Origin of the sequence: Snodgrassella sp. CFCC 13594, assembly GCF_001590725.1 — a bacterium.
Taxonomy (GTDB): domain Bacteria; phylum Pseudomonadota; class Gammaproteobacteria; order Burkholderiales; family Neisseriaceae; genus Snodgrassella.
Window position 1 is genome coordinate 115,343 of sequence record NZ_LQXR01000002.1, and the last position, 57,671, is coordinate 173,013.

Annotated in this window: 46 protein-coding genes, 2 tRNA genes, 7 pseudogenes and 1 riboswitch (2 of these 56 running past the window's edge); of the genes and pseudogenes, 28 read left to right on the top strand and 27 right to left on the bottom strand. The window is 49.3% G+C overall.

The annotated features are described in order from the left end of the window. Together A2F46_RS02215 and A2F46_RS02220 are read left to right on the top strand one after the other, a co-directional pair. A protein-coding gene (locus A2F46_RS02215; protein WP_082783541.1) for an efflux RND transporter periplasmic adaptor subunit crosses the window boundary here: on the top strand, positions 1 to 1,201 show its 3' portion. Its footprint begins 11 nt before the window's first position; 1,201 of the gene's 1,212 nt are visible here — the last part of the coding sequence; its start codon lies beyond the left edge, outside the window; its stop codon occupies positions 1,199 to 1,201. 11 nt (positions 1,202 to 1,212) lie between these two features. Next, entirely contained in the window at positions 1,213 to 2,742 is a 1,530-nt protein-coding gene (locus A2F46_RS02220; protein ID WP_066566070.1) for a DHA2 family efflux MFS transporter permease subunit, read from the top strand. Between the two features lie 279 nt (positions 2,743 to 3,021). Here A2F46_RS02220 and A2F46_RS02225 read toward each other — a convergent pair whose 3' ends face one another. Beyond that, entirely contained in the window at positions 3,022 to 3,768 is a 747-nt protein-coding gene (locus A2F46_RS02225; protein ID WP_231867682.1) for a LysE/ArgO family amino acid transporter, read from the bottom strand. 37 nt (positions 3,769 to 3,805) lie between these two features. Between A2F46_RS02225 and A2F46_RS02230 the strand changes: the two genes are divergently transcribed. Beyond that, positions 3,806 to 4,711, top strand: a complete 906-nt coding sequence (locus A2F46_RS02230) for a LysR family transcriptional regulator ArgP (RefSeq protein WP_197457526.1) — start codon at positions 3,806 to 3,808, stop codon at positions 4,709 to 4,711. 203 nt (positions 4,712 to 4,914) lie between these two features. On the opposite strand, the gene A2F46_RS02235 is transcribed toward A2F46_RS02230, so the two are convergent. The 4 genes from A2F46_RS02235 to A2F46_RS02250 form a co-directional block, all read right to left on the bottom strand. Further along, on the bottom strand, positions 4,915 to 5,337 hold the full coding sequence (locus A2F46_RS02235; protein ID WP_066566073.1) for an HIT family protein: 423 nt from the start codon (positions 5,335 to 5,337) through the stop codon (positions 4,915 to 4,917). A 53-nt stretch (positions 5,338 to 5,390) separates the two neighbouring features. Next, positions 5,391 to 7,607 carry a UvrD-helicase domain-containing protein gene (locus tag A2F46_RS02240; RefSeq protein ID WP_066566074.1) on the bottom strand — a complete coding sequence of 739 codons (2,217 nt, stop codon included), beginning with the start codon at positions 7,605 to 7,607 and terminating at the stop codon, positions 5,391 to 5,393. Positions 7,608 to 7,687: 80 nt separating this feature from the next. Next, the gene (locus A2F46_RS02245) at positions 7,688 to 8,014 is read right to left on the bottom strand and encodes an NGK_0946 family protein (protein WP_066566075.1); all 327 of its coding nucleotides are present in this window, start codon (positions 8,012 to 8,014) and stop codon (positions 7,688 to 7,690) included. A 27-nt stretch (positions 8,015 to 8,041) separates the two neighbouring features. After that, the gene (locus A2F46_RS02250; protein WP_066566076.1) at positions 8,042 to 8,293 is read right to left on the bottom strand and encodes a hypothetical protein; all 252 of its coding nucleotides are present in this window, start codon (positions 8,291 to 8,293) and stop codon (positions 8,042 to 8,044) included. Positions 8,294 to 8,541: 248 nt separating this feature from the next. Here A2F46_RS02250 and A2F46_RS02255 point away from each other — a divergent pair. Beyond that, positions 8,542 to 9,422 (top strand): annotated as a pseudogene (locus A2F46_RS02255) (homocysteine S-methyltransferase family protein). Between the two features lie 33 nt (positions 9,423 to 9,455). Here A2F46_RS02255 and A2F46_RS02260 read toward each other — a convergent pair. Both A2F46_RS02260 and A2F46_RS02265 read right to left on the bottom strand, forming a co-directional pair. Then, a complete protein-coding gene (locus tag A2F46_RS02260) occupies positions 9,456 to 9,794 on the bottom strand; it encodes a hypothetical protein (RefSeq protein ID WP_066566084.1) in 339 nt (112 codons plus the stop codon). A gap of 41 nt (positions 9,795 to 9,835) precedes the next feature. After that, positions 9,836 to 10,279, bottom strand: coding sequence for a surface-adhesin E family protein (locus tag A2F46_RS02265; RefSeq protein WP_066566459.1), 444 nt, complete (start codon positions 10,277 to 10,279; stop codon positions 9,836 to 9,838). Positions 10,280 to 10,380: 101 nt separating this feature from the next. Between A2F46_RS02265 and recQ the strand changes: the two are divergent. Continuing rightward, positions 10,381 to 12,167: pseudogene (recQ, locus tag A2F46_RS02270) on the top strand (DNA helicase RecQ); the annotation flags it as partial. Positions 12,168 to 12,238: 71 nt separating this feature from the next. Here recQ and aroG read toward each other — a convergent pair. Further along, on the bottom strand, positions 12,239 to 13,297 hold the full coding sequence (gene aroG / locus A2F46_RS02275; protein WP_066566087.1) for a 3-deoxy-7-phosphoheptulonate synthase AroG: 1,059 nt from the start codon (positions 13,295 to 13,297) through the stop codon (positions 12,239 to 12,241). Between the two features lie 242 nt (positions 13,298 to 13,539). After that, a riboswitch (PreQ1 riboswitch) is annotated at positions 13,540 to 13,584 on the top strand. A 1-nt stretch (position 13,585) separates the two neighbouring features. On the opposite strand from aroG, the gene queF reads away from it, so the two are divergent. From queF to gltP, 3 genes and pseudogenes are all read left to right on the top strand, one after another. Further along, positions 13,586 to 14,059: a preQ(1) synthase gene (gene queF / locus A2F46_RS02280; protein ID WP_066566090.1), complete on the top strand. Its 474-nt coding sequence runs from the start codon at positions 13,586 to 13,588 to the stop codon at positions 14,057 to 14,059. Between the two features lie 78 nt (positions 14,060 to 14,137). Then, positions 14,138 to 14,814 (top strand): annotated as a pseudogene (locus A2F46_RS02285) (7-cyano-7-deazaguanine/7-aminomethyl-7-deazaguanine transporter). A gap of 270 nt (positions 14,815 to 15,084) precedes the next feature. Continuing rightward, positions 15,085 to 16,419: a glutamate/aspartate:proton symporter GltP gene (gene gltP, locus A2F46_RS02290; protein ID WP_066566462.1), complete on the top strand. Its 1,335-nt coding sequence runs from the start codon at positions 15,085 to 15,087 to the stop codon at positions 16,417 to 16,419. A 329-nt stretch (positions 16,420 to 16,748) separates the two neighbouring features. On the opposite strand, the pseudogene A2F46_RS02295 reads toward gltP, so the two are convergent. The 7 genes and pseudogenes from A2F46_RS02295 to A2F46_RS02315 form a co-directional block, all read right to left on the bottom strand. Beyond that, positions 16,749 to 17,947: pseudogene (locus tag A2F46_RS02295) on the bottom strand (acetyl-CoA C-acyltransferase). 80 nt (positions 17,948 to 18,027) lie between these two features. Next, positions 18,028 to 20,226, bottom strand: coding sequence for a 3-hydroxyacyl-CoA dehydrogenase/enoyl-CoA hydratase family protein (locus tag A2F46_RS02300; protein WP_369796296.1), 2,199 nt, complete (start codon positions 20,224 to 20,226; stop codon positions 18,028 to 18,030). Between the two features lie 5 nt (positions 20,227 to 20,231). Then, positions 20,232 to 20,393 carry a 3-hydroxyacyl-CoA dehydrogenase NAD-binding domain-containing protein gene (locus A2F46_RS13390; protein WP_369796297.1) on the bottom strand — a complete coding sequence of 54 codons (162 nt, stop codon included), beginning with the start codon at positions 20,391 to 20,393 and terminating at the stop codon, positions 20,232 to 20,234. An 84-nt stretch (positions 20,394 to 20,477) separates the two neighbouring features. Continuing rightward, positions 20,478 to 22,129: pseudogene (locus tag A2F46_RS02305) on the bottom strand (OmpP1/FadL family transporter). Positions 22,130 to 22,425: 296 nt separating this feature from the next. Then, positions 22,426 to 24,633, bottom strand: coding sequence for an acyl-CoA dehydrogenase (locus A2F46_RS02310; protein ID WP_231867683.1), 2,208 nt, complete (start codon positions 24,631 to 24,633; stop codon positions 22,426 to 22,428). Between the two features lie 44 nt (positions 24,634 to 24,677). Next, a complete protein-coding gene (locus A2F46_RS12870; protein WP_231867684.1) occupies positions 24,678 to 24,863 on the bottom strand; it encodes a hypothetical protein in 186 nt (61 codons plus the stop codon). Positions 24,864 to 24,914: 51 nt separating this feature from the next. Further along, positions 24,915 to 25,553 (bottom strand): TetR/AcrR family transcriptional regulator, encoded by a 639-nt coding sequence (locus A2F46_RS02315; protein WP_197457528.1) that lies wholly within the window; start codon positions 25,551 to 25,553, stop codon positions 24,915 to 24,917. Positions 25,554 to 25,765: 212 nt separating this feature from the next. Here A2F46_RS02315 and A2F46_RS02320 point away from each other — a divergent pair, with 212 nt between their 5' ends. Continuing rightward, the gene (locus tag A2F46_RS02320; RefSeq protein ID WP_066566096.1) at positions 25,766 to 26,287 is read left to right on the top strand and encodes a hypothetical protein; all 522 of its coding nucleotides are present in this window, start codon (positions 25,766 to 25,768) and stop codon (positions 26,285 to 26,287) included. Between the two features lie 292 nt (positions 26,288 to 26,579). On the opposite strand, the gene A2F46_RS02325 is transcribed toward A2F46_RS02320, so the two are convergent. Next, positions 26,580 to 27,335, bottom strand: coding sequence for a HesA/MoeB/ThiF family protein (locus A2F46_RS02325; protein ID WP_197457529.1), 756 nt, complete (start codon positions 27,333 to 27,335; stop codon positions 26,580 to 26,582). A 113-nt stretch (positions 27,336 to 27,448) separates the two neighbouring features. Here A2F46_RS02325 and A2F46_RS02330 point away from each other — a divergent pair, with 113 nt between their 5' ends. From A2F46_RS02330 to A2F46_RS02360, 7 genes and pseudogenes are all read left to right on the top strand, one after another. Then, positions 27,449 to 28,018: an L-threonylcarbamoyladenylate synthase gene (locus tag A2F46_RS02330; RefSeq protein WP_066566099.1), complete on the top strand. Its 570-nt coding sequence runs from the start codon at positions 27,449 to 27,451 to the stop codon at positions 28,016 to 28,018. A 104-nt stretch (positions 28,019 to 28,122) separates the two neighbouring features. Then, positions 28,123 to 28,776, top strand: a complete 654-nt coding sequence (locus A2F46_RS02335; RefSeq protein ID WP_066566101.1) for an SCO family protein — start codon at positions 28,123 to 28,125, stop codon at positions 28,774 to 28,776. A gap of 124 nt (positions 28,777 to 28,900) precedes the next feature. After that, positions 28,901 to 29,557 carry an ATP phosphoribosyltransferase gene (gene hisG, locus A2F46_RS02340; protein ID WP_066566103.1) on the top strand — a complete coding sequence of 219 codons (657 nt, stop codon included), beginning with the start codon at positions 28,901 to 28,903 and terminating at the stop codon, positions 29,555 to 29,557. 19 nt (positions 29,558 to 29,576) lie between these two features. Continuing rightward, entirely contained in the window at positions 29,577 to 30,989 is a 1,413-nt protein-coding gene (locus A2F46_RS02345) for an NYN domain-containing protein (RefSeq protein ID WP_082783543.1), read from the top strand. Positions 30,990 to 31,020: 31 nt separating this feature from the next. After that, positions 31,021 to 32,316: a histidinol dehydrogenase gene (hisD, locus tag A2F46_RS02350; RefSeq protein ID WP_066566105.1), complete on the top strand. Its 1,296-nt coding sequence runs from the start codon at positions 31,021 to 31,023 to the stop codon at positions 32,314 to 32,316. Between the two features lie 292 nt (positions 32,317 to 32,608). Then, positions 32,609 to 34,505, top strand: a pseudogene (gene speA, locus A2F46_RS02355) (arginine decarboxylase). Between the two features lie 39 nt (positions 34,506 to 34,544). Further along, positions 34,545 to 35,111 carry a hypoxanthine-guanine phosphoribosyltransferase gene (locus A2F46_RS02360; RefSeq protein WP_066566108.1) on the top strand — a complete coding sequence of 189 codons (567 nt, stop codon included), beginning with the start codon at positions 34,545 to 34,547 and terminating at the stop codon, positions 35,109 to 35,111. 97 nt (positions 35,112 to 35,208) lie between these two features. Here the strand turns inward: A2F46_RS02360 and cybC are convergent, their stop codons facing one another. Then, entirely contained in the window at positions 35,209 to 35,607 is a 399-nt protein-coding gene (gene cybC, locus A2F46_RS02365; RefSeq protein WP_066566110.1) for a cytochrome b562, read from the bottom strand. After that, complete coding sequence (gene argE / locus A2F46_RS02370; protein ID WP_066566113.1) at positions 35,604 to 36,800, bottom strand: acetylornithine deacetylase; 1,197 nt, start codon at positions 36,798 to 36,800, stop codon at positions 35,604 to 35,606. Before argE ends, cybC begins: the two co-directional genes overlap by 4 nt. 99 nt (positions 36,801 to 36,899) lie before the next feature. Here argE and A2F46_RS02375 point away from each other — a divergent pair, with 99 nt between their 5' ends. The 9 genes from A2F46_RS02375 to A2F46_RS02415 all read left to right on the top strand — a co-directional run bounded on the left by A2F46_RS02375 (position 36,900) and on the right by A2F46_RS02415 (position 45,648). Beyond that, positions 36,900 to 37,127 (top strand): RNA-binding S4 domain-containing protein, encoded by a 228-nt coding sequence (locus A2F46_RS02375; protein ID WP_066566116.1) that lies wholly within the window; start codon positions 36,900 to 36,902, stop codon positions 37,125 to 37,127. Continuing rightward, positions 37,120 to 37,329, top strand: coding sequence for an oxidoreductase-like domain-containing protein (locus A2F46_RS02380; protein ID WP_066566119.1), 210 nt, complete (start codon positions 37,120 to 37,122; stop codon positions 37,327 to 37,329). Before A2F46_RS02375 ends, A2F46_RS02380 begins: the two co-directional genes overlap by 8 nt. A gap of 9 nt (positions 37,330 to 37,338) precedes the next feature. Further along, positions 37,339 to 38,178, top strand: a complete 840-nt coding sequence (locus A2F46_RS02385; protein WP_066566122.1) for a PHP domain-containing protein — start codon at positions 37,339 to 37,341, stop codon at positions 38,176 to 38,178. A gap of 42 nt (positions 38,179 to 38,220) precedes the next feature. Continuing rightward, the gene (locus A2F46_RS02390; protein ID WP_066566125.1) at positions 38,221 to 38,856 is read left to right on the top strand and encodes an L-threonylcarbamoyladenylate synthase; all 636 of its coding nucleotides are present in this window, start codon (positions 38,221 to 38,223) and stop codon (positions 38,854 to 38,856) included. A 56-nt stretch (positions 38,857 to 38,912) separates the two neighbouring features. Beyond that, complete coding sequence (locus A2F46_RS02395; RefSeq protein WP_066566129.1) at positions 38,913 to 39,539, top strand: site-2 protease family protein; 627 nt, start codon at positions 38,913 to 38,915, stop codon at positions 39,537 to 39,539. A gap of 239 nt (positions 39,540 to 39,778) precedes the next feature. Beyond that, a complete protein-coding gene (gene pgaA, locus A2F46_RS02400; RefSeq protein WP_066566132.1) occupies positions 39,779 to 42,070 on the top strand; it encodes a poly-beta-1,6 N-acetyl-D-glucosamine export porin PgaA in 2,292 nt (763 codons plus the stop codon). Between the two features lie 12 nt (positions 42,071 to 42,082). After that, positions 42,083 to 44,050 (top strand): poly-beta-1,6-N-acetyl-D-glucosamine N-deacetylase PgaB, encoded by a 1,968-nt coding sequence (gene pgaB / locus A2F46_RS02405; RefSeq protein ID WP_197457530.1) that lies wholly within the window; start codon positions 42,083 to 42,085, stop codon positions 44,048 to 44,050. A gap of 30 nt (positions 44,051 to 44,080) precedes the next feature. Further along, positions 44,081 to 45,316 carry a poly-beta-1,6-N-acetyl-D-glucosamine synthase gene (pgaC, locus tag A2F46_RS02410; RefSeq protein WP_066566135.1) on the top strand — a complete coding sequence of 412 codons (1,236 nt, stop codon included), beginning with the start codon at positions 44,081 to 44,083 and terminating at the stop codon, positions 45,314 to 45,316. A gap of 2 nt (positions 45,317 to 45,318) precedes the next feature. Continuing rightward, positions 45,319 to 45,648 carry a hypothetical protein gene (locus tag A2F46_RS02415; RefSeq protein WP_066566138.1) on the top strand — a complete coding sequence of 110 codons (330 nt, stop codon included), beginning with the start codon at positions 45,319 to 45,321 and terminating at the stop codon, positions 45,646 to 45,648. On the opposite strand, the gene prmC is transcribed toward A2F46_RS02415, so the two are convergent. The 4 genes from prmC to A2F46_RS02430 form a co-directional block, all read right to left on the bottom strand. Next, positions 45,645 to 46,424, bottom strand: a complete 780-nt coding sequence (gene prmC / locus A2F46_RS02420) for a peptide chain release factor N(5)-glutamine methyltransferase (protein WP_369796305.1) — start codon at positions 46,422 to 46,424, stop codon at positions 45,645 to 45,647. The genes A2F46_RS02415 and prmC overlap by 4 nt on opposite strands. A gap of 52 nt (positions 46,425 to 46,476) precedes the next feature. Beyond that, a complete protein-coding gene (mgtE, locus tag A2F46_RS02425; protein WP_066566141.1) occupies positions 46,477 to 47,916 on the bottom strand; it encodes a magnesium transporter in 1,440 nt (479 codons plus the stop codon). 213 nt (positions 47,917 to 48,129) lie between these two features. After that, complete coding sequence (locus A2F46_RS12450; protein ID WP_197457531.1) at positions 48,130 to 48,273, bottom strand: hypothetical protein; 144 nt, start codon at positions 48,271 to 48,273, stop codon at positions 48,130 to 48,132. Positions 48,274 to 48,276: 3 nt separating this feature from the next. After that, positions 48,277 to 48,822, bottom strand: a complete 546-nt coding sequence (locus tag A2F46_RS02430; protein ID WP_066566147.1) for a gamma carbonic anhydrase family protein — start codon at positions 48,820 to 48,822, stop codon at positions 48,277 to 48,279. A 150-nt stretch (positions 48,823 to 48,972) separates the two neighbouring features. Here A2F46_RS02430 and A2F46_RS02435 point away from each other — a divergent pair, with 150 nt between their 5' ends. Further along, positions 48,973 to 51,069, top strand: a complete 2,097-nt coding sequence (locus tag A2F46_RS02435) for a M3 family metallopeptidase (protein ID WP_066566149.1) — start codon at positions 48,973 to 48,975, stop codon at positions 51,067 to 51,069. A gap of 114 nt (positions 51,070 to 51,183) precedes the next feature. On the opposite strand, the gene A2F46_RS02440 is transcribed toward A2F46_RS02435, so the two are convergent. Continuing rightward, positions 51,184 to 52,074 carry a polyprenyl synthetase family protein gene (locus A2F46_RS02440; protein ID WP_156471541.1) on the bottom strand — a complete coding sequence of 297 codons (891 nt, stop codon included), beginning with the start codon at positions 52,072 to 52,074 and terminating at the stop codon, positions 51,184 to 51,186. After that, a pseudogene (locus tag A2F46_RS02445) lies at positions 52,064 to 52,293 on the bottom strand (exodeoxyribonuclease VII small subunit). The gene A2F46_RS02440 and the pseudogene A2F46_RS02445 overlap by 11 nt, the downstream one beginning before the upstream one ends. 149 nt (positions 52,294 to 52,442) lie before the next feature. Here A2F46_RS02445 and A2F46_RS02450 point away from each other — a divergent pair. Continuing rightward, entirely contained in the window at positions 52,443 to 53,006 is a 564-nt protein-coding gene (locus tag A2F46_RS02450; RefSeq protein WP_066566153.1) for a hypothetical protein, read from the top strand. A 139-nt stretch (positions 53,007 to 53,145) separates the two neighbouring features. After that, the gene (locus A2F46_RS02455) at positions 53,146 to 54,414 is read left to right on the top strand and encodes an esterase-like activity of phytase family protein (RefSeq protein WP_066566156.1); all 1,269 of its coding nucleotides are present in this window, start codon (positions 53,146 to 53,148) and stop codon (positions 54,412 to 54,414) included. 320 nt (positions 54,415 to 54,734) lie between these two features. Here the strand turns inward: A2F46_RS02455 and A2F46_RS02460 are convergent. From A2F46_RS02460 to mutS, 3 genes are all read right to left on the bottom strand, one after another. Continuing rightward, positions 54,735 to 54,819: transfer RNA gene (locus A2F46_RS02460), tRNA-Leu, on the bottom strand. A 639-nt stretch (positions 54,820 to 55,458) separates the two neighbouring features. Beyond that, positions 55,459 to 55,535 (bottom strand) — tRNA-Met (locus A2F46_RS02465). Positions 55,536 to 55,589: 54 nt separating this feature from the next. Continuing rightward, on the bottom strand, positions 55,590 to 57,671 hold the 3' portion of the coding sequence (gene mutS, locus A2F46_RS02470; protein ID WP_231867685.1) for a DNA mismatch repair protein MutS. 522 nt of this gene lie beyond the right edge of the window; the window shows 2,082 of its 2,604 coding nt (coding positions 523–2,604); its start codon lies beyond the right edge, outside the window; its stop codon occupies positions 55,590 to 55,592.

Genomic DNA, 57,671 nt, shown 5'->3' on the forward strand with positions numbered 1-57,671 from the left:
TGACATGAACGCAGAAAACAGCACGCCCGCTACAACAGCGCCCACACCCACCCAACCCAGTGCACCCAGGAAAAAAACCAATGGTAAGCGCAAGCGCAACCTGATTATTCTGACCACCATTTTTCTGTTGATTGCATTGGGCTTTTTGTTGATGTATCTCTTGGTTTGGCAACATGAGGAAGGCACTGATGATGCCTATGTCAATGGCCATTTGGTACAAGTGACACCGCAAATCGCCGGGACGGTACAAGCTGTGAATGTGGATGATACCCAAGGCGTGAAAAGCAATCAGGTATTGGTGACGTTGGATGACAGCGATATGCAATTGGCGTATGAACGCGCCCAAAGCGAATTGATCAATGCCATTCGCCAAAATCAGCAGCAAACTGCGGCATCCAGTCAAGCACAGGCTCAAGTTATCGCTCAAAAGGCACAATTGGCGCGTCTGCAGTCGGACTTAAAGCGCCGCGAAAGCTTGGCGGGCACCGATGCGATTTCGGCAGAAGAATTAAGCCATGCGCGTGCGGCTGTGGTGGAAGCACAAGCAGCTTTGGAAGCCACTCAGGCACAAGATAAAGCTGCAAAAGCGGTGATTGGCAACAATGTTGCTTTGCGTCAACAGCCCGCAGTATTGACGGCCATTAGTCATTTGAAAGATGCCTGGCTCAATTTGCAACGTACGCAGATTAAAGCGCCAATGGATGGACAGGTAGCCAAGCGCAACGTACAGGTTGGGCAAAAAGTCGCACCGGGATCGGCGCTGATGGCAGTGGTGCCGTTGCACAATGTGTGGGTGGATGCGAACTTTAAAGAAGGCCAACTGGCCAATATGCGCATTGGCCAACCGGCCACGGTGACTGCCGATGTTTATGGTAGCAAAGTGAAATACCATGGTCGTGTGGCTGGGTTATCCGCTGGGACGGGTTCGGCATTTGCCTTATTGCCCGCGCAAAATGCCACGGGTAACTGGATTAAAGTGGTGCAGCGCTTGCCTGTGCGTATTGAATTGGATGCCAAAGAATTGGCCGAACATCCTTTGCGTGTAGGCTTGTCTATGGATGTGGAAGTCAACACCCAAAATAAAAATGGCAAAGACATGACCAATGTGGGTGAACCGAATAAAGGCGATAAATTGGCTGATGTTGATTGGGCGCCGGTGAATACCATCATCGACAAAATTTTTGCGCAGTACGCTCAATAAAGGCTGCCTGAATGCGTGTTTCTCCATTAAGCGGTACCCCCTTGGTATTGGTGACCATCGCCTTGTCGTTGGCGGTGTTTATGCAGGTGCTTGACTCCACCATCGCCAATGTGGCACTGCCTACCATTGCCGGGAACCTGGGTGCAGCCACTAACCAAGGTACTTGGGTGATTACCTCGTTTGCGGTGGCCAATGCCATTTCAGTGCCGTTAACCGGATGGTTGGCGCGGCGCTATGGCGAGGTGAAAGTTTTTGTGGCCTCGACTTTATTGTTTGTGGTGGCTTCATTTCTGTGTGGTATTGCGCCCAGCCTTGGTCTATTGGTGTTATTTCGGGTTATTCAAGGTGCAGTTGCGGGGCCCATGATTCCATTGTCGCAAAGCTTGTTGATGGCGGCGTATCCGCCGGAAAAAAGGCCGATGGCCTTGGCGCTGTGGTCGATGGTGATCATTGTGGCGCCCATTTTTGGCCCGATTTTAGGGGGCATCATCAGTGACAACTGGCATTGGGGCTGGATCTTTTTCATCAATATTCCCATCGGTATTGTGGCTGGGTGGGTGGCCTGGCGCCAACTCAAACACCGAGAAACCGAAATCGTGCATCAACCCATAGATCGCCTGGGTTTGGCATTGATGGTGGTGGGTGTGGGTGCATTGCAGATGATGCTGGATCGTGGCCGTGAGCTGGACTGGTTTTCATCTACCGAAATCATTGTATTGGCGGTGCTGGCCGTGGTGTGCCTGAGTTATTTTGTGATTTGGGAATGGTATGCCGAGCACCCGATCGTGGATTTGCAGCTGTTTCGTGATCGTAATTTCACCGTTGGCGTTATTACCTTAAGCACCGCGTTTATGGTGTACATGGGCGCCATTGTATTGCTGCCCTTGGTGTTGCAAACACAGCTTGGCTACACCGCTACTTGGGCCGGTTTGGCTACTGCGCCGATTGGCATTTTCCCAGTGCTACTTTCGCCTTTGATTGGTAAATTTGGGAATCGTTTGGACATGCGTGCTTTGGTTACTGTCAGCTTTCTGGTGTATGCCGGGTGCTTTTTCTGGCGCAGTGAATTCAACGCCCAAATGGATTTCATGGATGTGTTTTGGCCACAATTTATCCAGGGTATTGGTATGGCCATGTTTTTCATGCCACTCACGCAGATTACACTGTCACGCATACCTGGCAATCAAATTGCGGCCGCTTCCAGTATTTCCAATTTTGTGCGTATTTTGGCCGGTGGTATTGGTACCTCACTGGTAACCACCATGTGGGATAGGCGTGAAGCACTACACCACAGCCGCTTAGTTGAATCCATCAATCCTTACAACGATACCGCCAATCAAACACTCAATGGCATGGGACAAATGGGCATGGCTGCGCCACAACAATATGGCATGCTCGAGCGCATCATTGAGCAACAAACCAACATAATGGGTGCCAATGATATTTTTTGGCTCTGTGGTGTAACCTTTGTGGCGTTGGTTGTGTTGGTGTGGTTTGCCAAGCCACCTTTCGGCTCCAAAGGTGGCGGTGGGGCGCACTGATTGCGCAATAAGCGATTGGGATAACCATGAGTACAGCACAGGCTGCCTGAACAGTTTCAGGCAGCCTGCTTGCGATGTTTGTGGTACGAAACTGTGCTGAACGCCGACTCACGCTCATTAAGCGTGGCTTCGGCGCGACGCCATCGTTTTTATCTGCTGGTTGATTGTTGAGCCATGCCATTGCCTGCTGCATTATGTTGAGTGGGGTTAGTTAGCAGCGCAATCAGACAACAACTCGGCAAAATAGTATGTATTTGGCTGCTTGGCCATGAGACGCATTCAGAATTTTGTCCACAGCGGCAGTAACAAGCGCCAAGCCAAATAAAACATCATCACCGCAATTAATCCATCGAGAATTTGCCAAACTCGCTCGCGACGGAACCATGGCAACAACACTCGAGCACCAAAAGCCAGGCCATAAAACCATAAGCCAGATAGCGTGCTGGCGCCCATCCAAAAAGCCATTTTCTGAGTGGAATTGAGTGGTGCGGCCACGCTGCCAATGAGCCAAACTGTATCCAAATACACATGGGGGTTGAGTAGAGTGATGGCCAAGGTAATCCAAGCGATTTGGCGGGCAGGTGCTGGTGTTGAATCTGCTTGTTGCTGTAATGCCAAATGACTGCCGCCGCGCCAAGCACGAAGAGCTGCAAACACGCCATAACCCACTAAGAATAGAACCCCCGCATATGTAACCAGCGTCATCAACAAAGGGTGCTGTTTGCTGGCCGAAGCCATGCCCGCAATGCCGAATGCCATTAGCACCATGTCGCACAGCCAACATATGCTGGCCACCAGCAGCGTGTGTTGCTTGAGCAATCCTTGTTGTAATACAAAAGTGTTTTGTGCGCCGACGGCCACGATTAGGCCGCTCATCATGATGGCGCCATCCAGAAATACCTGCAACCCCATATTGCCTCCCATTGGTTGATGCGCGGATGATCGGATGAATACGGGCGTTAGGCAAACGCGACCACAAATTTTCAGGTTGCCTGAAAATCTGTGTTTGTGGTGATCAATGGGCATGTGTCACCATACCCATCTGATGATAGAAAGTGAAATTATGTTGGTAGACGCCAAACAATCAGCCGCCTTTTTGGCGGTAGTGCAATGGGGCAGCTTTGAGCGTGCCGCTGAGGCGCTGCATTTATCCTCATCGGCGGTGTCGCAGCGAATCCGTACCCTAGAAAGCCACATGGGTTGTGTGTTGGTGACGCGGCAACGGCCTTGTGTGGCCACTAAAGATGGATTAAAACTGTTGCGTTACTTGCGCAGCGCCGCCTTGCTTTCGGAAGAAATGCAGCGTGATTTTTCAGGGCAATGCGGTCCGATCACCTTGAATTTAGCGGTCAATTATGACGCTCTGGATACTTGGCTCACACCGGTATTGGCGCAGCTGGCGGAAACCTATCCCGTATTGTTTGAGTTGCATGGTGACGATTTGGAACACACCTTGCGCTGGTTGGCTGAAGGTAAAGTGGTGGCGGCATTCAGTAGCGAGAGTAAAGCATTGAATGGATGCGAAGTGGCCTTTTTGGGCTACCACCGATACCGCATGTTGGCCAGCCAGACTTTTGCACAACGTTACTTCCGCGAAGGCATCAACCGCCAGACTTTGGCCGCTGCGCCGCTGATCGGATTCAACCGGAAAGACCAGGTAAACCACACCTTTCTGCAGCGCTACTTCAATTATGCTGCCGATGCTTGCCCGATTCATTATGTGCCGGGTAGTCATGCTTATTTTCAAGCGGTGTTGTATGGCATGGGCTGGGGTATGATTCCAACGGGACAGGGAGAGGCAGAGGTGGCGCAAGGATTGCTGCGGGACATGGTACCTGGATGCTATGTTGATGTGCCCGTGTATTGGCATGTGTGGCAAGTACGTTCGGTGTATTTGCAGCAAGTCAGCGAGCGCTTGCAATCGCTGGGCAAAGCCCATTTGGTGCAGGTGGAACAAGGGGCGAAATAGGCTATAGTATGGAATATGCGGTTGTTTTGATGAGCCATCGGCTGATTGCCGATCACGCCCTCACCCATAAAGGTTGCCTGAAGCGCTGTTAATATTGAAAGCGCCTCAGGCCCATTTAAGGTGGATTGTGGACAAAGACAACCAATCCATGCATGGTTTTCAATGCCGCATTCAATAAGCCTAAATTTTTATTTCAGGCAGACTTAAGCCAGTGCTGCGCGCAGTTGTTCGGCCAACGCAGCCAGTTCTGCTTGGTCGGCCATGCCGCCTTCGTGCTGGTGCAGTTCGTGGACATTGCCCGGAATCAAGTGAATGTGATAGTGGAACACAGATTGGCCGGCTTGAGCGCCGTTGAGTTGCATTTGCACTATGCCATCGCGGTGCAGTACATGACGCTGTGCCACCACCACTTTTTGGGCCGTGGCGAATACCGCCAGCAGGTATTCAGGCGTCATGTCGCACAGTTCGATGGCTGCACATTTGGGTACCACCAAAACATGGCCGCGGGCTTGAGGCATGACATCCATAAAGGCCAAGGTTTTGTCGTCTTCAAAAACACGGTGGCAGGGAATGTCGCCACGAATGATTTTGGCGAAAATATTGTTGCTGTCGTATGGGGTTTGCATGTCGTTCTCCTGTAATTTTGGGTTGCCTGAACGTTCCTTGAGTGGCGAATGAGTTAAATTTGGGTGAGTTTACTTTTGGCAAATAACGTATCCAATTCTTTGATGCCGTTTTTGCCAAAGTTGATGGTGAGTCGCGCGTGCTCGCCTTTGGTTGCCGCATCAATGATAACGCCAGTACCGAATTTTTCGTGACGCACATTTTGACCAAGCCTAAAGCCATCGAAATCAATGGCGTTTTCAGCCGGAGCGTTGCTGTGTTGGCGGGCTGGATGGGTGCGTGTAAAAGACGCCGGTTTGGTGATTAGGTTGCCTGAAAGCTGCGCTGATAAATGATGCACCACTGCTGTTGGAATTTCATCCACAAAGCGGGAGATTAAACCAAAATGCGTTTGACCATGCAGCAGCCGTTGTTGGGCCATGCTGATGTACAGGCGTTTTTTGGCGCGGGTAATGGCCACATACATTAGGCGGCGTTCTTCCTCTAAGCCATGGCGCTCGGCCAAACTGTATTCGCTGGGGAAAAGTCCTTCCTCCATGCCTGTGAGGAACACCGCATCAAATTCCAAACCTTTGGCTGCATGAATGGTCATCAGCTGCAATGCATCTTCACCCTGACCCGCTTGATGCTCACCCGATTCCAATGCGGCGCTGCTTAAGAAGGCCAATACCGGGAACGCGGGGTTGGTTTCGGCATGTTCCGGCAAAACCTCAAAATTTGATTCCAACGGTTTGAATGCCACCGCAGCACTCACCAATTCTTCCAAATTATCGATACGGTCTTGGTGTTCGCCTTTTTGATTGCGATAGTATTCCATGAGCCCGCTATCATGCACTGCGGCCTGCATCAATTCAGGCAGCTGGACATGACCTACTTGGGCATGTAGGTTTTCCACCAGCCGCACAAATGCCGCTACTTTGGCTTGTTTGCCGCCCAGCGTACAGGTTGCCTGCCACAAGGATATGCCTTGCGTGGCCGCTGCTGCCTGGATATGCTCAATGGTGCGTGCGCCTATGCCGCGGGTGGGCACATTGATGACCCGCAGCAACGCATTATCGTCATCTGGGTTTACTGCCAAGCGCAAATAAGCCAGCGCATGTTTGATTTCCTGGCGCTCGTAAAAGCGCAGACCACCATAGATTTTGTACGGTACATTTGCTCGGAAAAGGGCCTGTTCCAATACCCGTGATTGGGCATTGCTGCGGTACAGCACCGCCATATTTTGAAATGACCAGCCTTCACGGTTCAGTGACTTGGTTTCATCCACGACAAACTGTGCTTCTTCCACATCATTAAGGGCCTGCAAAATACGAATTTTTTCGCCTTCGCCTGCATCGGTGCACAGGTTTTTTCCTAGGCGTTCGGCATTGTGCGCAATCACAGCATTAGCAGCAGTGAGAATATTGCCCACCGAGCGGTAGTTCTGCTCCAACTTAATGGGTGCTTCTACCCCGAATTCGCGGATGAACTGGGTCATGTTGCCTACATCAGCACCCCGAAAACGGTAAATACTTTGGTCGTCATCACCCACGGCAAAAACGGCTGCATGACTGCCTGCTAGAAGTTTTAGCCAAGCATATTGTAATTTATTGGTGTCTTGGAATTCATCCACTAAGATATGATTAAAACGATGCTGATAATGGGTGCGCAACGCCTCATTGGCTTGCAGTAATTCATAGCTGCGCAACATCAGCTCGGCAAAATCCACTACGCCTTCGCGGTGACACAAAGCATCATAGGCAGCATAGCACTCAATCATGCGGTGGGTGTGCGGATCAGGGGCATTGAGCTGGCTGGCGCGCAAACCCGCTTCTTTTTGTGCATTAATGAAACCTTGTAGGCTGCGAGGTGCAATGATTTCTTCGGCGATATTGAGGCTTTTTAATAGGCGTTTGATCACCGCCAATTGATCACCGCTGTCAAGAATCTGGAAGCCATTGGGTAGGCCTGCGTCTTTATAATGTAGACGCAGAAATCGATGACACAGACCATGAAAAGTACCCAGCCACATGGCGCGTACGGGAATGGGCAGCATGGCCGATAAACGCAGCTGCATTTCTTTGGCGGCTTTGTTGGTGAACGTTACTGCCAAAATGCTGTGTACACTGGCTTGCCCGGTTTGAATCAACCAGGCAATACGGGTGGTGAGCACTCGGGTTTTGCCGCTACCAGCGCCCGCCAGTACCAATGCCGCTTGCGGCGGCCAGGTTACTGCTGCTAATTGTTCGGAGTTGAGACCAGCCAATAGGCTGCCTGAAGATGAAATGTCCATAGTGGGCTATTGTAGCCGATTGGGCATGAAAAAGCCGCTGGCATGGTGGCCTGCGGCTGGAGATAAGAAGTCTTATGGTTTTAGAACCATGCTTTAATCAATGCGGCTGTACCAGCAATGCCGCCAATTAAGCCAACTGCTGAAGCAGCAGTGCCCATGGTGCCATTGATTTCGTTGCGTTTGTTTTGGCGTTTTTGGGATTCCAAAGCCAGCTCTTCAGAAACATTTTGGCGTTGACGACGATGCTGTTCCAGCTCGGCACGGGACAATTGTGCCGAAGCTTGATTGCGGCCGGCTTTAATGGCTGCGGAGTCGTCACCCATGGCATAATCGCCTACTGAGCCGCCAGTGGCACAGCCGGTCACCAAAAAGGCAGATAAAGATAAAGCAATCAGAATTTTTTTCATTGGTTTTCCCTGGTCTCGATTCGGAGATTAGTGCAATAAATAGATTTTTTGGCCACTGGTTGCCTTGCGATACGCATCAGCTTGCTTATCAATGACTTCATAGTATTCTTGGCGGCGCTCAGCTCGTTCGGCACGTTCATCTGCCTTCACTCGGGCAGAATCAGCTTGCATTCTTGCTTCTGTTTCTGGCGAGCTCACAAACGTTTTATTGCCATAAGAAACGCCAGTACAAGCAGACAACAACATTCCCCCCAACAGTAAAATACTCAGTGATTTCATTGTGTTTATTCCTGTAAAATTATGTCAATTTACTCAGCCGAATCATAGCCAAGGTTTGCTTGAATAGGCAAGTATTTATTTATCATGCATTGATACAATCAGACCCAATTCGAAAAATGAATTTGGGATGGTTGGGTGATGATTGTAAGAGATCGGATTACTACCAGATAAAGGGTGCCATTCAAATGAATTGCTTCGAAGCCAACCATACCGATAATTTGGCACCGTGGACGCTGTTGGATGGCGGCATGGGCCGTGAATTATTGAAACAAGGCGCGCCATTTCGGCAACCACAGTGGTCTGCTTTGGCCCTGATGGAGGCTCCAGAAACGGTGCTGGCGGTACATCGTGGGTTCATTGCGGCGGGAGCCAAGTGATCACCACCAACAGCTATGCTTTGGTTCCTTTTCACTTGGGAGCGCCAGCGTTTTATGCGCACGGACAACAATGGGCTGATTTGGCAGGGCGGCTGGCTCGCCAAGCGGTGCAGGAATCTAGGCGAAATGTGCGCGTGGCGGCCTCATTACCGCCTTTGTTTGGCTCTTATCAGCCAGCACTTTTTGACGTGGTGCGCGCCCCCGAGATTGCCCAACGCTTAATTGCTGGTTTGGCGCCTTATGCTGATATATGGCTCGCTGAAACCTTATCATCCATTCAGGAAGCAGAATTTATTCAATCAATGTTGCCTGAAAGTAGCCAACCTTTTTGGGTGTCGTTTACTTTGGCTGATGAGGCGGGGGGGACTAGGCCAATCTTGCGTTCGGGGGAGCCGGTTGCTGAAGCCACTCAAGCCATGTTGTCTCTGGGCGTTGATGCTTTGTTGTTTAACTGCAGTGCACCAGAGACTATGTTGGCCGCCATTCAGACAGCTCAACAGGTCATGGCGAGTTCTGGTCAGTTTTGCCCCATTGGGGTCTACGCCAATGCCTTTTGTTCGCATGACGCCGAAGCGGAAACAGCCGCCAATGAATACTTGGATGACATGCGCCCTGATCTAACCATTCGAGCCTATGCGGCGTTAGCCGAACAATGGCTGGCAGCAGGCGCCACATTGATTGGCGGGTGCTGCGGTATTGGGCCCGAGTACATTCGGGCTTTGGCTGATCTTCAATGCCGAGGTGGTGGCTAATTTCTATTGCGCACAGAGCGTGTGCATGGGCTGCTATTGGCCGCCACGCACCGCTTGCCATGCACTGTCCAAACGGGCTCCGGCGGCATTCAGCAAGGCGTCATTTTGCTGCCGTGCTGCATCAGCTTGGTTCAGCGCACCTTGCAATTGGGTGACGTCGGCCTGAGCTCGGTTCAATCGCGCTTGTGCGGATTCCAGCTGCGCTTGTAAATCCAGTGTTTTGGTTTGGGTTGTGCGTTGTGCCGATAAGGCCGATTGATAGGCTGTTTGCGCGCTCAATAAATCGGCTTCTGCCTGCGTTTGCGCCCATAATGGCGCAGCCAAAACGGATACCAGCCCGGCACTGATCCAGATGGATAGATGCTGTTTCATCTTGGGTACTCTCCTGAAATGGTGGGGTTGCCTGAAGTACATCACAATGACTTGCCACAAACTCGTTTGTATTGTTGCTCTGAGGCAGAGCCGCGGATGACTGTCATCGGCCGCATTTGGCTGGCATTGTATTGCTCTTGTCGAACTGTACTGCCCCGTTCATCTAATAGTTGCAATGCGCTCAGACGAAACGTTTTTCGAGTGCAATCCATTTCCCAAGTGCCAATGGCTACTTTGTATGCGGGCGTATTGTTGAAGCGCTCTTGCTTGGTGTCGATGATGGTTTTTTTGTCGCGGAATGTGGCCAAGCCACCTTGATGGCGAATGCTGGATGTATCCAACGCGTGGCGTATATTGCCGCTGCCATCTTCACCCAGAGGCTGCCAATTACCGCTCACACTGGGGCCGCTACTGGTGGCGCAAGCGGCCACTAAACAGGCTGTGGTCAATGCCAAACCAAAGGGCTTAAAAATATGTTGATTCATGATGTTGTCCTCAATTAACCCACCTTTTTGCCGTGCAATCGCCATGAAGTTAAGCAGTCAATGCAGTACAATAGCGCCACTTGGCTAGGTGAAGGTGTGTTGTGGTTGGTTCAGAGCAAATTCTACACGATGTTTTCGGTTATCCCGAATTTCGCGGCCAACAGGCTGATATCATCAATACTTTGGTGGCGGGCGACTCGGCTTTGGTGCTGATGCCCACGGGCGCCGGTAAATCTTTGTGTTATCAAATTCCAGCGCTGATGAGAGAAGGCGTGGCCATTGTGGTGTCGCCGTTAATTGCCTTGATGCAGGATCAGGTGGCGGCGTTAACTGCTGCTGGGGTTCAGGCAGCCTGTGTGCACAGTGCACTGCCTTTGATGATATTAGGGCCATTAGCGATGCCATTGCGGGAGGCACCATAAAATTGTTGTATGTGGCTCCAGAGCGGTTGGTGTCGCCAAAATTTCTGCAATTTTTGCACCACACGCCGATTAGCTTGTTTGCCATTGACGAAGCCCATTGCGTGAGTCAATGGGGCCATGATTTCCGCCCTGAATATCAACAGCTGGGGTTGCTGGTCGATCAATTCCCAGACGTGCCGCGTATTGCGCTTACCGCGACAGCGGATGCAGCGACCCGCGCCGATATCCAATATTATTTGGGCTTAACCGACGCGCGGGTATTTGTTGCCAGTTTTGATCGGCCCAATATTGATTATCAAGTTATTGAAAAAAACAGTGGCAAAAAGCAGCTGTTGCAATTTATCCAAAAACAAATGTCTGGGCAAAACGGCATCGTGTATTGTCTCTCGCGCAAGCGGGTGGAGGACATTGCAGCTTTTTTACGTGAGCAGGGCTTGGATGCCATTCCTTACCATGCTGGATTAAGCTGGGCCGAACGCAGCGCCAATCAACGCCGGTTTACGCAAGACGATGGCGTTATTGTGGTGGCTACGGTGGCTTTTGGCATGGGCATAGATAAGCCGGATGTACGTTTTGTTGCGCACCTCGATATGCCGGCGAGCATTGAGCATTTTTACCAAGAATCTGGGCGTGCGGGGCGTGATGGTTTGCCTGCCGTGAGCTGGCTTTGCTATGGGTTGAATGACTGGGTGCTGTTGCGTGACCGCATCATGGCCAGTGAAAAAGATGAGGCGCAGAAGCACATTGATTTGCAAAAGCTTGATGCCATGCTTGCTTTTTGTGAAACCACTTCGTGTCGGCGCAGCATGCTGTTGCACTATTTCGGCGAAAATAGCGGTGTTTGTGGGCATTGTGATAATTGTGTGTCGCCGCCGGATCGCTTCGATGGCACGGTGCTGGTGCAAAAATTACTTTCTTGCGTGTATCGCGTGGGTCAGCGTTTTGGTATTGCATATGTGATTGATGTGTTGCGTGGGCGTGACTCTGATTGGGTAAAGCGGTTTGGGCACGAGCAGTTGTCGACATTCGGGGTGGGTGCCAGTGTGTCTGCCAAAGATTGGCGCACGGTCGTACGCCAGAGTGTGGTGGCCGGTTATCTTACTATTGAACCCGCCAGCCAAACGTTGCGTTTGGCGCCAGCAGCGAGGGCGGTATTGAAAGGTGAAACGCAGGTATGGTTGCGACCATTCCGCCGTTCATCCGGTGTTTTAGCTGGGAAAATGCAAGCTGCGTGGCTACGCACTGAGCGGGAAGAGCGTTTGTGGCAGGCATTGCGACAATGGCGTAAACAGCGCGCCAGTGACACCAATGTGCCCGCCTACACTATTTTTGCTGATCGAACCTTGCAAGATTTAGTACAGAATCCCCCACACAATGCTGCTGATTTGAGTAGCATCTATGGTTTAGGGGAAAGCAAAATTCGCCATTTTGGTCATGATATTCTCACCATTTGCCAAGAATGGGCTGCCTGAAAAAACCACCGGCTGTTTTCAGGCAGCCGGTAGGGTAGGAATACACTTATTGAAATGCAGATGGTTTATGGATTTTGCTGACGAACCTTAATGGCATCGGCCAATTGGGCCAATAATATTTCTGTATCTGACCAGCCGATACAGGCATCGGTAATGCTTTTGCCATAAATTTCAGGCTTATCCTGGCGGCCTTCCTCTATATTGCTCTCTACCATCACACCCATGATGTGCTTGTCGCCTGCTTTGATTTGATTGGCCACATCTTCAGCCACTTCCATTTGTCGCCTATAGTCTTTGCGACTGTTGGCATGGCTGAAGTCCACCATCAATTGCGTAGTAGTGCCGGCTTTTTGTAATTGCGCTACTGCTGCCACAACGTGCTCATGGCTGTAATTGGGTTCTTTCCCGCCCCGTAAAATCACATGACAATCGGGGTTGCCGCTAGTGCGAACAATGGCAGAGTGACCAGCTTTGGTGACCGATAAAAAATGATGCGGATGGCTAGCCGCACCAATGGCATCAATGGCAATTTTTAAATTGCCGTCGGTGCCATTTTTAAAGCCCACAGGGCAAGATAAACCGGATGCCAGTTCCCGATGCACTTGGCTTTCGGTGGTACGCGCCCCAATGGCACCCCAAGCAATCAAATCTGCAAAATACTGCGGGGTAATCATATCTAAAAATTCAGTGGCGGCGGGAATGCCCATGTTATTGAGTTTCAGTAACAAATCTCGAGCTTGGCGCAAGCCAAAATTGATGTCGTAAGTGCCATCCAAGTGTGGGTCATTGATTAAGCCTTTCCAGCCCACGGTGGTGCGCGGCTTTTCAAAATAGACGCGCATCACAATCAATAATTCGTTGCTGTATTTTTCACGCAAAGGCAGCAATCGCTGAGCATAATCCAAGGCTGCTTTGGGATCATGAATAGAGCAAGGGCCGATGATGACCAGCAAGCGAGAATCTCGACCATGAACCAAGTCGGCGATGCCGTGGCGGGTATCATGCACCAATTCAGCAGCTTCTTCGGTAATGGGTAATTCATATAAGTGCGCAATAGGTGGTAGTAATTCTTTAATTTCTTTTATTTTTACGTCATCGGTTTGGCGCGGTAATGCGGGGCTCATGGTGGTTCCTATAACACATCGTCTTTTTGAATGTATTGGTCAGCGTATCGGGTTTGTTGGGAAAAAGCAAGTCATAATGCTTGATATTGAAATTAAATTGCCACCATATCAATTTTTTTGCCTAAAATTTTTAAAATAATTTATTTAATTGTATTTTATTAAAATAAACTGCCAAAAATAGTGATTTTATTGTGCAGGCATGGCAATGAGCTAGGCGCGATGTGGCTCTGCCGTACAATAGCGCCCCTGTGGTTCGAAAACCTCCCACAATAAAAAACTAAGGAAATCATTATGCGTTCTGACGACTCCATGCGGAGTGTGCATCTATTGGGCAGTGGTCATACCGATTATGCGTTTGATTATGCCCCTCATGTGCTGGAAACCTTCGATAATCAGCATCTCGATCATGACTATGCCGTTAAATTCATTTGTCCCGAATTTACGAGCGTGTGCCCTAAAACTGGTCAGCCTGATTTTGCCACCTTATATATCAATTATTGGCCCCATCTCAAAATGGTGGAAAGCAAATCATTGAAACTTTATTTGTTTAGCTTTCGTAATCATGGCGACTTTCATGAAGATTGCGTCAACATCATTCGCCGCGATTTGGTGGCGTTGATGCAGCCGAAATACCTCGAAGTATTGGGCGAATTCACGCCTCGCGGCGGCATCGCTATTCATCCTTATGCCAATTACGGCGAGCCGAATACTGAGTATGCCAATTTGGCGGCAGCGCGGCTGCGTGGGCTGGCGTTTAAATAATTGATTGAATTTATAGATAAATAGCATAGTCGGCGCCTTTCAGGCAGCCTGGCTATGCTCACTCAGAATGGATGGATGATGTACGAATTTAGCTCAGCACAGCAGTGGAAAGCATTGAAATGGTTGTCGTTTTGGCACATTGTCGTGATTGCCACCAGTAATTATTTGGTGCAATTCCCTTTTGAATTAATGGGGTTGCACAATACTTGGGGTGCATTTACATTCCCTTTTATTTTTCTCACCACCGATTTGACGGTGCGTATTTTTGGCGCTCGTTTGGCCCGGCGCATTATTTTTTGGGTGATGTGGCCCGCTTTGATATTGTCGTATGTGGTGTCTGTGTTGTTTCAGCAAGGCGCTTGGACCGGCTGGGTAGCCTTGGGCCAATTTGATGTATTTGTGGGGCGCATTGCTTTGGCGAGCTTTACTGCCTATGTGGTTGGCCAGCTGATGGATATTGTAGTGTTTAACCGCTTAAGGCAACGGCGGATTTGGTGGCTGGCACCCAGCGCTTCAACTGTATTTGGTAGCGCCATGGATACCTTGGTCTTTTTCTCGGTGGCCTTCTACATGAGCCCGATGCATTTATGGCAGCCCATTGGCCGCAAATTGCGTTGATGGATTATGCCTTTAAAATTACCATTTCGGCGTTATTTTTCTTACCAATTTATGGCGTTTTACTGAGCTACCTCAGCCGTAAGTTGACCACATTGCATCAGTTAAATACAAAACCTGTGGTGTCCGAAACGCATTAAACCATCGCATTAATGAGTCTCACAGCCCTTGTTTAGGCGTCTAAACAAGGGCTTTTATTTGGCTTGTTTGTCTTGGGCAATGGTTTTGATGATGATCAATTTTTGACCGCTAATTGACTGGGGTTTGATTTAATCTCATGAACTTGTGTTTATTTAAGGTATTATTAACAAGCTAAATAGTGCAAAGATTAGGCCAAGGATGGCATTGTTATTCTTTATTAATAAGCTTTCCTTGGCTTCTTTGTTTTGATGATTTTGTCGGATATTAATATGTTTTTATTAACAAAAATAAAATCGAACATCGCTTATCAAATTTTGCTGGCCTTGATTTTGGGTGTTTTGTTTGGACTCTATTTGCATCACGTGAACGCCACTCCCACTCATTGGCTGCATGATTCTTACAAAGGCCTCATCGTCAATATTTTGAAACCTATGGGCGATATTTTCATCAAGCTGATTAAGATGATTGTGATTCCCATCGTGCTCTCCACCCTGATTGTGGGCATTGCCAATATGGAAAGCGCCAAAAAATTAGGCACTCTAGGTGGGAAAACCATTTTGTATTTTGAAGTGGTGACCACCTTGGCCATCGTTATCGGCATTGTGATGGCCAATGTGTTCCAACCTGGGACCGGTATTGACACGTCAACCCTACACATGAGTGATACCAAAGCCTTAACCTCATTTCAAGCCACGTCTTCGGAGCTAGCGGATAAGCCCCACGGTCTGGTCGTGATGATATTGGATATGATTCCTTCCAATATCGTGGCGTCCATGGCGCAAGCAGAGATGCTGCCCGTGATTTTCTTTTCGGTTTTGTTTGGCGTCTCTTTGCTGCATTTGCCGAAAGAAACCAAAGAACCGTTACTCAATGTGTTTAAGGGTATTTCGGATACCATGTTTCGCCTAACCAGTACCATTATGCACTATGCCCCCATCGGCGTTTTTGGGTTAATTTCAGTCACCATTGCCCAATTTGGCTTTGCCGCCTTATTGCCGTTGGCGAAATTGGTGATTATTGTGTATGCAGCCATGGCGTTGTTTATTTTGGTGGTGCTTGGGCTGATTGCACGTCTCTCGGGGCTCAGCCTATTTAAACTTTTGTACATCATCAAGGATGAATTGTTGCTGGCATTCTCTACGGCCAGTTCAGAAGCGGTACTGCCCAAAATCATGCAAAAAATGGAAGCATATGGTGTGCCCAAATCAATTACGGGCTTTGTGATTCCCACTGGCTATTCGTTTAATTTAGATGGCTCAACGCTATACCAAAGTATTGCGGTGATTTTCATTGCGCAGCTCAATGGTATTGATTTGTCGCTGATTGAAGAAATTTCCATGGTAATCACGTTGATGCTGGCATCCAAGGGGATTGCAGGCGTGCCTGGGGTGTCTTTTGTGGTGCTGACCACAGTATTAACGGCAATGGGCCTGCCCGTTGAATCTTTGGCCTTTATTTTGGGCGTGGATCGTATATTGGATATGGGCCGTACAGTGGTGAATGTGGTGGGCAATTCTCTGGCAAGTTTAATTATTGCCAAATGGGAAAACAAATACGATGAAAAGAAAGCCGATTTGTACTATGCCGAAGTGAAAAACAGCTGATTTCGGATGATGTTTCTTCTGCCGCCTTGATTCAATCAGGCGGCATTTTTCTTTTACGGTAGCCTAGATTGCTCATCTCGATAGCAGTTGTATAGGTGAGCGTGATGAAGTGCCTTACTGTGTGGCGTAAGAGCGTCAATATGGCTTACTCGGCGATAAGCAATCACTGCAATCGTTTTGCGCTGATCGGTGTAGGCTTGATACAAGCCATGGGGTCCGGTTACCCACCGGCTGTTGTTAAAATAATAGCGCGTGTTTGCCGCCTGCACCCTTACGTAAAAAAGGCTGCCTGAATGTTTTCAGGCAGCCTTGATCAAGTGAAGATACGCTTACAGGACTTCAATCAAACCAGCGGCACCCATGCCAGTTCCGATACACATGGTGACCATGGCATAGCCAGTTTTGCCTTGGTTGCGTAGGCCATGGATGGCCGTAGCGGCGCGGATGGCACCTGTGGCACCCAGCGGATGGCCCAAAGCAATCGCGCCGCCATTGGGGTTCACGATGCTGGTGTCTAAATCCAAATCGCGGATGACAGCCAAAGCCTGTGCGGCAAATGCCTCATTGAGCTCAATCCATTGTACATCGGCCAAAGTTTTACCACTGGATTTGAGTACAGCCGGAATCGCTTCTTTCGGACCTATGCCCATGATTTCTGGCGGCACGCCGCGTACGGCAAAACCATCATAGCGCGCAATTGGCGTCATGTTGTAGCGCTTGAGGACCGCTTCACTCACCACCAACAATGCACCGGCGCCATCCGACATTTGTGAGCTATTGCCAGCCGTCACGCTGCCTTTGGCGGCAAAAACCGTACGCAGTTTGGCCAATCCTGCCAATGATGTATCGGCGCGGGGGCCTTCATCGGTATCGCACAATTTGCGTATCACGCTCAGCTCGCGGCTGGCTAAATCGGCACTGCGGTACACTGCCTCAATGGGGCTGATTTCGGCCTTAAATCTGCCTTTCGCAATCGCATCCAAGGCGCGACGGTGGCTTTCTAGCGCGAAAATATCTTGGTCTTCGCGGCTCACACCCCATTGTTCGGCTACTTTTTCTGCGGTCAGACCCATGCCGTAGGCAATAGCGTAGTTTTCATCTTTCTCAAAAATGCTGGGGTTGAGGGAAACTTTATTCCCCATCATGGGCACCATGGACATGGATTCGCTGCCTGCCGCAATGGTGATTTCTGCTTCACCGGTGCGCACGCGATCGGCGGCAATTTGCAAGGCGTTGATGCCAGAAGAACAATAGCGGTTGATGGTGATGCCAGCCACGGTATTGGGTAAGCCAGCGAGCAATACGCCGATGCGGGCCATGTTCAGACCTTGTTCCGCTTCGGGGAAGGCGCAGCCCACCACGACATCGTTGATTTCGTGTAAATCGAATTCCGGCACTTGGGCAATGACACTTTTGATCACATGTGCCAGCAAATCATCAGGCGGGTGGTGCGCAACATGCCGCGCGGGGCTTTGCCAACCGGTGTGCGGGTAGCAGCTACAATATAAGCATCTCGAAATTGCGTCATTTTCTTCTCCATTGATTCTGGTGTGGCTGCCTGAAAACGGGGGATTAAAAGGTTTCAGGCAGCCTAATTGGGTGATTGGGTTAGTTGCGCAAGGGCTTGCCGGTGGACAGCATGTTTTCAATGCGCTCCAGCGTTTTTTCCTGCTGCAATAGGCCCACAAATACTTGGCGCTCCAAGTCCAGAATCCATTGTTCGTCGACAATAGTGCCTTCATCGACATCACCGCCGGTCATCACCCAAGCAATTTTGCTGCCGATATAGAAGTCATAATCGCTGATGAAGCCCCCTTCTTTCATGTTGACCAACTGGCCCATGATGGAAGCAGCGCCCGCACGGCCTGCAACTTTAAAGGTTTTGGGTGTTTCAGGGCGCCAGCCTGCATCAGCCAATGCCCGCGCTTCACTCAAGGCTACATACAATAATTCATAGGCATTGAATACCACCACTGCGTCGGCGGTGAGGTGGCCCGTTTCTTTGGCTTCCAATGCGCTGGTGGCCACTTTGGCCATCGCCACGTTCATGTAGCGATCTTTCAATGCCGCCAAAATATCGCCTTGGCTGGCTTGTGCCGCGCGCAGGGCGAATTCTTTGCTGCCGCCGCCGGCCGGGATCAGGCCCACGCCCACTTCTACCAAGCCAATGTAGCTTTCCAAGGCTGCCACTACTTTATTGCTGTGCATCACAAATTCACAGCCGCCACCAAATGCAAAGCCCTGCACTGCAGAAATGGTGGGAATCTGGCTGTAGCGCAGGCGCATGGCGGTATCTTGGAATTGTTTGATCATTGCCTCAATTGCCACCATGTCACCCGTGGCAAAGGCCGGCATCATGGATTTTAAATCGGCACCCACCGAGAAAGGCGCATCCGGCGCCCAAATCACCAAGGCGTCAAAGCGTTCTTCGGCAATATCAATGGCTTGATTGAGGCCATCCAAAACGGCTTTACTGACTGCGCGCATTTTATTGCGGTTTTCCACCACCAAAACTTTGCCATCCAGTGTAAAGGCACGAATGACTTCGGTTTCAAAAATGGTTTCACCCAAAATTTTGTCGCTTTCGCCCAAAAGTTTGGCTGGCGCATATTGGCGTTGGTAAACGTCCAATGAAGAGCGTGGATCGAATTGACCTGTTTTAAAATTCAGGCTGCCTGAATCTTGGTGGAATGCGTCAATATTTTTCAGCCAAGTCGGCAGCGGTGCAGTGCTCATGGCTTTACCTGCAGCGATGTCTTCTTCTATCCATGCGGCCACTTGCTGTATGCCCGCCGCTTGCCATGTTTCCAGTGGGCCCAAATCCCAACCAAAACCCCAACGGATGGCGAAATCAACATCACGGGCGTTTTGCGCAATGGTTTCTGCTTGTACGGCGATGTAATGGAATACATCGCGGAAGCTGGCCCACAAGAATTGGGCTTGGGGGTTGTGGCTGGCGCGCAAGGCGGCGAGTTTTTTACCCCAGTTTTTTTCTTTCAGAATCTCAGTGACTTCAGCATCGGCGCGTTGATTGGATGGCACATAATCCATGTGCTCCGGATCAAACATCATGATGCGCTTGCCTTCTTTTTTGAAAATACCAGCTTTGGTTTTGGCGCCCAATGCACCTTGTTCGATCAGGGTATGTAGCCACTGAGGCAAAGTGAAATGCGCATGCCATGGGTCATTGGGTAAATTGGTGTCCATGGTTTTGGCCACATGAGCGAACGTATCCAAGCCCACCACATCGGCGGTACGGAATGTGGCTGATTTAGGACGACCTAAGCGTTTGCCCGTTAAGTCATCGACCACATCGAAGCGCAAGTCAAATTGCTTGGCGTTGTAAATGGTGGCGAGCATGGAGAATACGCCAATGCGATTGGCCACGAAATTAGGCGTATCTTTGGCGCGCACCACGCCTTTGCCCAAGGTGGATACCAGAAAACGCTCTAAGTTATCCAAATATTGATTTTCAGTAGCGGCACAAGGAATCAACTCCACCAAATGCATGTAGCGCGGCGGGTTGAAAAAATGTACGCCGCAGAAGCGATGCTTTAATTCTGCCGGGAATACCCCGCCCAGCGTTTCAATAGACAAGCCTGAAGTATTGGTGGCGAAAATGGTTTGGGCGCCTAAATGAGGCGCCACTTTGGCATACAGCGATTCTTTGATGTCCAATCGCTCGGCCACAGCCTCAATGACCAAGTCACAATTTTGCAGTTTGTCTAAATCGTCTTCGTAATTGGCTGCCTGAATATAATCCAGCGTGTCTTTGCAGGCCAAAGGCGCGGGCTTCTGTTTTTTCAATGCCGCTAAGGCTTCTGTACGATGGCATTTTTGGGGCCTTCTTTGGCCGGCAAATCGAACAGGACGGTGGGTACTTTGGCGTTGGCCAGATGAGCTGCGATTTGCGCACCCATCACCCCTGCGCCCAATACGGCAACTTTACGTACCACAAATTTCTCTTGTGACATGGTGACCTCTTTTTCTTCGGTTAAATACAAACCGCGTGTCAGGCAGCCTCAATGTCTGCTACCTGAAAGCGCGGTTTACGCGGGTTAAAACTTATAGGTGTATTGCACACCCAAAATTTGGGCATGACTCTTAAATTCGGTGCTGCCATTGGTGCGGCTGGAGACGCAAGCAACCGAACCTTCGCCACTGGATGTGCCGCCGCACCAGCCGTTTACATTGGCTTTGGCGCCTTGGATGTAAATATAGCTATAGGCCACATTCAGGGTATTTTGTTTGTTGATATCGTATTTGGCACCCAATGAATACCAAATGCGGTTGGCGTCAGGCAGCGTGCTCATTCGGAAATTGCTGCTACGCACCGGCGATTGGTCGTAGGACACACCAAAACGCAGTTGCAATGGGTCGTTGACTTGGTAAGAAGCGCCCACGCCCACGCGCCAAGTATTACGCCAGTTTGGGTTGAGGATGGTGGTGTCGCTGGTGGTGGTGCCCCCATTTTGGGGATCCGCTACCAGTTTTTCATGTTCAAATTGCAAATAAGCCTTGTTGAAACGAGAGTGACGAGTCCACGTTAAATCGCCAAATACATTCCATTTGGGGTTGATTTTCCACATGCCGTGCACGGACAGGCTTTCCGGTGTGGTAATTTTTACTTTTGCGTCTTCTTTTGCTACGTAGCCGTTACTGCGGATGCCTTGAGTGGCAATTTGACCCAAAGCGGGATCACTGAAAATATCACCACTCAATTTCCATTCGGCATCGCCTTTTAAAGTATGGTCTACTTTCGAGCGGTAATTCACACCCACGCGGAACGAATCATTGATGTCCCACAGCCATGCCAAATTATAACCAAAGCCCCAATCGCCACCGGTAACATCTGCATAGCCATCTGCTTTGCCATTACCAAATTGGCTCATCATGCCTGCGGCTTGTGTGGCCAATCCTTTGTATTTTACGGCTTCAGCAGCAGCGGCTTGGGCAGCGGCACCATATTGAGCTGCTGCTGCGGTGTTGCCAGCCGCAGCAGCGGCTTGAGCGGCGGCTTGGGCTTGTTGAGCGGCGGTGGCGTATTGTTGTGCCGCACCCGCTGCTTTTTGTGCGCTTTGAGCGGCACTGGCTTGGAGCGCGGAGCCGAAATTAGCAAATTGGCGCAAGTGCGCCTTGGTGTGTTGCGCCACCAACCTACGGCAACAGAATGATGATCATTGATTTTGTATGCCAGTGTGGGTTGGATGGCGATGGTTTCCAAGCCCAAGCGGTTGAGGTTGTAACGCAACACGGAATCCTTGTCATAATCCGTGCCTGAACCAAAAGGGACGTAAATGCCCAAACCGAAAGTCAATTGATCGTTGATTTTATGCGAAGCATAGGCATGCGGGGCGATGACGATGTCGTCAGAAATTTTACCTGAAGTACTGCCTTCCACTGGCTGCTGCTGCCCGTTAGTCAACACGCTGGCGGGGTATTGGGCTTCGGCATTTTTGTATTTCACACTGGGGGCCACCACATTGAGGTTGATGGTGGCTTGGGTGCCATCCAGCTTGGTTAAACCGGCTGGGTTGTAAAACAACGTAGACGGATCAGCGGCTTCCGCGGCCGAAGAATTGGCAGTGGATTGGCTGCTAACCGATTGTGTCCCGAAATGATAACCGGATGCCCAAGCGCCTTGCGCCCAGAATGCCGTGCCTATCAGTAAAGTGGTGGCTTTGATTACAGTCAGTGGTGTTTTTGTCATTATGGTTTCTCCAAGAAACAAGGTGTGTCAGTAGATGCAAACAAAAAAATCAACAGGTTTAATTGCGTGTTGAGTTTTCATTCTATACCGAAACAGGTCTTGTATATCTACTCTAATTCTCACAATTATTAACACGTCAAGGCTTTATTTATTGTGCATTGCAGCACTTATTGTTTACATAAATTTGATTATTTTCTCGTTAATAATCTCATTCGGACGGTGCTTTTTTATTGACTACATCTCAATTAACTTATTCAGGCAGCCTAAGTGTAGCCTGCTAGGCTGCCTGAATGGGGTTAAAACACGTGCCGTTGCAGCAAGTTTGGATCGAAATCGTGCAATTGCATGTCAAAATCATCCACCATGATGACATCACGCTTGAGCTTGCGAGCCCGAGTGATGGCATCAAAATCGTCTTGGCTAATGATGTTTTTAGACAACGCTTCTTGCAATTGGTCGGCAGGTGAGATGGCGCTGAATTCGGCATTGCGTGCCATATGGCGCAGTTTTTTCTCCAGTGCCTCTGTGGCCAATACGGCGGCATGTGCCGGTGCCAATACGCCAATCGGTTCGTTTTCATCTTGCGGAATATACATATTGGCGGCCAAGCGGCTTAGGGTTTCGTCACCTTGCATCATGGCCTTGGCCACTTTTGTACCGACTTTATCTGAGGGTGGTGCAATACGCAGTCCGGTGGGCAAGATTAAAATTCTCAATAGCCAAGCCAGCGGGCGAGCGGGTAGGTTTTTGAGTACCCCATCCATTGCTGTTTGGGCATCAAACAGTGCTTGTTGGGCGGCATATTGCATCAGGGGCTCATCGGCTTTGGTGGCACCTTCTTTCTCAAAACGTTTCACCACCGCGCTGCAAATGAAGAGCTGCGATAGCACATCTCCCAGTCGAGCCGATAATTTTTCTTTAAACTTCAAGGAGCCGCCTAAGCTAAACATAGACATGTCTGCCAATAGCGCGAAATTGGCTGCCACTCGGTTCATTTGTTTGTAATAGCGTGCGCTAACGCCCGATTTGGGGCTGTGGCTAAAGGCGCCGTTGGTCAACCCCAGCCAGAAGCTACGGAAAATATTGGTGAGAATGAAGTGGCCATGAGCACTGAATGCCTGATCAAATGCCACACCATCATTACTCATGGCGGCTTGCATTTCTTTCAATACAAAAGGATGGCAACGAATCGCGCCTTGGCCAAAGATCATCATGCTGCGCGTGAGGATATTGGCCCCTTCCACCGTAATGGCAATCGGAATGGAAGAATAGCCGTTGGCCAGATAATTGCGAGGTCCCCATACCACGGTTCGCCCCCCATGGATATCCATGGCATCGTTAATGGTTTTGCGATAACGCTCGGTATTGTGGTATTTCAAGATGGCTGAAATCACACTGGGTTTTTCGCCCAAGTCTAATGCCGTTAAGGCCAAATCTTGGCTGGCTTCCATTTGATAGGTATATGCACCTATGCGAGCCAGAGCCTCATCGACCCCTTCAAACTTGCCAATTGGGAGGCCAAATTGGTCGCGGATGCGGGCATATAGGCTGGTGGTGTAGCTGGCAACTTTGCCTGCCGCCACAGAGTTGGCGGGCAGCGAAATGCAACGACCCACCGATAAGCATTCAATCAGCATTTGCCAGCCTTTGCCTGCATAGGCAACCCCGCCAATAATGTAATCTAAGGGAATGAAAACATCTTTGCCCCAGGTCGGGCCATTCATGAACACTGAGCCAGAAGGATAGTGGCGACGACCGATCTCAACACCGGCCACATTGGTGGGCACCAGCGCGCAAGTAATGCCAATATCTTTGGTGTCGCCGAGCAAACCGTCGGGGTCATACATTTTGAATGCTAAGCCCAATACGGTGGCGATGGGTGCCAAGGTAATCCAGCGTTTTTCCCAAGATAGGCGAATGCCAAGGATGTCTTTGTGCGCCTCACCCGTAATGGGATCCGTAAAGTCGCCCTTGCAAACCACACCGAAATCTGGGATGCCGCCGGCATCTGAGCCAGCATGCGGGCTGGTTAAGGCAAAACAAGGAATATCAATGCCCTTGGCCAGACGCGGTAAATAATAGTCTTTCTGTGCTTCAGTGCCATAGTGTTGCAGTAGTTCGCCTGGGCCCAATGAATTGGGCACCATGACAGTTACCGCCGCGCTACCGCAGCGGGTGCCGATTTTCATGACCACTTTGGCATGGGCATAATTGGAGAAATCCAAACCGCCATATTGCTTTTTAATGATCATGCCTAAGAAACCATGATCTTTGATGAATTGCCAAGCTTCTGGTGGCAAATCTTTGCGGTTGTGGGTGATGTCCCAGTCATCCAGCATGGCGCATAGTTCTTCTACCGGGCCATCAATAAAAGCCTGTTCGGTTTCATTTAACGTTGGATCAGGATAGTTGAGTAATTTGCTGAAATTGGGTTTGCCTGAAAATAATTCACCATCCCACCATACTGTGCCAGCATTGATGGCAGCCTGTTCAGTGTCCGACATGGGCGGCGTCACCTTTTTGAATACCCCAAAAATGGGCGCGGTCATCAGCGACGTACGGGGGAGAAGCAGCTCAATACCGCAATGACGGCCACCACAATGGCGCCTACCCACCACCAATCTGCCTGCCCCAGCGCCAAGCCGGCGATGGCAGCGATGGCCAATATCCAACCATTGGCTCGCCAATAAGCGGCAATGCCCAATAGCACCAGCATTAAAAGAATACTCAACATTTCTGCCTCTCTTTATCAAGGTTTGTTATGTGTAAAAATGTTTTACTGCCATTATGCCGGGGCTGTTAACCCGGCGACCACAAACGGTTTTACATAGCGGGCCACTTGCTGCGGATCCTTGGCATTGACTGCCGCTCCTGGCGCCAGCGCTTTCACCACATCATTGCCGGCAAAAGCGTTAAACAAAGTACTTAAAGCCAAATGCATGCGCCACCGCACGGTTTCGGCAGGTAAATTTGGAAGACTGTGTGCAAAGGCTGCCTGAAGCTGTTCTGCCAATTCACCATGCTCGGTAATCAGACGGTCACGAAACGGTTTATATTCATCCAACATCAAGCGTGAAACCAACTTCGATAGAGCCGCTGCATGGCGCTCTTGAATCAAATCAAAACAAGCGTGCACAAAGGCATCCACCACGTCCTCTGCTTGCAGCGCACCACTGTGGGCTTTGGCCTGATGCAATCCATCTAAAACCGACTTCACAAAAGGGGCGATACGGCGATTCAGTACCGCCACAAATAAGGCTTCTTTACTGCCGAAGTGATAATGAACCGCCGCCACATTGGCTTCTGCATCACGCGTGATTTGGCGCAACGATGAGGCGAAAAAGCCGTGTACCGCAAAATGCTCTTCGGCCGCGTGTAATAAGCGGTCTATGGTTTGAGTGTCTTGGACGGCAGAGGAGGACATGCGGTATCCGATTAAAACAAGTGTTTGAAACATACGTTTTAAAAATAGCTTTGTCAAACACAAAGAATTGATTTCCAGAAAATTTTTTAAAGTAATTTCTCTAGAATTTTGCAGTAAAAGTGCTGAAAAACCTTCAGGCAACATGGTTGAAGCATGGTTTTTTATGCTGCGCCTGCGTACACTGTGGCCCATCATCTGTTCGGGATAGTGACATGTTAAAACGCTTGTTGGCGGTATGGCCGCTGTGGATACTGTGGCTTGATCTGCTGTATGGCTTTTTTTTGAATATGGGCAAAAGTTTGTCTATGGGGCGTGCGATTTCGCCCAAAAGTGGGCTACCGCTTTCTCCCGATATTGCGTTTAGTTGGCTACAGGTGTTGGCCAATGGGGGCATGATTGTGGCGATTTCGTTTGGCTTTTTAACAGTGTTGCAATTGAGTCGGGCGATTCAAGAAAACACCGCTTGGGCATTTTCGCCCGGTAGGCTGGTAGGCTTGGTGGCGGTGTTGGCGTTCAGTTTGCCTGCATGGTGGCAATGGGGCTGGGCCTTGTGGGATTTGCTGCATGGTCACTGGGTAGTGGATATCCATAATATCCGTTATCTGGTTGTTGCCCTGTTGATGCCTTACCCTGCTTGGTTAACCATAAAATTATTGTGTCGTAACTACACCAGAACCAAACCGCAATCGTCCGAGCCGGTAATCGCGTCTGAAGAGGTGAATCGAGTTGAATAAAAGTTCAATGATGTCTGTGCTTAGACAATGGTAGCGCGCTTGGATCACATTCTTTAACGCAAGGCTGCAAAGCATTGATGTGGGTGAGTGAGTAGGTAGCCCAGCTAAATAATCATGGGCATGACTGAGGCAATGTTGTTTATGCTGCTGGCAGCAAGCGGTTGATCAGGTTGTGGCGGGTGAGCGTGAACTGTCGGCAGCAAACGAGTTGATTGTCATTGAAGCATTGCTCGTGTGGAGGTTGCACGCTATTTTGTTTTCAGGCAGCCTTGATAATAAAGGGTACTGGGTGTTATTCAATGCTGCCGCAAATGGGGCAATGGGTTTGGGCCGTGATGCGTAAACGTTGCCATTGGAATGTGCGGGCATCAAAACAATGCAAATAGCTGCTGCTATCTTGGTTGAGATTGGCCAATAATTTGAGTGCTTCGTTGGCTTGTGCGGCGCCCATGATGCCCAAAAGAGGCGCGAATACACCATTTTTGGCGCAACTGGCGTCGCTGTCGTCAAAATCGCCATCAAACAAGCATTGATAGCAGGGGCCATGCCCTTGGCGAAAGTCATATACCGCCAGCTGTCCTGCAAATACCAGCGCTGAAGCGGAAACCAGCGGTTTGCGCGCAGCAAAGCAGCAGCGATTGATGAGTTGCCGCGTGGCGTAGTTGTCTGTGCAATCCAGCACCACATCAACTAAAGGCAATTGTGTGGCGAGAAAAGATTCATCGGCACGTTGGATGTGGCTGCTGATCTGGGTGTCGGGGTTGTGTTGGCGCAATCGCAGGCTTAATGCTTGCGCTTTGGGTTGGTTTATGTCGGTTGCTGTGAACCAAAATTGCCGCTGCAAATTGCTTGCATCCACGGTGTCGTCATCGACCAGGGTAATGTGTCCAACACCGCTGCTGACCAGGTAGGCTAAGGCCGGATGTGCCAGCCCGCCACAACCGACTACCAGCACCCGCCCCGATAAAATGGCTTGCTGGCCAGCCATATCGATGTCATCAAGTAAAATGTGGCGGCTGTAACGCAGAAGTTGGGTATCGTTAATCATGGCAAAAACACCAAGTTGACAAAGCAGGGTCGCTGACCCAATGAGGAATTCGGTGTACGATTATACCCCTTTGCCCAGGTCTTGCCGGGCTGCCTGAACACCTTGGCTGGATTATGACCCATCCTATTCGCCCCAGTGGCTTTTTTTTACATCGCTTACGCGCGCACTTACAGCGTGGCGGCTTGGTTGCCTATCCCACGGAAGGCAGCTATGGATTAGGCTGTTTGCCTCAGCAGGCGATGGGCTTGCGTCGCGTCATTGCGGTTAAAAAACGGCCTCAATACAAAGGGTTGATTGTGATCGGTGCGCATTGGGACCAGCTGGCGCCGCTTTTACAGCCGCAGCTGGCCCATGAGCGAATGGCTTTGATGGCGCAATGGCCTGCACCGAAAACCTTGCTGTTGCCGGTTCGGGATTGCGTATTGCCATTGCTGCGGGGTCGTGCGCGGACCACGTTGGCGGTGCGGGTGCCTGGGTTTGAGCCGGCTCGATTTTTGTGTCAGGTCATGGGGTCTGCCTTGGTGTCGACCTCGTGCAATCGCGCAGGAAAACGCCCTTGCCGCAGTGAACGTGAAGTGTGCCGTCAATTTGGCCGTCAAGTGATGGTGGTTGGCGGGCGTACCGGCGGGCGCAAACAGCCCAGCCAAATTATTGATTGGGCCAGTGGCAAGCGTTTACGCTGAGACACAATCTGTGCCAATAATTCTGGTGGTGGGTCGGGCGTATATTCTTTAATTGAGGCTGCCTGAAAAAATCCGGCATGACCTGATTTTTCATAAGGGGAAGTATGATTTATCGATTCATGCGCATCATTGTGGGCTTGGGTTGCAGTTTGGCTTTGGGCGCTTGCCAGCCACAGCAACAGACTCATTCTGCTGCGGCTGAAAAAAGCCATACCAAACCGGCTTCTAAGACATTGGCTGTTGAGGGTACTGATGTGCGCGATGCTGGTTTGGGCGGGCACGATTTTACGTTGCTGGGCCCAGATGGTCAGCCGATACATTTGAGCCAATTTAAAGGCAAAGTGGTGGCGTTGGTATTTGGATATACCCATTGTCCCGACGTCTGTCCCACCAATTTATTGGCTTATGCCGATGCGTTGGGGCAACTGGGCCCACGTGCCCAAGATGTGCAAGTATTGTTTGTGACGGTGGACCCAGAGCGCGATACCATCAAAGTAATGAAGCGATATGCGCCTGCTTTTCATCCTACTTTTATCGGGTTGACGGTGGATCGCCTGCACCAGGCTGATTTAGACAAGGTGATGCAGCAATATAAAGTGGTGTCGCGCAAAGTGGCCAGCGATGTGCCAGGGCAGTATATGGTGGACCACAGCACGGGAACTTATTTGATTGACCGCAATGGACAGACAGCAGTGTATGAGCCGCATAGCCAAACAGCCACGCAATTGGCCCATGACATCAAAATCCTGTTAGATTAAAATAAACTTTTATTGAATTGTTTTCACCACTTTATTAGCGACCAACTGCAGCAAATCGCAGTTATTTTCAGGCAGCCTTGTCCGTTGTCTGATTGTCGAACACACAAGGCTGCTTGAACCCATTATGACCAAACAATTAACCATTGCTTTATCCAAAGGGCGTATTTTTGAAGAGACTTTGCCGCTGCTTTCTGCCGCTGGTATTGAGGCAGCAGAAAACCCGGAAGAATCGCGCAAGCTAATTATCGGCACCAATCATGACAACATTCGGTTGGTGATTGTGCGGGCAACCGATGTGCCCACTTACGTACAATATGGTGCGGCTGATTTTGGTATTGCTGGTAAAGATGTGCTGATTGAGCACGGTGGCGACGGTTTATACCAGCCGCTGGATTTGAAAATTGCCAAATGTCGGATGATGGTGGCCGTACGCAAGGGCTTTGATTATGCTGCGGCAGTCAAACCTGGTAGCCGTTTGCGCGTGGCCAGCAAATACCCTAACATCGCTGCCGAACATTTTGCCAGCAAAGGGGTACACATTGATTTGATTAAGCTTTACGGTTCTATGGAATTGGCACCTTTAGTTGGTTTGTCGGATGCAATTGTGGATTTGGTGTCCACCGGCAACACTTTAAAGGCCAATAATTTGGAAGCGGTAGAGCACATTGCCGACATCTCCAGCCGTTTGGTGGTCAACAAAGCCGCTCTAAAATTGAAATACGATACCATTCAGCCCATTATTGATGTTTTTGCCGAAGCCACGGCCCAATCTGCATCTTAGGCTATATAGGAAGACACTTATGAGCACTGAAAACTCCGCTAAACTGGCTGTTCTCATCGATGCTGACAATGCATCTGCCGATATTGTTGATGTGTTATTGGAAGAAATCGCCAAATATGGCATTGCCAGTGTCAAGCGCATTTACGGCGACTGGAGCAGTGGCTTGAAAAAATGGAAAGACGCCTTGTTGCCGCATGCCATTACACCTGTACAGCAATTTGCCTACACCAAAGGCAAAAATGCCACCGATATGGCTATGGTGATCGATGCCATGGATTTGCTCTACAGCAATACTTTTGATGGTTTCTGCATCGTTTCCAGCGACAGCGATTTTACCCGATTGGCCAGTCGCATTCGTGAAAACGGGTTAACCGTTTATGGCTTTGGCCAGAAAAAAACCCCAGAAGCATTTCGCAAAGCTTGCGACAAATTTATTTACACTGAAAATCTATTGCGTCATGCTGCTGCGGAAGTGGAAGACACCAATAAAATTCAGGCAGCCGATAAGCCAAAACGCAAATCACCACAAGAATTGAAGCAAGATTCGGGTTTGATGAACTTGATTCGCAATGCGGTGAAAGAGCATGCCGATGATGATGGCTGGGCTTCATTGGGCGTGGTGGGGCAATACATCAATAAAGTGAATTCGGATTTTGATGCCCGCAATTGGGGGTATGCCAAATTATCCAGCTTGATACGCGCCATTGATTTATTTGAAACGCAGATCAAGGGGAACCATTTGTGGCTGCGCACCAAAAAACGCAACAATAGCAACAATGTGCCATTGGTGAAAACGGAAACGCGCACCAATAATGGCAATAATATGCCCAACATCCATGCGCAGGCAGGCAATGACAAGGCTGCTGTACGCTCAACGCCGACCGTGTTTGGGGCCCATCCCGAATCAAAAACAGCGCATAAAGTCAGCAATAATTATGGCAGCAATGCCGCACCCAAACGCGGTCGCGGCCGCCCACCCAAAAATACCTATCCCGCCGCAGCAGCCGAGCAGACTGTCAACCAAAATAATCCGCCTGATTTTTCTGCCAATAGCCATACGTTCAAGCAATTGATTCCTTTGGTGCAGCAAGCCATTGCTAAAAGTGCCGATGCCGATGGTTGGGCAACCGTAACGCAGGTAACCAAGCAATTGTTGGTGATTGATTCAGATTTCATTCCTCAAGAATATGGGTTTGATACCATCAAGCAAGCCATTGGGGCGATCTATCAGGATTGGGTTGAAACCAAAAAAGTGGGGCGAGGGGAACGTGTTCGCATTAATAAGCGCTATGGTTCGGCCAATAGCGTAGCTAGCACGCCGACTGGTGAACAGCCACCACTGAAGGTGGTGATTCCAGCCCTGAGGGATGACAACGATGTATTGGCGCCCTCGCAAAACCCTGCCGACAAGCGCAATAATAAACTGGAATAAGTGAGGCCGTTGGGCCGATAGGAACACAGTGATGAAATACTTGAATACGCAGGATGCCGATTTTAAGGCGCAACTGAAGGCGCTACAGGCATTTGAAACTGCGCAAGATCCTAAGGTGGATGCCACCGTGGCGACGATTTGTGCGGATGTGCAGCAGCGAGGCGATGCTGCGGTGGTGGAATACACCAATCGTTTTGACCACACCTGTGCGCACAGCATGGCTGATTTAACCTTGAGTCAGCAGGATTTGGCGCAAGCATTTTTGCGGTTGCCTGAATCGGTGCGTACCGCACTGACCACCGCTGCTCAGCGTATTGAGTCCTATCATCAGCATCAAAAGCAAGCATCTTGGTCATATCGGGATGAAGATGGTACCTTGCTTGGGCAACAGATCAGCGCGCTGGATCGAGTGGGCATTTATGTACCGGGAGGCAAAGCGGCCTACCCCAGTTCGGTCATGATGAATGCGATGCCTGCGCATGTGGCGGGTGTGCCGGAAATTATCATGGTGGTGCCTACGCCCGGCGGTGAGCGCAATGATATTGTGCTAGCGGCAGCCTATGTCGCTGGTGTCACCCAAGTGTTTACTATTGGTGGTGCGCAAGCGGTAGCGGCGCTGGCTTATGGTACTGAAACCATTACCCAAGTGGACAAGATCACAGGCCCTGGTAACGCTTATGTGGCGGCAGCCAAACGGCGGGTATTTGGGGTGGTGGGTATCGATATGGTAGCAGGCCCCAGCGAAATCTTGGTCGTAGCGGATGGATCCACACCTGCCCATTGGGTGGCAATGGATTTATTCAGTCAAGCCGAACATGATGAAATTGCCCAAGCCATTTTGATTACCACTTCGGCGGACTATGCATTGCAGGTTGAAGCCGAAATGAACAATATCATGCCCACGATGCCGCGGCGCGCCATTATTGAGGCATCACTCAATAATCGAGGTGCGGTGATTTTGGCGCGAGATTTGGATGAGGCTTGTGAAATCGCCAATTATTTGGCGCCTGAACACCTGGAACTGTCGGTGACGCAACCCGAATTATGGGCACCTAAAATTCGCCATGCAGGGGCTATTTTTATGGGGCGCTACACCAGTGAAAGCCTTGGTGATTATTGTGCTGGCCCCAATCATGTTTTGCCGACCAGCCGCACCGCTCGATTTGCTTCGCCGCTAGGGGTGTATGATTTCCAAAAACGCAGTAGTCTGATTCAAGTATCTGCTGATGGTGCGCAAAAATTGGGGGAGATTGCCAGTGTACTGGCACATGGCGAAGGTTTAATTGCCCATGCTCGTGCCGCAGAATTGCGCTTGAAACAGTCGTAAAACCAGCCATGGAACAATACCGCCCATGTCCCGCACATGGGCGGTATTGTTTTCAGGCAGCATGATCTGTGGATAAAATAGTGGATAAATACGGAATAACTAGAAAAATTATTTAAAAACAATATAATAAACAAAAACGGCCAGTTGATAAAATTTATTTAAATGTAATAAAAACAGCGTTCTAGGTTTTATTTCAGGCAGCCTGTCGAGCGGTTAGGTAGAAACACTGTTGCCACACTAAATCTGGGATAATGACCACAACACACCCACCATCAAAGATAAGGAAATCAATATGACTTGGACTGCCGCCGATAGTGCCAGCCTGTATGGCGTCAATCATTGGGGGGATGGTTATTTTTTTGTGAATGACGAGGCGAAGTCATGGTGCGGCCCAATGCCCAATCGGATACCGCTGTCAGCCTAGTAGGCTGGTGGATGATTTGCAAAACCGTGGCCAAGATTTGCCGATGTTGTTTCGTTTCCCTGATATTCTGCAAGATCGGGTTGCTAAGTTGTGTCGAGCTTTTAACCGTTCTATCCACAAAAACGATTACGCAGGCCGTTACACCGCCATTTACCCAATTAAGGTGAATCAGCAAGAAAGTGTGGTCAAAAACATCATTGTTCCCAAAAATGATGAAGTTTCTATTGGTTTGGAAGCAGGTTCTAAGCCTGAACTGATGATTGTGTTGGCATTTGCCCCTAAGGGCGGCACCATTGTTTGCAATGGTTATAAAGATCGCGAGTTCATCCGTTTGGCGCTGATGGGACAGAGATTGGGTCACGAGGTATTTATCGTGATTGAAAAAGAAGCCGAGGTTGATTATGTGATTGCTGAGTCACAGAGTTTGGGTGTCACTGCCAATATTGGTTTGCGTGTGCGTCTTTCGTCGCTGGCATCCAGTAAATGGGCAGACACCGGTGGTGATAAAGGTAAATTTGGTCTTTCTGCCGCACAATTGATGTCGGCGGTGAATAAGCTTACTGCCGCTGGGCTGGGCGATAAGGTGCGGCTGATGCACTTTCACATGGGCTCACAAATTGCCAATATCAGCGATTACCGCAGCGGCTTCAAAGAAGCCGTGCGCTACTTTGCTGAACTGCGTGCTATGGGGTTAAACATTGACCATGTTGATGTGGGTGGCGGCTTAGGGGTGGATTACGATGGGACCCATTCACGTAATGCCAGTTCAATTAACTACGACATGGGTGAATATTCGCATGTAATCGTGTCTATGTTGGCTGAATATTGCAATGAAAACAGCATTCCGCATCCTCATATTTTTTCGGAATCGGGCCGCGCCATGACCGCGCATCACGCGGTTTTGGTTATGAACGTGACTGATGTGGAGCGTTTGCCTGACAGTGTGCCACCCATTGTGGATGAGGACGCACTGAGTTTTGCGACCAAAAAGTTATTGGAAAAATTGAATGTCACCGACAGTGATCAAGTTACCGAAACTTATTACCGCATCAGCCATTATTTGGCAGAGGTCACAGAAAACTACATCGAGGGTAAAGTGCCTTTAGCAGAAAAAGCCTTGGCCGAGCAGTTGTATGCGGTGTTGTGCCGGCGCTTGAAAAAGCAACTACAAGCCAGTCAACGCAGCCAACGGCAGGTATTTGATGAACTGACCGATCGATTGGCGGATAAATATTTCTGTAATTTTTCTGTGTTCCAAAGCTTGCCGGATGCATGGGCCATTGGTCAGGTTTTGCCCATCATGCCGATACACCGCCTACACGAACAGCCCACACGGCGCGCCGTATTGCAAGATTTGACGTGTGACTCGGATGGTAAGGTGCGTGCTTATGTGGATCAGCAGAGCATTGAATCCAGTATGCCCATCCATGCATTGAAAGAACATCAGGCTTATTTGCTGGGGGTGTTTATGGTAGGGGCCTATCAGGAGATATTGGGCGACATGCACAATCTTTTTGGTGATACCGACTCGGTGAATGTTTGGGTGCATGATGATGGGCGCGTGGAATATACGGGCATGGAAGAACACGATACCATTGAAGATATGCTGCGGTATGTGCACTTAGCACCAGATGAGGTGCTCAATAAATTTGAAGAAAAGGCCCGTTTTGCAAAGCTCGATGCGACCAACCGTAAGGTGTATTTTGCTGAATTTTGCCGCGGCCTCAAGCAATCATCTTATCTCAGTGTGAATGAAAATGAATAATCAGGCTGCCTGAAAGCTTGAATATAGGGAAAACGAGTCATGAATGAATTGGATATGTCTGCGCAGCGTGCTGCGACCCAAGCGATGTTGGATGAGGCTGATTTGTTGTTTGGCCGAACCGAGTGTGAAGCTGCTTTGCAGCGGGTAGGTGCAGACATCACGGCGGCCTTGGGTGACAAATACCCGCTGGTGCTGCCGGTGATGGGCGGTGCGGTGGTGTTTACCGGTAAACTGCTGCCTTTGTTGCGCTTTCCTCTGGATTTTGATTATGTGCATGTGTCGCGGTATGGCGATAAGCTTCAGGGCGGTCAATTTAAATGGCTGCGGGCGCCACAAAATGAAGTGGCAGGGCGGCATGTGTTGATTTTGGATGATATTTTGGATGAAGGCCATACCATGGCGGCCATCCAGCAGCAGGTGCTGTCTATGGGCGCCGCCAGTTGTTTGACTGCGGTATTTGCCAATAAGCTCATTGGTAAGCCCAAACCCATTACGGCTGATTTTGTGGGCTTGGATGTGCCCAATCGCTATGTTTTTGGGTATGGCATGGATGCCGAAAACAAATGGCGTAATTTGGATGAGATTTACGCGCTCTCAGGTCATTAATTCAGGGATACACATTAGGCCGCCTTGTTGCGATTGGCGGCTGAGTGGATGATGGATGGGCAATTGAAAATCAACTGCCGCGCAAACCACTAAGTGGTTAACGGAATTTCTTATGATTTTCGTCGCGGATGACACCCAATTTCTGACCTTCTGCTTTCGCTTGCGCCAATTGGCCGGCCGCCGCCAATGCGTTCACTTTGTCGATTTGTTTAATCAACGCATCCATGCCTGCGCGGTAGTCGCGCATAGGGGCGCTGTTGGCTGGCTGGTTATCCAAGCGATTGGGAGTGCTTTTTTTGGCATCTATCGCTGCTGCTTTCATCGCATTTAAGGCTTGTATCGCTGCTGTTGGTGTTTGCGCGGTATTGAATGCATGGTATTTGACGGTCAGCGTCGTCATGTTTTCATCTAGGTCGGCGGCAGAGGCTGTCGAAAGCCCGGTTAAGGCCAGCGTTAGGCTGAGTAATAAAGGTTTGGCAATATTTTTGGTGTTCATGGCGTGTTCCTATGGGTTGAATGTCTATTTTTATGTTTAGGCAGCTGTGTGCGAATCAGCTTGCTTAAAAAATGATCGCATCGAGCCAGTTGGGCCAATTCAATATACTCATCGGCTTTGTGTGCCTGGTTGATGCTGCCCGGTCCACAAATAATGGTGTGTATGCCGGCTGCCTGAAATTGGCCGCCTTCGGTGGCATACGCTACTTTGCTTAGCTGACTATTATCCACCAGTTGGGCAATGAGTGCTTGCAGTAGGGCGTTGTCGGCACCATCCAATGCGGGCACATTCTCTCGCTGGAAAAAATCAATGTGGCAATGGGGGTCGGTGGCCTGCATGGCGGGTTCGAGTACATTGCGAATGTAGGCGCGAATTGGCTCCGCCACATCGGCAGGACTCATGTGCGGTAGATTGCGGTAATCAAATTCAAAAGTGCAATGATTGGGAATGATGTTGAGCGCAGTACCGCCTTGTATTACGCCGGTAGATAATGTTGAGAAAGGAACATCAAAAGCCTGATCCAGATCGGCGCGCTGTTGTAATTTTCCTGCCAATTGGTTGATGTAGACGATCAATTTGGCCGCATATTCAATGGCGTTGACCCCCTGTGGCGTCAATGATGAATGGGCACTTTTGCCATGTACTTCGCAACAAAAGGTGTGTATGCCTTTGTGTGCTACCACCATGCGCATATTGGTGGGCTCACCCACGATGCAGTGTTGCGGGTTGAGGCCGCGCCGAGCCAGCTCAGCCAGCATAACTGGCGCACCCAAGCAGCCGATTTCTTCGTCATAGGACAAGGCGATGTGCAAAGGTTTTTTGAGTGCGGCTGACTGCATTTGTGGCAATGCTGCCAACACCGCTGCAATAAAACCTTTCATGTCGCAGCTACCGCGGCCATAAAGGCGACCTTCATGTATGTTGGCAACAAACGGTTCAGACGACCAACTTTGGCCATCTACCGGTACCACATCGGTATGACCGGAAAAGACAATGCCGTCATGAACTGAGCCATCTGCGGCCGGAATGGTCACAAATAAATTGGCTTTGTTGCCGATGTCGTTGTGGGCCAGCCAAGGATCAAGTCCGGCTTGACATAAGTAATCGGCAATGTGGTGAATGAGTTGTAGGTTGCTACTTCGGCTGGTGGTGTCAAAACCAATTAAGGTCTTAAGCCAGTTGATGGTATCCATGTGTGCATCCGCTTGATTTTTCGCCAAGATAGCACAAATTATCGGTTATACGCAGCGCTTGCGTTTACAATATGGCCCTCAACGGGTGGAAAGAATGCCATGAAACAAGCTTTTTATTTGGATGGTCACGAGTATGTGGCTTTGTGCGATTTGCTGAAGTTGGCAGGTGTCGTTGACAGTGGCGGGCGTGCAAAGCATGTGATTGGTGATGGCGCGGTCAGTCGCAATGGTGTGGTGGAAACACGTAAAACCGCCAAAATTCATGCAGGCGAAATCATTGCCTTGGGTGACGTGATCATCGAGGTGTGTTCAGGCAGCCATGAGTGAAATATCTTTGCTGCCTGAACCGATCCCGCCCGAAGATTGGGAGTGTTGCGGCAGCGATTGCGGAGATGCGTGTGTGTGGGAATTGTATTACCGAGAAAAAGCGGCCTATGATGCCCAACAGCGCCACTTGGCTGAAGTATCTTCTATGCAAACACCGATCGATTCCGCTCATCGCATTTCCAAACTTGATTCTGATAAATAAGGCCGGCTGATGAGCATCGATTTACATTGCCACTCCACCATATCCGATGGTGCTCTATCGCCAGGTGAGGTAGTGCGCCGCGCCCATGAGCATGGTTGTACCTTGCTGGCGCTCACCGATCATGATCATACCGGTGGGTTGGTCGAAGCCCGCCAACAGGCGCAGCAGCTGGGGATGCGTTTGATTAATGGCGTTGAAATTTCCGTGACTTGGCGCGCACGTAGTATCCATGTGGTGGGGTTGGATTTTGATGATCGGCACGAAGGTTTGCAGCAACTGCTGGCACAGGTACGCGCAGGGCGCATCATGCGTTTTCAGGCAATGGCTGCAAAATTGGCGCACAAAGGCATTGCCGATGCGCTCGTTGGCGCATCGGCGTTGGTCACCAATCCCGACATGCCCAGCCGCACCCATTTGGCACAATTCTTGGTGGATAATGGTCATGTCCGCAATAAGGCTGAGGCGTTCCGAAAATACCTAGGAGAAGGGAAGCCTTGTTGTGTCAAACATCAATGGGCGGATTTGGGCGAGACCATTGGTGCCATCACAGCAGCAGGTGGGCTGGCCGTGATTGCCCATCCCATGCGTTACGATTTATCGGCCACAGCCAAGCGCAATTTGTTTGAAGAGTTTAAAGCGCTGGGTGGTGTGGCTATTGAGGTTCACAGTGGGCGCTCATCGCTAAACGACAGGTTGAACTATGCCTTATTGGCTGAGCGTTTCGATTTGATGGCCAGCTGTGGCAGTGACTTCCACCGGGTTGGTGATTTTGGCGGCGGGGATTTGGGGCGGTGCCCCGAGTTGCCACCGATTTGTCAGCCGGTATGGACACGGTTTCAGGCAGCCTGAATAGGGCTCAATGCTGTTCACACACAATAATCACAACAATAAATGAGAGGATTTCATCATGCTCAATTTTTTGCCATTCATCCAGAAACGCCACAAGAGCGCTTAATCAAACAATGCACTGAAATTGTGCGCCAAGGTGGCGTGATTGCTTATCCTACGGACTCTTGTTATGCCTTGGGTTGCCAACTGGGGAATAAAGAAGCCATGCAGCGCATTTTGCAAATACGCGGCATCGATCAAAAACACCATTTAACATTGATGTGCCATGACTTAAGCGAGCTGGGCACTTATGCTCAAGTAGACAACAGCCAGTTTCGCTTGCTCAAGGCCACGACACCAGGAAGCTATACATTTATTTTAGGCGCGACCAAGGAAGTACCAGCGCGCACCCTACACCCCAAGCGCAAGACCATTGGCTTGCGTGTGCCTGATAACAAGATTGCATTGGCCTTGTTGGCTGACTTGGGTGAACCCATGTTGTCGTGTACGTTGATGTTGCCTGAAGATGAAGCACCATTAACTGATCCTTATGATATACGTGATCGTTTGGAGCACAGTGTTGATTTGGTGATTGATGGTGGCTGGTGTGGTACCGAACCAACCACGGTGATTGATATGACACAAGGCATTGAATTGGTACGCCAGGGCAAAGGCGACAGCACCCCATTTGGCTTGTGAAAACCGTTACAATCCAAGCTGCCTGAACAACACAGAAAGAACCGAAGAAAGAATATATGGATGCTTCCTTGATTTTACTGGCGATATTGCCGATGATTTTTGCGTTTACTGTGAGCGAGGCCGCGCGTGGCTTTGCGGCGTATTACTGTGGCGATGCCACGCCCAAACAATACGGTCGCCTTACCTTTAATCCGACATCACACATTGATCCCATTGGCACCATTGTGGTGCCTTTGGTGTCGTTTGCCATTAGTTCATTGAGTGGCATGATGTTTATTTTTGGTTGGGCCAAACCCATGCCAGTGGATCCGCGCAATTTCCGCAATTGGCGGCAAGGCCAACGGTTGGTGTCTTTGGCGGGGCCGCTGTCGAATTTCATGATGTGTTTTGTGTGGGGTTTGGCCATTGTCGTGAGTCAATGGGTGCCTGTCTCATTTCAAGATCCACTCAGTAAGATGGGCATGATTGGCATCAGCTTCAATGCGTGGATTATGGTGTTGAGCTTGTTGCCTATTCTACCCATGGATGGTGGACGTATTGTGGATAGCTTCTTGCCACCTAAAGCCTCTATGCAATTTCACAAAATTGCGCCATATGGCACTTGGATTATTCTATTTTTATTGATTTTCGGGATATTGCTGCCCATTATGCGCCCCATCGTGCTGGTATTTTTGCATTGGTAATGAAAGTGATACTGCCGCTGATGTAAGCCCATCATCGGCTTTCACAAGCGGATTAACAAGCTGCTGACTCATCAGCAGCTTTTTTTATTTGGCTAAAGCAACAATGCTGTGTTGGTTAAATAATTTACATGAATTATTTTTTCTTACGGAACTAGAACTTTTTGTTAAGTCTCTTGTCATAACCCAAAATCATAAATGGATGGTAGCCGCTCATTCTTGTGGGCTGCTGATTAAATTGCATGGAATACACAGAAAAATTAGCTCGTCCCGCAGAACACAAGATGGTCGTGACCCGTAAATGGGTATTTTTGTGCTTGATGTCGGCGTGGACGTTTGGCATGGCAAAAACACCTGAGCAGACGGCTAAGCCAGTGGCAAAGCGAGTGTGCACTGATTGTCATCCCGGTCTTTTGCCAGCAGTAGCACTGGCCGAGCGGGCCTTCCAAGCCCGAAAACAAGGGCAATGGCCTGAGGCTGAGGGCTATTATCAAGCCCTCAGGAAGCATTATCCCGATCAAAAAGATGGTTGGCTTGGGCTGGCGCTGGTGGCCATTGATACCCAGCGTTATACACAAGCTCAGGGCTTATTGGCTGCCTATAAGAAACGATTTGGTGAGGATGATGGTTTTGAATCTGCTCAAGATTATTGGGTAGAACAATATTTATCGCCAATGGAACAATTGGCGTATTTCCAAGAAAAAATAAGCAAAAAGCCCGGTGATCGCAACGCAGTGCTGCAAACATACCGGGCCGCAGCCAAATTGGGTGCTTTCCCAGTGCAAAAAAACCTGTTGCAGCAGTATCCGCAGTATTTTTCACCTGGCGATGCGGTGTGGTTGGCTCATGATGAAGCGGTTAAGTTGCATAAAATTGCGGTTAAACCCAGTGATTACCAAGCCGCTTATGCCACCTTGCAATCGGTTTACCATCAATCAGAGCAAGATGCGCCTGTGTATCGGAAAAGCCTGCAAGATGGCGTGGTCTTGGCTGGATCAGCCAGTCAGCCTAAGCAGGCATTGTCCCTTTATCGGCAGCTGTCCACTGAAGAGCAAAACGCCGCTTATGTACAAGAGGCCGTGGCCGATGCGTGGCTGGCCACTGGTTCTCCGTTTAAAGCCGGTGCTGTTTATCAGCGGTTGTGGTTGGATAAGGAAGCCGCCGGGCAGGAGACGTTTGCGCTACAACGAAAACGGATTCAGGCAGCCGCCGATGCGCAGCATTTTGATCAGGCTTGGCAGATATTAGAATCTTTGCGTCCCCAGCAGCGAATCAATGATTTTACTCGAACTCAACTTTTAAACAATGATGGTTACCAAGCGGTTTATTTCGACAAAGTTCGAGTATCAGCTTGGCGTGGTGATTTTAAACAAGCACATCAATTGATTGATGACTGGTTGAATACGTTGCCTGGGGATGCTTGGGGCCATCAACTCAAAGGCGATGTTTATCGGTGGCAGGGAAGACCGGATGATGCTTTAAAAGAATATAGAGAGGCGCAAAGCAAAGTGCCAGAGCCCAATCAATTTGCTCCTTCAGTGGCGCAGGTGATGTTGGACAACCAAAATTGGCCTGAAGTTAAATCGTATTTGGCTAAATTTGGACAAACTGACAATGCGGATTGGCAAGAATATATACGCAAAACCTCGAAGGCGCGTGCGCCAGAACTGTGGATTGATTCTAGTGTGGGGCGAAATACTCATCCTCAGGAACTGGGCAATGAGAATAGCCACAATGTATATTTATACAGCCAACGAAGCTTAGATGGTTACCGTGCTTTGGTGCATTACCATACCGATGAAGTGCCTGTGGGCAATGATTCTTTACGCCAGCAACGTGTTGGTGCCGGTCTTGATGTTGACCGAGATCCTTGGCATGCACAAATTGAGGCTGGTAAAGGGGTTGAGCTGAACAAGCGTGGCTATCTGAGTGCCAATCTGGATTATCGGTTGAATCAATCTTGGACGTTGTCGGTCAATGGTCAAATCAACAGTGAAAACACGCCTCTTCGCGCCATTAATCAACAGACTTATGCCAATGAGATAGCGGCGAGCGTTCAATACAGTCATTCACCTTTATGGCGCATCAACCTAGGTGGGTCTTTTTTAGATTTTGATGATGGTAATCATCGAAATAGTGGATTTGCGTCTTTCAATCATGTCTGGTTACAGCATGACCGCTGGCAATTAGATCAGACGGTTAGGTTCGATTGGCAAAAAAATCGACAGTTGACCGGCGTGGATTACTACAACCCTGATTCCGCCCATGCCTTGTGGACAGAGGCTCGTGTGAGTTATAGCCAGCCTTTTGATCAAAACATCAAGCTAAAACAATCGATCACGCTGGGAGGTGGTCGTTATTGGCAAGCTGATTACAACGCTGAAAAAACATGGCTATTGCAATATGGTCAAGAATGGCAGCTGGGTGAGGCGGCATTCCTGCAATTGACGGCAGGTAGAAAACGCTCGGTGTATGACGGTCGGCCTGAATACCAGAATTTTGGACAGCTGGGTTTCGGCTATCGTTTCCATTGATGGAGTCTACACATGAAAAAAATAGCCATGCATTTGAGAAAGACTACCGTTCACGCCATGATATTGAGCTTCATGATGCTCATGTCTTGGGTTGCAGTGGCACAAAGGTTGCCTGTATTGGCCTATCACGATGTCGATACAACAGCATTAAAGCAAACTGTGATTAAACCGCCGGAAAAAAAGATTGATGGGGTTTATTACCGCCATTTTTATCCGCAAACGATTTCGGTGCCCAATCTGGTTAATCATTTTAATTGGCTTCAGCAACATGGTTATCAGCCAGTAAGCTGGCAGCAAGTGGTAGATGCCCGTGCTGGTAAACGAGCATTACCGGAAAAACCAGTATTACTGACATTCGATGATGGCTATGAGAGCTTTTATCAGAATGTTTATCCCTTATTGAAGGCATACCGCTTTCCGGCTGTGTTTGCTGTGGTGACTTCTTGGCTAGAAGTGCCTGATCAACAAATGGTGCCGTATGATAAAAATCTATCACTGCCGCGAAAAAACTTTATGTCATGGGCGCATCTCAAAGAAATGAGTGACAGCGGGTGGGTTGAGGTGGCATCACATACCCATGCTTTACACAAAGGAGTGGTTGCCAATCCTCGGGGCAGTGTTATTGCGGCCGTGTTGGCACCGATTTACCAAAATGGGCGCTATGAAAACAAAGCGCAATATCAAGCCAGGTTAGAAAATGATTTCGAAACCTCTGCTCGATTGATTGCTCAGCACACAGGCAAGCGACCCCGTGTCATGGTTTGGCCATATGGGCGGTTCAATCAAGTTGCTCAACAAGCTGCTGCTCAAGCGGGGATGAAAGACAGCTACACCCTCAATGACGATGTTGATAACGAGACAGGTCGTGCTGTTTTGGGGCGCTTTTTGGTTGAGGAAGAAAGCACCTTGGACATGCTGGGCCAATACCTCAAAAGCGAACTCAAATCGCCAACGGTTCAGAGGGTAGTGCATGTGGATTTAGATCGGGTTTACGATAAAAATCCCACGCAACTAAATCGCAACGTGGATGCATTGATTGAGCGCATCAGCCAGCTTGGTGTGACCACGGTGTATTTGCAGGCCTTCGCGGATGAAGATGGTAATGGCGTGGCTGAGGCGTTGTATTTCCCCAATCAATACTTGCCGGTCAAAGCGGATTTATTTGGTCAGGTGGCGTGGCAAATACTCACACGGGCACATGCTGATGTTTATGCTTGGATGCCAGTGTTGGCTTTTGATTTGGGCCATTCATACACCTACATAAATGATGGCCGCACTGGCAAACCGAACCCACGACACTACCAAAGGCTGTCACCCTATTCAGACGCCAATTTAAAGGCAATCCAATCAATTTATTCCGATTTGTCCTTTTATGCCAAATTCAATGGATTGCTGTTCCATGATGATGCGTTTATGGATGATTTCGAAAGTGCTGGTTCTGCTGCCCACCCTCAACAAGAACCTGGGGATTTGGCACAGGCACGCCGAAAAGAGCAGGATCTCATCAAGACGACAGACCAGTTGGTTCGTGCAGTGAAGCCGTATGCGATGGGTGGATTTGAACCGCATTCTTTTTTTACAGCCAGAAATATTTATGCCAGCGTAATCATGAACCCTGAAGCACAGGCCTGGTTTGCACAAAGCTTGCCTGAAATGGCAAAACATTATGATTATGTGGCGGTCATGGCGATGCCATATATGGAGCATGAGCAACCCATCTCCACCAAAACAGCGGCAGCTTGGTTGACGCAGTTAGCCCAAACTGCAAAACAGCAAGCCAATCCCAACAAAATGGTGTTTGAACTACAAGCCACTAATTGGCATACGCAAAAGCCGATTGCCACGGCTGAGTTATTGAATTGGATGGCTATTTTGAAAAAAAATGGCATTCAAAACATGGGCTATTACCCAGATGATTTTGTGAACAATCATCCGGATCTGCAGCAATTGAAACCGGTTTTTTCGTTAAAAGACTTTTGATGCCACCACCAACAATAAAAAGACTCAGACATGAATGTGGATAATTTTTTTGATTTTGTCGTGATTATTGTATTTATCTATCCAGGGGTGATGGCGATTCATTGGACGGTGATGGGGTTAATTTATTTTTGGAAACATGAAAGACACATGCCCGTGCCGACTTATCAGGAAGGGCAGCCAGCGCCAAAAGTCGCTATTTTGATTCCTTGTTTTAATGAAGCCAAACATTTGCGTGAGTCTATTCCATATTTTCAAAAACTGCATTATCCACAGTTTGATTTGGTATTCATCAATGATGGTAGTACTGATGAAACCGCAGTCATCATTGATGAGTGGGCAAATCAGTACAGTAATATCCACGCTTTGCATAAATCCAATGGCGGCAAAGCCAGTGCACTCAACATGGCCTTGGCTTATGTCGATGCCGAATACGTGATTTGTGTGGATGCCGATGCCATCTTGGATGAATGGGCGCTGGATTATATGGTGCAGCGCCTCAGTAGCGATGCCTCAATAGGCGGGGTAACTGGCAATCCCCGTGTGCGTAACCGTAGCACCTTGCTTGGCCGCCTGCAGGTGGCTGAATTCAGCTCCATTATTGGCCTAATCAAACGGGCACAAAGCTTGATGGGCACGTTGTTTACTGTATCCGGTGTGATCTGCGGATTTAAAGCTGCGGTGTTGAAGCAGGTGGGCGGGTGGAGCACCAATATGATTACTGATGACATCGATATTAGCTGGAAGGTTCAGCGTCAAGGGTACAGCATTGCCTATGAGCCTCGTGCCTTATGCTGGGTCTTGATGCCGGAAACATTTAAGGGTTTTTATAAGCAACGATTGCGTTGGGCGCAAGGCGGAGCCGAAGTCGTTTTCCGCTACATGCCGTTTATGTTTGGTTGGAAAAATCGGCGGTTTTGGCCGTTATATCAGGAATATTGCTTAACCGCATTGTGGTGTTATTCCCTGATTGCGCTGACTATATTTTCTTTGCTGAATTGGGCTTTGGTGAGCCAGCAGTTAACAGTTGGTTTACTGCAAATCAACAGTGTTTTGTTGCTGGCATTTTTTATGTTCCAGTTCTCAATCAGCCTGTATATCGACAACCACTATGAGAAAGGATTGAGCAAATATTTTTTCAGCAGTATTTGGTATCCCTATGCTTATTGGGTAGTGAATTTAGTGACTTTGGCTATCGGTTTGCCCAAGGCTCTGATTCGAAATAGAAATAAGCAAGCCGTTTGGAAAAGCCCCGACAGAGGAGTATAAAAATGCAAGCACAAAACCAACACAAATTGTCATTTGTTATTAATAACCATCATTTATTGCCATTTCGGCACAAACTGAAATATGGATTAGCCACCACCATTACTTGGACTGTGTGGATATTGACGTGCCTATTGTTCTTTGGGGTTGGCTCGGCTGACCAAAGCACCGTCAGTATGCCCATCCAACCTTGGTATTGGCCGACCCTGACCAAATTGGTTGTCTTGGCATTGGTGGTTCAATTGGTTATTGCCATGCAATGGGCATTGTTGTCTGCGCGCTCGGCGCCTAAAGTAAAGCAATTGCCACGGCAGCCGTCTGTTAGAGGGTGCTAAGCCATTTGCCCCAAGGTTAATCTGTCTAGATTGGCCCAATCTTGCTGGGTCTGTACGTGCTGGAAACCTTGCTGTTCCATAGCGGCGCGTACGGCTCGCCCTTGATCAAAGCCGTGTTCCAACATGAGCCATCCTGCTGATTTCAGGAAACAGGGCGCTTGAGCAATGATGGTACGAATGGCAGATAAGCCATCGGCAAAATCGGTGAGCGCGTGGCGCGGCTCAAAGCGCAAATCGCCTTGTTGTAGATGATGGTCCTGCGATTCAATATAGGGCGGATTGGAAATTAGCACGTCTAGGCTGTGTGCCTGTGGTCGTGGATTGGCGTCAAACCAACTACCCCATCCCAGTGTGATGGTTGCCTGAAATGCGTCAGCATTGCGCTTGGCAATGGTTAATGCATTGGCGCTGACATCCGATGCCCAGATGTGGGCGTCTGGGCGTTCACAGGCAAGGGTCACCGCAATGGCGCCACTGCCCGTACCGAGGTCCCAGAGAGCCCCATTGGGGGGCAATCTGCTTAAAGCAGCATCAACCAAATGTTCGGTTTCTGGTCGGGGAATCAATACATCTGGCGTGACTTCGAAGCGACGACCATAAAATTCGCGCTCACCCAAGATATAAGCCATCGGTTCGCCTCGTTGCCGCTTAGCCGCTGCTTGTTGCAATGCTGCCCATTGTTTTTCAGGCAGCCTTTGCTGGCCATGAGTCAGTATTTGTGCGTGGGTAAGTCCGGTGAAGTGCTGCAACAGCATCCGAGCTTCTAATCGTGGCAATGCGCACTGGGCCAGCCAATCAGTAATGGTATCTGGGTTCACAACTCGGGCCTCAAAGCAAAAACAGGGTCGCCAATCCTAGGAAAATCAAAAAACCGCCTGAGTCGGTAACGGCTGTAATCAATACGCTGCTGCCCAAAGCTGGGTCGCGGCCCCATTTCTGCATGGCTACCGGAATCAGCACGCCCACAGTGGCCGCCAGCAATAGATTTAATGTCATGGCGGACACCATGACCAAGCCAATACCGATGCTGTGGTAGAGCAAAAAAGCCACCGAACCCATCACGGAGCCCCAGATGATGCCATTGACTAAAGCCACGCCAACCTCTTTGCGCAATAAGCGCCAAGCTTGATTGGTGCTCATTTGCCCAGTCGCCATAGCACGCACAATCATGGTAATGGTCTGGTTGCCTGAATTGCCGCCAATCCCAGCCACAATAGGCATCAGCGCTGCCAAAGCCACAATTTTTTCTATTGAGCCTTCAAACATACCAATCACTCGGCTGGCCACAAACGCGGTACACAAATTGATGGCGAGCCACATCCAGCGGTTTTTAACTGAATCAATTACGGGGGCAAATAAATCTTCTTCTTCTTGTAAACCCGCCATGTTTAACATATCGGCTTCTGATTCTTCACGAATTACGTCCACCATTTCATCCACGGTGATGCGGCCAATCAGTTTTTTGTTGCCATCCACCACCGGTGCGGTGACCAAGTCATAGCGTTCAAAAGCCGCAGCGGCCTCTTCGACATCGTCTTCTGGTCGAAATGTAACCACATCATCCGACATGATTTCTGAAACCAAGGTGTCGGTGTCCACCACCAGCAATTTGCGTATGGTGAGCACCCCTTGCAGGACATCGTCGTCATCGACCACGAAAATTTTATCAGTGTGGTCAGGCAGACTTTCAAAGCGGCGTAAGTAACGCAAGACCACTTCACAACTCACATCTGCGCGAATGCTCACCAATTCAAAGTCCATTAAAGCACCAACTTGGTCGTCTTCAAACGACATCGCGGCGGCTACTTGCGCCCGTTCTTCTTCATCGCGGGTACTTAAAGCCTCATAGACAACCTGATTGGGCAAATCTGGTGCCAATTCGGCCAGCTCGTCAGCATCCAAATCATCCACTGCTGCCAAGAGCTCATCTTTGCCCATGGCCTCAATCAGGGTTTCACGAACTGGCTCGGATACTTCCAGCAGCACTTCACCATCTTCATCTGGTACCGCCAGCTTCCACACCAATACACGCTCTTGCAGCGGCAGTGATTCCAACACCACGGCCATGTCGGCGGGATGCAGCTCATGCAAAACACTGATGAGTTCTGATAAGGTGTGATTGAGTTCGGCATCCGCTAAGGTTTCGCCCAAGCCAATTTGGGCATACACCGGCAGCAGTGATTCTGCCAGTTTGTGGATGCGGTCAATGTCGATGTGCAGGCGCTCCAAATCATTGGGCTCGCGCGTGCTGGTGTCTGTGGCGCTCATGGTCGCTCCGTTGCCTAAGCAACGGCCAACCGCCACTCAGGGGGATTTAATTGATTGAAGATGTTTTAAAGGCCAAAGCCCAACTCGGGGGTTCCATAAAAAAATCCTGCGAAAGCAGGTAAAGTGGGAAACGAGCGTTATTTTACACATTTTCTCATGCTGATGTGACGCTTTTATTGCCCACTTACCGGTTTGGATTGAACGGTAAAGTGGTTAGTAGCGGGTATGGCTGGCTTCATAACCCGCTTTGACTTCGCCATAGAATTGATTGCTGCCGCTGGCGTGATTGCCGTGGGTGGCACACGCTGACAATACGATTGTGGTGCCCAATGCTATCCAGGTCCATGCGTTTTTCATGAGTTACTCCTTTATTGAAGACAAATGGTTCTGCGCCACGACAACATAATGCTGGGCAGAATAGGGTAAAAAAGCTTTTTCTTGCTCGGTAAGCACTCGTACCGGTTGTACGGGGCTGCCCACATATAAATAACCACTGTGTAAGTGTTTGCGTGGCGGTACTAAGCTGCCTGCCCCTATCATCACGTCGTCGTCAATAACCACATCATCCAATACCACGGTATTGATGCCCACCAATACGCGGTTGCCTATGGTGCAGCCGTGTAGTGTGACATGATGGCCGATGGTCACGTCTTCACCGATGTGCAATGGAGAACCATCAGGCTTGGTCTTACTTTTGTGGCTTACGTGCAGCATACAATGATCTTGAACATTGCTGTTGCGGCCAATCTCAATGTGATTGACATCGCCGCGGATGACAGCAAAAGGCCATATCGATACATTTTCTCCCAATGCCACGTCGCCGATTATCACCGCCATGTCGTCAATATAGCAGCCAGCACCGATGCTGGGCATGGTCGTCAAATATGGGCGAATATTGTTTTTCATGAGTTTGGCCTTATTCTGGAAGAAACCAAAGATGAGTTTAACGTATGTGCGCGCGCTTGGTCACGCCTGATGGTTTCGGCGTTATCATGCATCCTGTTATTGATTAGGTTGCCTGAATGCGATTCGGCAGCCGCCAATGGAAGAACAAACATGTCCGACAACGTATTATTGAACCTGCAGGGCGAACCTCATTTTGATGCCATTCGTGCTGCCGATATTCAGCCTGCGATGACCATGGCGATGCAAGAAGCGCAAACAGCCATTGATGCGGTGAAGGCTGAAACGCAGCCCAATTGGCATAACACCGTTGAAGCACTCACTGATATTACCGAGCGGGTGGGCCGTATCTGGGGTGTGGTGGCACACCTCAATAGTGTGGCTGATACAGCTGAATTGCGGGCGGTATACAACGAGTTGATGCCTGCTGTCACTGATTTTTTTACGGCCATCAGCCAAGACATCGAACTGTATGCACGTTTTAAAAACATCAAGGCATCCGATGAGTATGCTCATCTAACCGCAGCACAAAAAACCAAATTGGATCACGATTTGCGCGATTTTGTTTTGAGTGGGGCTGAATTGCTAGCACAAGAACAAATGGAGTTTGCTGCGTTGGAAAGTGAAAGTGCGCAGCTGGCGGCGCAGTTTAGCCAAAATGTATTGGATGCCACTGATGCTTTTGCCTTGTATTTTGCCAATGGCCATGAATTGGCCGGCTTGCCCGACGCAGCCGCAAACGGGGGCCAAGAAGTGGATTTGGCTGAGGACAGCGTCAAATCAGGGTTGCCTGAAGATGCCTTGGCCATGTTTGCAGCGGCGGCAGAAGCGGAAGGCAAGTCTGGTTACAAAATCGGCTTACAAATGCCGCATTATTTGGCCGTGATGCAATATGCGGATAACCGCGCTTTGCGTGAAACCTTATACCGTGCCTACACCACCCGCGCCAGCGATGAAGGCGATACGCGATGGGACAATACTGCCAACATCAATCGCCGGCTGGCATTGTCACAGCGACAAGCTCAGTTATTGGGCTTTGCTAATTTCGCCGAACTGTCTTTGGCCACCAAAATGGCTGACACGCCAAAACAAGTATTGGCTTTTTTGCATGATCTGGCTGCACGAGCCAAGCCATATGCAGAAAAAGACTTGGCCGAAGTGCGTACGTTTGCGGCTGAATCGCTGGGATTGCCTGACTTACAAGCATGGGATATCACCTACGCCAGTGAAAAATTACGGCAAGCAAAATATGCGTTCAGTGAAACCGAAGTAAAAAAATATTTCCCAGCCGATAAAGTACTGCATGGTTTGTTTGCGCAAATTGACAAGCTTTATGGCGTGCACCTGATGGAGAAAAAAGTACCGGTGTGGCATCCGGATGTGCGTTATTTCGAATTGGAAAAAGGTGGCGCCATTATTGGTGGTGTTTACATGGATTTATATGCGCGGGCAGGCAAGCGTGGTGGTGCATGGATGAATGATTATCGGGGGCGTCGGCGCTTTGAGGGTGGTGATCGTCGTGGTCAGTTGCAAACCCCTGTAGCTTATTTGGTGTGCAATTTCACCCCGCCTGTGGCCGGTAAACCCGCACGCCTAAGTCATGACGAAATCATTACCTTATTCCACGAAACAGGTCATGGTCTACATCATTTGCTGACCCAGGTTGATGAATTGGGTGTGTCAGGCATCAATGGCGTGGAATGGGATGCAGTGGAAATGCCGAGCCAGTTTATGGAAAATTTTGTATGGGAATATGACGTGTTGGCCGGCATGAGCAGCCACCAAGAAACAGGCGCGCCATTGCCTAAAGAACTTTATGACAAAATGTTGGCGGCCAAGAATTTCCAACGGGGTTTGTTTATGGTGCGACAAATGGAATTCGCGCTGTTTGACATGACTATTTATAGCCAACCTGATTGTGATTGGCAGCAGGTATTGCGCGCCGTTCGGGCGGAAGTTTCGGTGATCAAGCAACCTGACTTCAATCGGTTTGCGCATTCATTTGGCCACATTTTTGCGGGCGGTTATGCCGCTGGTTATTATAGTTATAGCTGGGCAGAAGTTTTGTCAGCTGATATTTATGCTGCATTTGAAGAGGAAGCCAATCCGGTGGCTACGGGCAAGCGATTTTGGCGTGAAGTGTTGGCTGTAGGTGGATCGCGTCCCGCCATGGCTTCATTTAAGGCATTTCGCGGACGAGAGCCCAGTATTGATGCCTTGTTGCGGCACAGCGGTTTTGTTGCCCCTTAGTTTTGGGTAAGGTGATGAAAACAGCCGGTTTGCCAACCGGCTGTTTTTTGATGAATGTTTAGCCCAAGGCTGCCTGAATCCATCCACATGGCATCGCTTATTCTTTTGCCTAACTTAAGCGTGGCGGTGAATCACAAACTGCGCCAGCGCCCGCAAGTGCCAAGCGCGATCATCTAAACCAGACAGAGCGTCTGTTGCTTGGGCTGCCAATTGCTCGGCATAAGCACGTGCCGCTGCCAAGCCCAACAGTTTTACATAGGTGGGCTTGTTGGCATCTTCATCCTTGCCCGCGGTCTTACCCAAAGTGGCGGTGTCTTGCTCGCAATCCAATACATCATCAATCACCTGGAAGGCCAACCCCAGCTTGCTGGCGTAATCATCCAAGGTGGCCAATGTGGGCTCGCCAATGTCGGGACAGGCTAGTGCGCCCAATACTACGGCAGAACGAATGAGTGCTCCTGTTTTCAAACGGTGCATTTGTTCCAGTTCTGCCTGAGTCATGCTTAACCCCACGTGTGCTAAATCAATGGCTTGACCACCCGCCATACCCAAGCTGCCTGAAGCAGAGGCCAATACCTGGACCATGCGCAGCTGGCGTTCAGCAGGCAAACCACTGGGTCGACTGAGCAGGTCAAACGCCAAAGTTTGCAGGGCATCGCCCACCAATAAAGCGGTAGCCTGATCATAATGAACATGACAGGTGGGTCTGCCTCGACGCAAGCTATCGTTGTCCATTTCTGGCATGTCATCGTGTACCAGCGAATACACGTGTATGCATTCGACGGCCGCCAATGTGTGGCTCAATGCCATTTCATCAGCACAGCCCAACTCGGCAGCGGCCAGCGCCAATAAAGGGCGCAAGCGTTTACCACCATCCAAGGTGGCATAACGCATGGCTTCATGGAGTTGTTCAGGCAGCCTGTCGGCCGCTGGCAAGAGTCGGTCTAGGGTTAATTCGGTTTGTGCCCGTGCGCGCTTTTGCCAAGCAACAAAATCATTCTTCATCGGCGTCAAGATTCAAATCCTTTAGTTCGCCTGATCCAAAACCAGCAGCTTTTGCTCGACTTCAGCGAGCTTGGCTTGGCAATATTTCACCAATTCTTGGCCTCGTTGGTAGGACGCCAGGGATTCTTCTAATGGCAAATCATTGTTTTGCATGGATTCCGTAATGATTTCCAGCTGTGCCAAAGCATCTTCAAAGTTTTTTGGGGCGTTTTTTTTCATGAGGCGCAATTCATTAATCAATAGTGTTTATTGTAGCACTGAAGTGCTGGAAATTTGAGGCAACGCAGCCTTAGTGGTGTTTGACGATCAATCGGTGGTATTGAATAATGCCATCTGACTAATTAAGCATTCATTTAAAAGGTGTCAATATGACTGTCAAAACCGTATTAATCATTGCTGGCGTGCTGGTGTTGACTGCCTGCCAAAGCAATACCTTGCCCAATAATATATATGATGCTCAAGCCCAGGCGCGAATTCGCCTTTATGGGCAGAATCAGAAACCCACCATTATGAAATACACGTCCAATCGGAAAATGATCAAGGTGAATGTGGGAGGATCTTTCAGTGGAGCGCTGTCTTCGTTGACCCGCACCGCCAGTAACCGAAGCATCGGTATTCCTGCCACAGAGATGACGCGGCACATGCGTGACTATGATGGCATTTTGTCTAAGACTTATTATGAAGAATACGTGATTCCTGCTGGTCAGCCAGTGAGTGTGCATAATTCCTTTCAGGGCTTAGCCAATCGCAATGTGGGCGCCACCAAGACCACGATTCATTACCAAGGGTCGTGCCAAGGAAATGAGGTTCAGTTTACGCCGCTCGCGGGAAGAGACTATGAAGTTGTACCGAGTCACCACAACGCCACCTGTGGTGTGACTGTGTTACAAATTGCGCCCTCGGGGACCACTGAAACCGTCGGTTTTAATTGATTATGGTGCCCAATAATTAGCCTTAAACGGAGCAAATGCAAAGTGCTACTCATTGGGTTTTGATTTCATGTGTCGTGTCATCAACGTGTCAAACACGATGCCGATAATGCCTCAGTTATTCATTATTGGATCTTGTGACATGAAAAAAAAGTTATTGGCATTTCTGTGCGTGGCTATTTCTACGGTGGCGGCGGCGCAATCGACTGGGTTGGTCATCGGAGAAAAAGGCAGCCCTTTGCCATACCAGGTTATGGGTAAGATTGGCGAGGTGGAAATTCGCAATGGTGGGTATGGATCATCTGCTTTTAAGGATCCTAAAAATGCCAACCGGTTTTATGCCATTACCGACAGAGGCCCCAACGCCGATGGACCCGACGGCAACACCAAAATTTTCCCAACTCCTCAATTCACACCCAGCATAGGTCATTTTGAAATCGCGTCAAATGGTCAAATCCGCCTACTTAAAACGATTCCTATGCGTCGGCCTGATGGACAATTGTTGACAGGCTTGCCCAACCCCAAAGGATTGGGTAGCACAGGCGAGCGTGCGCTCGATATGACCGGGAAGGTGCTGCCAAACGACCCTTATGGCATTGACAGTGAAGGTTTGGCTATTGCGCCTGATGGTAGTTTTTGGGTGTCGGATGAATATGGTCCTCACATTGTTCATTTCGATACCCAAGGCCGCGAGTTGGAGCGGATCAGCCCCGTGGGCATTCAAACTCAAGGGCGAAAACTGCCCGCTGTTTTGGCAGCGCGGACACCCAATAGGGGAATGGAAGGCCTAACCATTACACCTGATGGTAAAACGCTAGTAGGCACCATGCAGTCAACATTAAGCAATCCTGATAAGCAATCAGCTACCAATAAAACGTTGGTGCGCATCGTAACGTTTGACTTAAAAAGCGGTAAAACACGACAATATTTATATCGGCAAAACGGCAATAATTTTTCAAATTCTGAAATTTTGGCTTTGGATAATCATCGATTTTTGGTCGATGAACGGGATAGTGCGTTCCCGGGGGCGGCACCGGATGTACAGAAACATGTTTATTTGATTGATTTGCGTACCGGCACGGAAGTGTCTAGTGATGTCAACGCCCCTTCTGGCTTGCTGATCAATGGCAAGACGTTGGAGCAGAGTAGCTGGGCCGAATTGGCTCAAGCAGGCATCAAACCCGTTGGAAAATCACTGGTGGTGGATTTGGTCAAAACGCACCATTACCCACATGAGAAATTTGAAGGGATGTGGTTACTGGATAAAAATCATTTGGCAGTCATTAACGACGATGATTTTGGTATTGTTAATCAAGATGACAAAGTGATCACCAAAATTCTACCTGCAACGGGGAAAATAGACGCCAATACCGTTTATGTGTATCCCATTCATTTGCCCCAGAGTCATTAACTTCTTTCTCCTTTGGCTGCCTGAAATTTTTCAGGCAGCCAAAGGAGAAACTATTATGAAACAACAATGGCTATTGTGATTTGCATGGCCATCAAGGCCAGATTACACCTGTTTGGGTTTCTATTTGTTGGAGGTTGCTCATGCGCAACGCGAATATACATCAATAAATAGATCGTCAAAAATGTCTGGATATTGTTGTGCCGAGTTGTGTGAATGGGCATGTGATGTAAATACAAATAATTGAAAAAATGATTATTTGGATACTTATTGAATGGGGGTAGACGAAAAAATGACCGCCTTTGCGGTCATTTTTCTATATTTGGTGCCCAGGGACGGACTCGAACCGTCACACCTTGCGGCGGGGGATTTTGAGTCCCCTGCGTCTACCAATTTCGCCACCTGGGCTAGCGATGAAGCGCGTATTTTAAACGATGCGCTGCTGCTGTCAAGCATGAATAAAAAAAAATATACAAAATGCTGTTTTTATATGGATATATTTTAAGGGAAGTTCCCGTTTTAATCTTGTTGCATCGAAAATGCTGATGGGTTGCGTTGCTCAGAGCATTTATTTTCATTGGGATTGAGTGTCAATTTGCCAGTATCATAACCACATTTTAACCGATGCCTATGCGGCGCACGCTGTGTACCTCATTTTTGGGTGGCATTGTTTATGCGCACTGAGGCCTATTCAAAGACCAAGTATCAAGTATCAAGTATTGGGATCAAGGGAAAGAATGTTGGGTAATGATGACCATTTGATTTCAAAGTGACGCACTGAATGGGTTTGAGCCGTGATTGGCCGAGCGCTTTTGAATGTTCGTGCTCACTTCTGGTGTTGCCTGGGAGATTATGGAAGCCAAGCAGCAATCGCTTTGATGAATACGGGTCGGAATCCATTGTTCAATGTGTTGGTAAAATAGCTCAACTAGAAGACCTATCGCCATAAAAACTTATGAATATTTATGAAGTGATGATGCGCGAAAGATAGGTGGGTAAAAAAGAATGGATAAAAAAAAGACCGCTAATAAAGCGGACTTTAATATTTGGTTGCGGGGGCAGGATTTGAACCTACGACCTTCGGGTTATGAGCCCGACGAGCTACCATGCTGCTCCACCCCGCGTCTGAAGAAAGTTAATTATACAGATAAATTTTATATTGTCAAATTTTGAATTGTTTAGCTTTGGCTATTTTGCGCTTGCCACCATTGCTTTAAGGCATAAAGTGTATCCAGCGCCTGTTTGGGGCTGAGCTCATCTGGCTGGATGTCGGCCATTTTGTTTTGCCATTCTGTCAGTGTCGCTTGGGCGGGCGGTTCAGCTTCCTTCATTGATGAGCAAAAAGCATCTTCTGAGGTGGTTGCCTGAAAAATATCCAATTGTCGCTCTTGCGCTTGTGCTTGTTGTTCTAACGTTTGCAAATGCTTATAAGCGGCGTTGAGTGCGCGAGCTGGGACGCCTGCCAACTTGGCCACTGCGATGCCATAGCTTTTATTGGCAGGGCCAGGTTCAATTTGGTGAAGGAATACAATTTCATGGCCTTCTTCCAAGGCGGATAAATGCATATTAAATGCATGGGTAAAGGCTTCAGGCAGCCTGGTTAGCTCAAAATAATGGGTTGCAAACAGGGTAAAGGATTGGTTTTTCTGTAATAAGTGTTCAGCGATGGCTTGCGCCAATGCCAGCCCGTCAAACGTGGATGTGCCTCGACCCACTTCATCCATCAAAACCAATGATGTCGGAGTGGCGTGGTGTAGGATGTAGGCAGTTTCCGACATTTCGACCATAAAGGTTGAGCGGTTTCCAGCTAAGTCATCGGATGCGCCAATGCGCGTGAATATTTGATCGATTGGCCCTAGAGTACAATTTTGCGCAGGAACGGGTGCGCCAACGTGTGCCAGCAATACGATTAATGCCACTTGTCGCATATAAGTTGATTTACCGCCCATGTTGGGGCCGGTGAGCAACATGAGTTTGCGTTTGTCATCTAAGTGGGTTTGATTGGGGGTGAAATCAGCTACCTGCTCAGCCACGACAGGATGACGGCCTTGGGTGATGTTGATGCAGGGATAGTCTACCCACTGTGGTAAACAATAATCAGATTGGTCTAGTGCAGCGGACAGTGTGCTCAATACATCTAGGCTAGCAGCTGCTTTAGCACATTGCTGTAGCATGGTTAAGTGGGTTTGCAGGGCTTGCATGAGAGCATCATAGAGCTGCTTTTCTAATGCCAAGGCATTTTGTTGTGCGCCCAAAACTTTGTCTTCAAAGGATTTAAGTTCAGGGGTGATGTAGCGTTCTGCATTTTTTAAAGTTTGGCGGCGTTGGTAGTCTGCGGGTGCTTGTGCGGACTGGGCCTTGCTGATTTCAATGTAAAAACCATGAACACGGTTGAATTCTACTTTTAACGTGGTGATGCCCGTTCGTGTTCGCTCACGTGTCTCTAGTGCGATCAAAAATTCATCGCCGTGTTCTTGAAGGCGACGCAATTCGTCTAGTTCCGCGTGATAGCCATGATTGATGACGCCACCATCTCGTAGCCAGACTGCAGGCTCAGGCAAAATGGCGGCGCTAAGCAGGTCGATAACAGACTGGCTTTGCGGAAATACCGCCAATAAGGAGTCAACCAATTGGCTGTCGGCTTTTTCAGGCAGCTTGAATGTGCTCAATGCCACCAAGCTCTCACGTAGTGCGGACAAGTCGCGTGGGCGCGCGCTGCCCACGGCAATGCGTGCCGCAATGCGCTCGATGTCGGCGACTTTGTTTAATGTGTCGTGGACGGTTTGACGATGAGGTGCGAGTGCTTGTATGGCTACTTGTCGCTGACGAATGTGTTCGCGTCGGCGCAGTGGTTGGTGTAGCCACATGGCCAATAAACGGCTGCCCATGTGTGTGGCACATTGATCAAGTACAGAAAATAAGGTGGGGGATTGCTGGCCGCTGAGTGCTTGCGTGATTTCTAAATTGTGCCGCGTAGCAGCATCCATGCCAATGTAGTTATCATCGTGCTCTAGGCTAAGACTGTCTAGGTGTTTTGGTAGCTGCGACTGGGTTTGCTGCACATAATTCAGTAATGCGCCCGCTGCGCCGATGGCAGCTGCGTGTTCTTTAATGTTTAACCCAAAGGCACGTAAATCTTGACTGCCAAAATAGCGCTCTATGAGTGTGGCGCTGCTGTCGGCTGCAAATTGCCAGTGATTCAAGCGGGTGATGGCGTGTTTGTTGAGTGTGGGTAATGCAGTGGCATTGTCTGGGAGTAA

Bases quoted from the DNA above. Each gene is read 5' to 3' on its own strand.
- A2F46_RS02220 (WP_066566070.1), top strand. From the start codon at position 1,213: ATGCGTGTTTCTCCATTAAGCGGTACCCCCTTGGTATTGGTGACCATC.
- A2F46_RS02225 (WP_231867682.1), bottom strand. From the start codon at position 3,768: ATGCCCATTGATCACCACAAACACAGATTTTCAGGCAACCTGAAAATT.
- A2F46_RS02230 (WP_197457526.1), top strand. From the start codon at position 3,806: ATGTTGGTAGACGCCAAACAATCAGCCGCCTTTTTGGCGGTAGTGCAA.
- A2F46_RS02235 (WP_066566073.1), bottom strand. From the start codon at position 5,337: ATGCAAACCCCATACGACAGCAACAATATTTTCGCCAAAATCATTCGT.
- A2F46_RS02240 (WP_066566074.1), bottom strand. From the start codon at position 7,607: ATGGACATTTCATCTTCAGGCAGCCTATTGGCTGGTCTCAACTCCGAA.
- A2F46_RS02245 (WP_066566075.1), bottom strand. From the start codon at position 8,014: ATGAAAAAAATTCTGATTGCTTTATCTTTATCTGCCTTTTTGGTGACC.
- A2F46_RS02250 (WP_066566076.1), bottom strand. From the start codon at position 8,293: ATGAAATCACTGAGTATTTTACTGTTGGGGGGAATGTTGTTGTCTGCT.
- A2F46_RS02260 (WP_066566084.1), bottom strand. From the start codon at position 9,794: ATGAAACAGCATCTATCCATCTGGATCAGTGCCGGGCTGGTATCCGTT.
- A2F46_RS02265 (WP_066566459.1), bottom strand. From the start codon at position 10,279: ATGAATCAACATATTTTTAAGCCCTTTGGTTTGGCATTGACCACAGCC.
- aroG (WP_066566087.1), bottom strand. From the start codon at position 13,297: ATGAGCCCCGCATTACCGCGCCAAACCGATGACGTAAAAATAAAAGAA.
- gltP (WP_066566462.1), top strand. From the start codon at position 15,085: ATGTTTTTATTAACAAAAATAAAATCGAACATCGCTTATCAAATTTTG.
- A2F46_RS13390 (WP_369796297.1), bottom strand. From the start codon at position 20,393: ATGTCACAAGAGAAATTTGTGGTACGTAAAGTTGCCGTATTGGGCGCA.
- A2F46_RS02310 (WP_231867683.1), bottom strand. From the start codon at position 24,633: ATGTCGGACACTGAACAGGCTGCCATCAATGCTGGCACAGTATGGTGG.
- A2F46_RS12870 (WP_231867684.1), bottom strand. From the start codon at position 24,863: ATGTTGAGTATTCTTTTAATGCTGGTGCTATTGGGCATTGCCGCTTAT.
- A2F46_RS02315 (WP_197457528.1), bottom strand. From the start codon at position 25,553: ATGTCCTCCTCTGCCGTCCAAGACACTCAAACCATAGACCGCTTATTA.
- A2F46_RS02320 (WP_066566096.1), top strand. From the start codon at position 25,766: ATGTTAAAACGCTTGTTGGCGGTATGGCCGCTGTGGATACTGTGGCTT.
- A2F46_RS02325 (WP_197457529.1), bottom strand. From the start codon at position 27,335: ATGATTAACGATACCCAACTTCTGCGTTACAGCCGCCACATTTTACTT.
- A2F46_RS02330 (WP_066566099.1), top strand. From the start codon at position 27,449: ATGACCCATCCTATTCGCCCCAGTGGCTTTTTTTTACATCGCTTACGC.
- A2F46_RS02335 (WP_066566101.1), top strand. From the start codon at position 28,123: ATGATTTATCGATTCATGCGCATCATTGTGGGCTTGGGTTGCAGTTTG.
- hisG (WP_066566103.1), top strand. From the start codon at position 28,901: ATGACCAAACAATTAACCATTGCTTTATCCAAAGGGCGTATTTTTGAA.
- A2F46_RS02345 (WP_082783543.1), top strand. From the start codon at position 29,577: ATGAGCACTGAAAACTCCGCTAAACTGGCTGTTCTCATCGATGCTGAC.
- hisD (WP_066566105.1), top strand. From the start codon at position 31,021: ATGAAATACTTGAATACGCAGGATGCCGATTTTAAGGCGCAACTGAAG.
- A2F46_RS02360 (WP_066566108.1), top strand. From the start codon at position 34,545: ATGAATGAATTGGATATGTCTGCGCAGCGTGCTGCGACCCAAGCGATG.
- cybC (WP_066566110.1), bottom strand. From the start codon at position 35,607: ATGAACACCAAAAATATTGCCAAACCTTTATTACTCAGCCTAACGCTG.
- argE (WP_066566113.1), bottom strand. From the start codon at position 36,800: ATGGATACCATCAACTGGCTTAAGACCTTAATTGGTTTTGACACCACC.
- A2F46_RS02375 (WP_066566116.1), top strand. From the start codon at position 36,900: ATGAAACAAGCTTTTTATTTGGATGGTCACGAGTATGTGGCTTTGTGC.
- A2F46_RS02380 (WP_066566119.1), top strand. From the start codon at position 37,120: ATGAGTGAAATATCTTTGCTGCCTGAACCGATCCCGCCCGAAGATTGG.
- A2F46_RS02385 (WP_066566122.1), top strand. From the start codon at position 37,339: ATGAGCATCGATTTACATTGCCACTCCACCATATCCGATGGTGCTCTA.
- A2F46_RS02390 (WP_066566125.1), top strand. From the start codon at position 38,221: ATGAGAGGATTTCATCATGCTCAATTTTTTGCCATTCATCCAGAAACG.
- A2F46_RS02395 (WP_066566129.1), top strand. From the start codon at position 38,913: ATGGATGCTTCCTTGATTTTACTGGCGATATTGCCGATGATTTTTGCG.
- pgaA (WP_066566132.1), top strand. From the start codon at position 39,779: ATGGAATACACAGAAAAATTAGCTCGTCCCGCAGAACACAAGATGGTC.
- pgaB (WP_197457530.1), top strand. From the start codon at position 42,083: ATGAAAAAAATAGCCATGCATTTGAGAAAGACTACCGTTCACGCCATG.
- pgaC (WP_066566135.1), top strand. From the start codon at position 44,081: ATGAATGTGGATAATTTTTTTGATTTTGTCGTGATTATTGTATTTATC.
- A2F46_RS02415 (WP_066566138.1), top strand. From the start codon at position 45,319: ATGCAAGCACAAAACCAACACAAATTGTCATTTGTTATTAATAACCAT.
- mgtE (WP_066566141.1), bottom strand. From the start codon at position 47,916: ATGAGCGCCACAGACACCAGCACGCGCGAGCCCAATGATTTGGAGCGC.
- A2F46_RS12450 (WP_197457531.1), bottom strand. From the start codon at position 48,273: ATGAAAAACGCATGGACCTGGATAGCATTGGGCACCACAATCGTATTG.
- A2F46_RS02430 (WP_066566147.1), bottom strand. From the start codon at position 48,822: ATGAAAAACAATATTCGCCCATATTTGACGACCATGCCCAGCATCGGT.
- A2F46_RS02435 (WP_066566149.1), top strand. From the start codon at position 48,973: ATGTCCGACAACGTATTATTGAACCTGCAGGGCGAACCTCATTTTGAT.
- A2F46_RS02440 (WP_156471541.1), bottom strand. From the start codon at position 52,074: ATGAAGAATGATTTTGTTGCTTGGCAAAAGCGCGCACGGGCACAAACC.
- A2F46_RS02450 (WP_066566153.1), top strand. From the start codon at position 52,443: ATGACTGTCAAAACCGTATTAATCATTGCTGGCGTGCTGGTGTTGACT.
- A2F46_RS02455 (WP_066566156.1), top strand. From the start codon at position 53,146: ATGAAAAAAAAGTTATTGGCATTTCTGTGCGTGGCTATTTCTACGGTG.